This window comes from Brenneria uluponensis (genome assembly GCF_032395385.1).
Classification (GTDB): Bacteria; Pseudomonadota; Gammaproteobacteria; order Enterobacterales; family Enterobacteriaceae; genus Prodigiosinella; species Prodigiosinella aquatilis.
Genome location: NZ_CP135917.1, coordinates 1 through 57,671 on the forward strand (window position 1 = coordinate 1; position 57,671 = coordinate 57,671).

Here is a 57,671-nt window from a genome sequence, read left to right on the forward strand (position 1 = left end):
GTGTCACTTTCGCTTTGGCAGCAGTGTCTTGCCCGTTTGCAGGATGAGTTACCTGCCACAGAATTCAGCATGTGGATACGCCCATTGCAGGCGGAACTGAGTGACAACACTCTGGCGCTTTATGCACCCAACCGTTTCGTGCTGGATTGGGTACGTGATAAATATTTAAACAACATTAATGGGCTATTGACTGATTTCTGTGGCATTGATGCGCCGTTGCTGCGTTTTGAGGTGGGTAGCAAGTCTGTTATGCCGGTTTCTGTATCGGCAGGAAACCACATTGCCGCCGCTGCACCAGTAGCGCCAGTGCGAGTCACTTCTCCTGTGCGTCCGAGTTGGGACACGCCCCGCACACAGACAGAACATACTTACCGTTCCAATGTGAATCCCAAGCATACTTTCGATAATTTCGTTGAGGGTAAGTCCAACCAACTGGCACGTGCGGCTGCGCGGCAGGTGGCTGATAATCCGGGTGGCGCTTATAATCCGCTGTTTCTTTACGGTGGAACCGGACTGGGTAAAACCCATCTATTGCATGCGGTGGGTAACGGTATCGTCACCCGTAAACCCAATGCCAAAGTGGTTTACATGCATTCTGAACGCTTTGTGCAGGATATGGTAAAAGCGTTGCAGAACAATGCGATTGAAGAGTTTAAGCGCTATTACCGTTCTGTTGATGCGCTGCTTATTGATGATATTCAGTTTTTTGCCAATAAAGAACGTTCGCAAGAAGAGTTCTTTCATACTTTCAATGCCTTGCTGGAAGGCAACCAGCAGATTATTTTGACATCCGATCGTTACCCTAAAGAGATTAATGGGGTGGAAGATCGACTTAAGTCGCGATTTGGCTGGGGGTTGACGGTTGCTATCGAGCCACCAGAACTGGAAACCCGCGTGGCGATCCTGATGAAAAAAGCGGATGAAAATGATATCCGTCTGCCGGGTGAAGTCGCTTTCTTTATCGCCAAGCGGTTGCGTTCCAATGTTCGTGAGTTGGAAGGGGCGCTGAATCGTGTGATTGCCAACGCCAATTTTACCGGTCGTTCCATTACTATTGATTTTGTGCGGGAAGCACTGCGTGATTTGCTGGCGTTGCAGGAGAAACTGGTCACCATCGATAATATTCAGAAGACGGTGGCGGAATACTATAAGATTAAAGTCGCTGACTTATTGTCCAAGCGGCGCTCCCGATCAGTTGCTCGTCCGCGTCAAATGGCGATGGCACTGGCCAAGGAGCTGACCAACCACAGCCTGCCGGAAATCGGTGACGCATTTGGTGGTCGAGATCATACCACGGTGTTGCACGCCTGCCGTAAAATTGGGCAGTTACGTGAAGAAAGTCACGACATCAAAGAAGATTTTTCCAATTTAATCAGAACATTATCTTCATAACATCATGAAATTTATCGTTGAACGTGAGCATCTGTTAAAACCATTGCAACAGGTCAGCAGTCCCCTCGGGGGTCGGCCGACGTTGCCGATCCTGGGTAATCTGCTGTTGCAGGTGAGTGAAGGAATGCTGTCATTGACCGGCACTGATCTTGAAATGGAGATGGTGGCGCGTGTTGCGCTGGCCCAGCCGCATGAACCGGGCGCAACCACTGTGCCGGCGCGCAAGCTGTTTGATATCTGCCGGGGTCTGCCGGAAGGTGCCGAGATTGCCATCGCACTGGAAGGTGATCGGATGCTGGTGCGTTCTGGTCGTAGCCGTTTTTCATTATCTACTTTACCGGCGACGGATTTTCCCAATCTGGACGACTGGCAGAGTGATGTGGAATTTTCTCTGCCGCAGGCCACGCTCAAGCGGCTGATTGAGTCCACCCAGTTTTCAATGGCACATCAGGACGTGCGCTATTACCTCAACGGTATGTTGTTTGAAACCGAAGGCGAGGAATTGCGTACTGTCGCGACTGATGGACACCGTCTGGCGGTGTGTGCCATGCCTGTAGGGCAATCTTTGCCATCACATTCGGTGATCGTGCCGCGTAAAGGCGTGATGGAGTTAGTGCGTTTGCTGGATGGCGGGGACACGCCGTTACAGTTGCAGATTGGTACTAATAATATCCGTGCCCATGTGGGGGATTTTATTTTCACTTCCAAGCTGGTGGATGGCCGTTTCCCTGATTATCGGCGTGTATTGCCGAAGAACCCTGACAAAACGCTGGACGCCAGTTGCGATTTGCTCAAGCAGGCTTTCTCCCGAGCGGCTATTCTCTCTAATGAGAAGTTTCGCGGTGTGCGTCTGTACCTGAATCATAACCAGTTGAAAATCACGGCTAATAACCCTGAGCAGGAAGAAGCCGAAGAGATCCTGGACGTGCAGTATGACGGCACGGAAATGGAAATTGGCTTTAATGTCAGTTATGTACTGGATGTGCTTAACGCACTGAAATGCGAAGGGGTTCGTCTGTTGCTGACGGATTCTGTTTCCAGCGTGCAAATCGAAGATAGCGCCAGTCAGGCGGCGGCCTATGTGGTGATGCCGATGCGTCTGTAGTGGCATATGCTGGTCAATGGGGAAATTGTACCGCTGCTGTTTTAGCGTGCGCCGCACTGAATTATCAGGTGCGGCGTGTTGTTTCTGAAACGTGGGTGATCTGTGTTCGGCAAATCGGCTAAATGGTAGTGAAATGGCTTTGACCCGTCTTCTTATCCGCGACTTTCGCAATATTGAATCTGCCGATCTGGCGTTGGTTCCCGGTTTCAATTTTTTGGTCGGGGCCAATGGCAGTGGAAAAACCAGTGTGCTGGAAGCGATTTATACACTGGGTCATGGCCGGGCGTTTCGCAGTATTCAGGCCGCCCGGGTGATCCGTCATGATCAGCCGGAATTTGTACTGCATGGCCGTGTCGAGAGTGGGGCGTTTGAGCGCTCGGTTGGGTTGAGCAAGAACCGTCTGGGGGACAGTACCGTCCGCATTGATGGTAGTGACGGCCACAAGGTGGCAGAACTGGCGCAGTTGCTGCCTATTCAGTTGATTACGCCGGAAGGATTTACGCTGCTGAACGGCGGGCCTAAATTTCGCCGGGCCTTTCTGGACTGGGGTTGTTTTCATAATGAACCCGCTTTTCTCACGGTCTGGAGCAACGTGAAGCGGTTGTTACGTCAACGTAATGCTGCGTTACGTCAGGTGAGTCATTATGGACAATTAAAAGCGTGGGATCAGGAGCTTGTGCCGTTGACGGCACGTCTTAGCCAGTGGCGGGCCGAGTACAGCACGGCCATCGTAGAAGACATCACTGCCACTTGTGGCCAGTTTTTACCCGAATTTCCCCTCACCTTTTCGTTCCTGCGTGGCTGGGATAAAGAAAGCGATTATGCCGAGCTGCTGGAACGGCAGTTTGAGCGTGATCGGCAGTTGGGTTATACCGCGTTGGGGCCGCATAAAGCGGATTTCCGTATTCGCGCTGGTGGTGTTGCAGTAGAGGATATGCTGTCGCGTGGCCAGCTTAAATTGCTGATGTGTGCCTTAAGACTGGCGCAGGGTGAATTCCTCACCCGGCAGAACGGGCTGAAGTGCCTGTATCTGATTGATGATTTTGCTTCTGAATTGGATAGTACCCGCCGCCGTTTGTTGGCTGAACGGTTGAAAGCCACCCAGGCGCAGGTATTTGTCAGCGCGGTCAGTGCTGAGCAGATCGGCGACATGGTTGGTGAAAAGGGCAAGATGTTCCGCGTGGAACAGGGTAAAATAACTGTTCAATCACAGGACTAATATGAGCGAGAAACGTTGATGTCGAATTCTTATGACTCCTCAAGTATCAAGGTATTAAAAGGGCTGGATGCGGTACGTAAACGCCCGGGTATGTATATCGGTGATACAGATGATGGTACCGGTCTACATCACATGGTATTCGAGGTGGTGGACAACGCTATCGACGAAGCACTCGCTGGCTACTGTAAAGATATTGTTGTGACGATTCATACCGACAACTCGGTGTCGGTGCAGGATGATGGCCGCGGTATTCCTACCGGTATTCATGAAGAAGAAGGCGTGTCTGCTGTTGAAGTCATCATGACGGTGTTACATGCTGGCGGAAAATTTGATGATAACTCTTATAAAGTATCCGGCGGTCTGCACGGTGTGGGGGTTTCTGTCGTCAATGCTTTGTCGGAAAAGCTGGAACTGGTAATTTGCCGCGAAGGTAAAGTTCATGAACAAACGTATCGTCATGGCGTGGCGCAAGCGCCGCTAAAAGTGGTGGGCGATACGGAGAAAACCGGTACGACGCTGCGTTTCTGGCCAAGCTATGAAACGTTTACCAATCAGATTGAATTTCAGTTCGACATTCTTGCCAAGCGCCTGCGTGAGTTGTCATTCCTGAACTCCGGTGTTGCCATCCGTTTGTTTGATGAGCGTGAAGAAGGTAAGTCCGAGCATTTCCATTACGAAGGCGGTATCAAAGCGTTCGTGGATTACCTCAACCGTAACAAGACACCGATTCATCCAACTGTGTTCTACTTCTCTACGATGAAAGATGGAATCGGTGTTGAAGTGGCGTTGCAGTGGAACGATGGCTTCCAGGAAAATATTTACTGTTTTACCAATAATATTCCACAGCGTGACGGTGGTACGCATCTGGCCGGTTTCCGTGCCGCGATGACGCGTACCCTCAACACTTATATGGATAAAGAAGGCTATAGCAAAAAGGCCAAAATCAGCGCCACTGGCGATGATGCCCGCGAAGGTCTGATTGCTGTTGTCTCGGTCAAGGTACCCGATCCTAAATTCTCTTCCCAGACCAAAGACAAGCTGGTTTCATCAGAAGTCAAAACCGCTGTTGAATCGTTGGTGAATGAGAAACTGGTGGACTATCTGATGGAAAATCCGTCGGATGCCAAAATCGTGGTGGGCAAAATTATTGATGCCGCCCGTGCTCGTGAAGCCGCGCGTAAAGCGCGTGATATGACCCGCCGTAAAGGGGCGCTGGATTTGGCTGGTCTGCCGGGTAAGTTGGCAGACTGTCAGGAACGCGACCCGGCGTTGTCTGAACTTTACCTGGTGGAAGGGGACTCGGCGGGAGGCTCGGCCAAGCAGGGCCGTAACCGTAAGAATCAGGCCATTTTGCCACTGAAAGGAAAAATCCTGAACGTCGAGAAGGCCCGCTTTGACAAGATGCTGTCCTCGCAAGAAGTTGCAACGCTGATTACCGCACTGGGTTGTGGTATCGGCCGTGATGAGTACAACCCGGACAAACTGCGTTATCACAGCATCATCATCATGACCGATGCGGATGTGGATGGCTCTCACATTCGTACACTGCTGTTGACGTTCTTCTATCGTCAGATGCCGGAAATTGTTGAACGTGGGCATGTGTTTATCGCACAGCCGCCGTTGTATAAAGTAAAAAAAGGCAAGCAGGAACAATACATCAAAGATGATGAGGCGATGGACCAGTACCAGATCGCTTTGGCGCTGGATGGTGCCACCTTGCACGCTAACGCCCATGCGCCAGCGTTGGCGGGTGAGCCGCTGGAAAAACTGGTGACCGAACATTATAGCGTACAGAAACTGATTGGCCGCATGGAGCGTCGTTATCCACGGGCACTACTGAATGCTTTGATTTATCAGCCGCAACTGAAAGAAGAGATGCTGGATGATCGTGAACAGGTGCAGCAGTGGATGGCCGCGCTGGTTAGCCATCTGAATGAAAACGAGCAGCACGGCAGTGCGTACAGTGTGGTGATTCGTGATTCTCAGGAACGACATGAGCCGGTGCTGCGGGTGCGAACTCATGGCATGGATACTGATTATGCGCTGGATTTTGCGTTTATTCATGGTAATGAGTATCGTAAAATCAATCAGTTAGGTGAAAAATTACGCGGCCTGATTGAAGAAGATGCTTATATAGAACGCGGTGAACGCCGTCAGCCTGCCATCAGTTTTGAGCTGGCGCTGGAGTGGCTGGTGAAAGAGTCTCGCCGTGGTTTGGCTATTCAGCGTTATAAAGGGCTGGGCGAGATGAACCCGGATCAGTTGTGGGAAACCACCATGGACCCGACCAGTCGCCGCATGCTACGCGTTACGGTGAAAGACGCTATTGCGGCTGATGAACTGTTTACTACGCTGATGGGTGATGCTGTAGAACCGCGTCGGGCCTTTATCGAAGAGAATGCCCTGAAAGCGGCAAATATTGATATCTGATATCGCTTTCCATATTAATTCCCCCGTCAGCGGGAATTAATATGCATACCATTACCCTATTTTGCTCTGGACACCGGCTTACGCAGGTGTCCTTTATTTTTGTTCATAACGCGGTCAGCGACCGCTGTTTAACACTGTGCAGTTCCTGTATCAGCGTCATGATGGCGGTGATGATCATAAAAATTACAGCTGACCAGAAAATCGCATGCGGATGTCCCTGATCCAGCAACCAGCCAAAGACGACCGGGCCACCTGCTCCCCCGATGTTAAATCCCGTAGTAACAATCCCGAAGACTCTGCCTTCCGCGCCAGCCGGTGAAGCCGCACGTACCAGCATATCCCGCGAAGGGGCAATCATCCCGGACAAAAATCCGGCGACACCCAGTAGTGGAATCAATACGGTAGCCGGCAGCGAATAGGTTGCCACAATCGCCACCAGACAGGCGGTAATTGCCAGAGCGCCGGTTGCCACCAGACCGTGGTGTTGCGTTTTATCCGCCAGTGAGCCGCCGGCCAGTACGCCAAAAGCGCTGGCAAACAGGAACGCGGTCAATGCCATATTCGCCTTGGATAATGGCAGACCATAACCGGTGACAAGCGCCGTTACTGAGAAGTTCTGAATGGAGTTGGTGCTCAGATTAAGCAGCATGAACAGCAGCAGCAGTGTCATGATGGGTAAAGTAAACACCCTGATGCGGGATGACTTGGCTTCAGCCCGTTTAGCGACAGTACGCACCGGTGTCTCATGCTCGGTTAGCAACAAGGGAATAGTCGCCAGACTCAGTAAACCGGCGGTAATAAATGCACTTTCGATACCGGTGAATGATGCCATCGCCAGGAGTACGCCGGGCGCTACCGCTGTCCCTAAAAACCCAGAGAAGGTATGAATGGAAAATGCTCTTCCCATCCGGGTTTCATCAATGCCGCGGGACAATAAGGCATAGTCCGATGGGTGATAGACTGCATTGGCTACGCCAGCCAGCGCCATAGCTGCCAGCATCCAGGTATAACTGGTGAAAAAACCGAGAGATAAAAAACACAGGCTGCCCAGGGTCAATCCGGCAATCAACGTGCGGCGGGCACCGATACGGTCTACCACAAAGCCGGTGGGGGTTTGTACGCAAGCCGAAACCACATTGAACACACCCAATGCAAAACCAATTTCCACGAAGCTGATACCGCGTTGTGTCGAAATCAATGGCATCAATGCCGGGAGCACCATCATATGAAAATGACTAACCCAATGCGCAGATGATATCTGTGCCAGTAACGGTATTTTCGGTAATTTCATCGTATTTTATGTATCCGCTGATAATCGGGTGAACCGGTGAGAGACGGCCGCTATCCCAAGGTCGATGAGCGATATAGCCTAGCATATCGTTCGAATAATGAGATCCCTGTCTTTCGATGAAATGATGCTTATAGATAGGGTAGTTAGAGGATGCTCACGGTGATCCGAATCCCTCGCACCAGCAAGGGATTCAGAACGATCTGTCAGATTCAGGTGAGTTTGAATACCAGTACAGTTTGCGCCAGATGTTTGGCCTGATCCTCCAGCGAAGCTGCTGCTGCCGTCGCTTCCTGCACCAGAGCGGCGTTTTGCTGAGTGACACCATCCATTTCATGTACTGCCTGTGTGACCTGGCTGATACCGCGTGATTGTTCGTCGGAAGCGGAGACAATTTCTTCCATAATATCTTTTACCGACGTCACGGCGTGCAGCATTTCCTGCATGGTAGCGCCTGCGTTTTGAACCAGCGCGACGCCACTCTCTACGCGAGTGGCCGATTCAGCGATCAGCGCCGTGATATCTTTCACTGCATCACCACTCCGCTGGGCCAGACTGCGTACTTCGTTGGCCACAACCGCAAACCCTCTGCCTTGTTCACCCGCCCTGGCAGCTTCCACCGCAGCGTTCAGCGCCAGAATGTTGGTCTGAAAGGCAATTCCGCTGATAATGCTGGTAATTTCGGCTATTTTCTTAGAGCTGTTGTCAATTTCACCCATAATATTAATGACCTGGCCGACGATAGTGTCGCCTTTTTGCGCGATTTGCGTGGCGTTCTGAGTCAACTGTGTAGCGTTGTGTGCATTGTCGGCATTCTGTTTCACGGTCGCCGTGATTTGTTCCATGCTGGCGGCCGTTTCTTCCAACGCGGCGGCTTGCTGTTCGGTGCGAGAAGCCAGATCGGTATTGCCAGCGGTGATTTCTGATGCTCCATGACTGACCGATTCACTGGTGGACATCAGTTGTTCCACAACCGACTTCAATTGTTGCTGCATGACCGATAATGCGTAGAAAATGCTGCTCTCATCTTTGGGCTTTAGCGGAATGTGGCGGGTAAGGTCGCCTTGCGCCACAGCCAGTGCGATGTCAGCGGCTTCCATCGGCTCACCGCCCACTGGACGCAGAACTTTGCGGGTGAAAATAAAACCTACCACGGCGGAGACGATGACAATACTTATCAATGTCAGCAGGATGGCGATATTACGCTGTCGCTCCGATTTCGCCATTACGACATCAACCGGAACCGAGAGACCGAGCATCCATGGTGTGCCGGTATTACCGATAGTAATGGGAACATAAAAATTCATTACGTTGGTGTTCAGGAAGGGGCTGATTTTCTCCTCTTGATACTCTTTACCGCTCTGGATGCTGGCTAGTAAATTTGGGTCATCCTCTACTTTTTTCGTAATAAGTTTCTTATCTGGATGTGAGATATAAGCACCCGAAGAGGAAAGTAACTGAGCATAACCAGCCCCTTGGTAGGGTTTGATGCTGTTAGTCAGTTTCTGCAATGTGTCGAGAGAAAAATCGGCGGTGACAGAGCCGTAGAACTTATTGTTGACGATAATCGGGACTGCAATTGATGTCAGCAGTACATCAACACCGTTGTAAGGATAACTATAGGGTTCCAGAATGACTTCTTTTTGCAGCTTGCGCGGTAACAGATAGTAGTCGCCGCTCCCGGGGGTTTCGTAGTCAGTCAGGTTGTGCAGTGCGATATTGCCTGCGGTGTCACGGTCAACATAGCGGACAAAGCGACCTTTGGGATCCTGTTCAGGCTGCCCGGCATACTGACTATCTTTACCGTCGAAGGCATCCGGTTCCCAGGCCAGTGACATGGACAGGAAATCGGGGTGACTCTTTAGCGCGTTTTTCAGCAGGGTTTCTGCTGTTTTACGGTCTGGGTTCCCCGCTTCCTGCAAGCTAATCATGCTTTGTACCAAATCACGGGCAGCGAAGAGGGCGACATTTAATTTGTTCTGAATCAAATAGGTGTTGGCGTATGTTGTTTGTTCCAGATATTGCCGAGCGAGCTTCTTTTCCTGTTGACTGGATTGCCAGATCAGTAATCCGATGGTGATGATAAAACCTAGTGCAATGGTAGAGATAGCGGCGATGAGAACCAGTGCCCGAGTACTAAGCTTTTTGTTATGGGAAGGCGTCTGAGGTAAAGAACGAGATGATGCAGAATAGGAAACCAATTCATTGGACATTTGATAATTCCCCCTGATAGACAGGTATTAAATATTTAATAAAATCAGTAAATTGGGTTTTCCTTGTGGTTTTTGATTTTTCCGTAAAGTGATATAAATCACAATAAAAACATCGGCGTTACGTGATGTTTCTTTAATGTATTTCTCATTTTATCTGACGGTTATTTCTCTGGCCTCACCGTATAGAGGCGCGTTAGCATATCAATAGTTAACTTGGTATCGGGAAGGCTATGGCTATTAAACTGATTGCAATTGATATGGATGGAACATTACTGACGCCACAAAATCTGATATCGCCCGTGGTGAAAGACGCGATAACAGCGGCGAGAAATAAAGGCGTCTATGTTGTTCTGGCGACGGGCAGACCTTTTATCGGTGTGAAACGTTATCTGATGGAGCTGGATTTGCAGCAGGAGGATCATTATTGCGTGACCAATAACGGGGCGTTGGTACAGCGCACGCTTAATGGTGACTGTATCGCGCAAACGACGCTCAGTTTCGCCGATTATCTCTATTTTGAGTCGATGTCCCGCGAACTGAAGGTACATTTCCATGCGTTGGATTTTAACTACGTATATACCACCAATAAAGATATCAGCGCTTACACCGTTTATGAATCTCATCTTACCGGTATGCCGCTGAAGTACCGGGCGCTAGAGGAGATGGATCGCAGTCTGCGATTCCCGAAAGTGATGATGATCGATGAACCGACGCTACTGGACCGGGCAATCAAGCAAATTCCACCGCAAGCTCTGGAGCGTTACACCATCATGAAAAGTGCGGAATACTATCTGGAAATTCTGGATAAACGCGTCAATAAAGGTGAAGGGGTGAAAATGCTGGCTGAACACCTGAACCTGGACCGTGCGGAGGTGATGGCGTTGGGTGATCAGGAAAACGATCTGGCGATGATTGAATATGCCGGGCTGGGCGTGGCGATGGGGAATGCTATCGGCAAAGTGAAAGAGGTCAGCCAGTTTGTGACCAGAAGCAATGCGGAAGATGGCGTCGCTCACGCCATTGAGAAATTCGTACTGAATAGGTAACCCGCCAGTAGCGGTGGATTACCTTGGATAATCAGTCGTTGAAGAATATCTGTTTGATGGCGAGTTCGATGCCACGAACTTCCGCCAACCCTTTTAAACGCCCGATGGCGGAATAACCAGGATTCGTCTTTTTCTTCAGGTCATCCAGCATCTGGTGGCCGTGATCGGGACGAATCGGAATCGATCGGGTGTTGCCTGCCTGGCGGCGGCGGTGTTCTTCAGCGAGAATGGCTTTCACCACATTGACCATATCCACATCGCCGTTAAGGTGCGCGGCTTCGTGGAAACTTTTTGGGTTCTCTTCCCGGCAGGTGGATCGCAGATGGGTAAAATGGATGCGATCGGCAAAGGTTTCGATCATGGTGACCAGATCATTATCGGCACGGACGCCATAAGAACCGGTGCACATGGTAAAGCCATTGTTGATGCTGTCCACGGTCTTTTTCAACCACTGCATGTCTTCAAAAGTGGAAACGATACGCGGTAGACCGAGAATAGGACGCGGTGGATCGTCTGGGTGTACTGCCAGTACGACGCCAGCTTCTTCCGCTACCGGAACGATGGCCCGCAGGAATTCCGCCATGTGCTCACGCAATTTGATTTTATCGATGTGGTCATATCGTGCTAACTGAGCGCGGAACTGATCCAGGGTATAGCCCTCTTCGGCGCCGGGCAGACCTGCAATGATATTGCGGGTTAACTTATCAATGTCGGCCTGGGTCATGGCAGCGAAGTAATCCGCGGCCTGCTGTTGTTCCTGTTCGGTATAAGTCTGTTGCGCGCCGTGCCGCTTGAGGATATGTAACTCAAACGCGGCAAACGCGGTGTAATCAAAACGCAATGCCCTGGAGCCATCTGGCATCGGATATTCCAGATCGGTACGCGTCCAATCCAGCACGGGCATGAAGTTGTAGCATACGGTATCAATGCCACAGACACCGAGATTACGCAGTGACTGCTGGTAGTTGGCAATATACTGGCGGTAGTGACCGGTCTGGGTTTTGATATCTTCGTGAACCGGCACGCTTTCCACGACTGACCAGGTCAATCCTTTCTCTGCCAGAATCGCCTGACGTTTTTTTATCTCTTCCACGCTCCAGACTTCCCCGTTGGGAATATGGTGAAGTGCGGTTACGATACCTGTGGCTCCAGCCTGACGGGCATCATCCAGCGATACGGGATCGCTGGGGCCGTACCAGCGCCATGTATGTTCCATACTGTTACTCCTTACTGAATTGAGGGATGTCATCGCTGCGGTTACGTCCCTCAGATGCGCTTTAAACCGGCAATGACGGTCATCGCCATTCCGGTGATGATAAGAGGGGTGCAAGGTCTGGTGGTCAGGCCACCAGACCTAATAACTATTTCACGACAGTGGGGTTATTTTCTGTGATTCAGATCACGTTAATAAGGGGGTTACTCGCCGGGATCATCGATGTTGACAACAAAGGTAAGGTGGGCTGAGCGATAATGTGTTCTTAACAACATGATGATTTAATTTTCTTTCCGTTTTTCTGGCTGTGGTAAGCTGCGGGCATATTGATCACGATGGTTGACTGTAGAAGGAATGTCAGGAGGAGATATGGTGTTACCGTTACCAACACTGAAAGTTGAACGACTTTACCGGCAAATATCCAATCTCCTGATTACTTGCATCAAAAACGGGCAGTTTGGCGCGGGCGAATTGTTGCCGTCGGAGCGTGAGTTAGCGCGCCAACTCGGCGTGAGCCGTTCCTCCATCCGTGAAGCGCTAATTGCGCTGGAGATTACCGGCTGGGTGGAAATCCGCACTGGAAACGGAGTGTATGTCAGTGATCCGCTGCCAGCCATAGCCACTTCACCAGTGGATGACGAATTCAGCTTGAAGTCGTTTATTCATGCGCGGCAAATTTATGAAGCCATGATGGCCGAACTGGCCGCACACAATGCTACTGATGATCAACGTGCCGAATTGCTGGAGATCACTCATGACCTTACGCGCCTGCATGTGAACGATGAAAAATTCCTGCATGAAGATAAACGCTTCCATTTGCTAATCAGTGAAATGTCCGGCAACGAAGTGTTGCGCGATATGATGGAATACCTGTGGAATAAACGTAAGACTCTCCGTTTCGTGCGGTTGGAAAGCCATTACGCGGATACCAACTTTCCGTTGGCAATGAATCAGGACCATACGGATATCACCAATGCGATTGTCGCGCGTGATGCGCCGCATGCACGGGCGTGTATGGAGCGCCATTTGCAGCATGTTTATGACCATCTTTTCGGCAGTGAAGAACAATAAGTCAAGTTCAGATATTCCACTGAAACTACCTGGTTTCGGTTAATTGGTTCGCCGAACGTGGCGGTCGCCTCACGTATCCCGGTTTTCTGGCTGGCAAATATTATGTTACGCCGTCAGGCTTTTTCCCCTCAATTTGCACCGTCATTAGTCTATTTTTGATTTTTTGTGTGACTGATATGTCCTTTCCGTGACGCGTTTCACAATGTCTCCTGATACATTTTGCATTTCGTGAACCCATTATCACCTTTGATTTATTTCTATGGAAAACGGTTTCCGTATTGTTTCCAATCTGCACGTAAACCACGGTATCTCGAGGGATTCGGAATGAAAAAGATCATGCTTTGTTGCTCTGCCGGTATGTCGACCAGCCTTTTGGTCCGCAAGATGCTTGATGTTGCCAAAGAACGTCATGTGGAGGTGGAGATTGCCGCATATCCCACCAACGAGTTCGATGAGCAGGTCGGTGGTTACCAGGTGGTATTGTTGGGGCCACAGGTCAAATATATGTTGCCGGCGCTACAGAAAAAAGCGTCTGCGAAAGGTATTCCTATCGCGGCTATCGATATGATGGATTACGGCATGCAGCGTGGTGACAAGGTGCTGGATTTCGCATTTTCGCTGATCGAACAAGGACATGACGCATGAGTAGCCTCTATCAGTCGATGGTGGATATCATCGAACAGAAAATTACGCCACTGGCCGGTACGGTGGGGCAGCAACGGCATGTCATCGCTATTCGTGATGGATTTATCGCTGCCTTGCCTTTCATGATTATCGGTTCGTTTATGCTGGTGTTTATTTTCCCGCCATTCGCGCCAGAGACCACTATGGGATTTGCCCGCGGCTGGTTGAACTTTTCACTGGAATACCGCGAGCAGTTGATGTTGCCGTATTACCTTAGCATGGGGGTGATGACCTTCTTTATTTCCGTTGGGATTGGTGCGAGCCTCGGCAGACATTACAAGCTAGATCCGGTCATGACGGGCTTGCTATCGCTGATGGCGTTTCTGTTGGTTGCCGCGCCTTATCACGATAAGCAAATTTCTACACAATATTTCTCTGGTGAAGGGATTTTTACCGCGATTATCACTTCGATCTACGCCAGTGAAGTTTACGCCTGGCTTAAGCATCACAAGATAACCATCCGTTTGCCGAAAGAAGTGCCGACCGGCGTCGCGCGTTCTTTTGAGATCCTGATCCCGGTGCTGGTGATTGTGGCGACGCTGCATCCATTTAATTTGTTTATTCAGTCCGTTACTGGCATGAACATTCCTGCCGCCATCATGCATCTGCTGGCGCCATTGATTTCGGCATCCGACTCTCTGCCTGCTATTTTGATTTCCGTGTTTATCTGCCAGATTCTGTGGTTTGCCGGGATTCATGGCGCACTGATTGTGACTGGTATCATGAACCCGTTCTGGATGACAAATCTGGCGTTGAATCAGGCCGCGCTGTCTGCGGGTGAGCCGTTGCCGCATATCTATCTGCAAGGCTTCTGGGATCACTACCTGCTGATTGGTGGGGTGGGTTCAACATTACCACTGGCCTTTCTATTATTGCGCAGCCGCTCCGTCCATCTGCGAACCATTGGCCGGATGGGTGTGGTGCCGAGCTTTTTTAACATCAATGAGCCTATCTTGTTCGGTGCTCCAATCATCATGAATCCGTTGATGTTCCTGCCGTTTATTTTTGTTCCGATGGTGAATGCCATCTTTGCCTATATCGCCACCAAGCTTGGCTGGGTAGCGCAGGTGGTTTCACTGACGCCGTGGACAACTCCGGCGCCGATTGGTGCCTCGTGGGCGGCCAACTGGGCATTCAGCCCGGTGATTATGTGTCTGTTCTGTATGGTGACGTCGGCGATGATGTATTACCCGTTTCTGAAAGTCTATGAACACACCTTGTTGAAACAAGAGCAGGAAAGAGACCAACAGATGGCCGCCGAATCGACCGCTAACGTGTAGTTACCGGTTATTTATCGTGGCCAAATCGGTCATCGAAACAGTGAGAGAAACCATGATTTATCACTTTCCAACGGATTTTTGGTGGGGCAGTGCCAGTTCGGCGCCGCAGACTGAAGGCGATAGTCTCCATGGTGGGAAAAGCGCCACTATCTGGGATGAATGGTTTGCCCTTCAGCCCGGTCGCTTTCACCAGCAAGTCGGGCCTGCGGAGACGTCAACATTTTATCAGCACTGGCGTGAAGATATCGCGCTGCTGAAAACGTTGCATCACAATACCTTCCGAACGTCGATCTCGTGGGCGAGATTACTGCCTGATGGTGTAGGCGAGGTGAATCCACGGGCGGTGGCGTTTTACAACCAGGTAATAGATGAAATGCTGGCGCAGGGCATCACGCCGTTTATCAACCTGTTCCATTTTGATATGCCATTGGTGATGCAACGTCAGGGCGGCTGGGAAAACCGGGCGGTGGTGAAGGCTTATGGTGACTATGCCGCCACCTGTTTTCGCTTGTTTGGCGACCGGGTGAAGCACTGGTTTACGTTCAATGAACCGATCGTACCGGTGGAAGGCGGTTATCTGTATGATTTCCACTATCCGAATGTCGTGGATTTCAAGCGTGCGGCCAGCGTGGCCTACCACACTATGCTGGCACATGCGTTGGCGGTGAAGACTTATCGCGCTCAGGGTCAAGATGGTGAGATCGGTATTATTCTCAACCTGACACCGTCTTACCCACGCTCACAAAATCCAGCGGATGTTAACGCAGCGAACATCGCTGATTTGATGTTTAACCGTAGCTTTCTCGATCCCGCCTTGAAAGGGGTTTATCCGCAGGAACTGGTAGCGTTGCTGCAACAGTACGGGCAACTGCCCGCCTGCCAGCCAGAGGATAAGGCACTGCTGACGGAGGGTGTGGTTGATCTGCTGGGGATTAATTATTATCAGCCGCGCCGCATCCAATGCCGCGACAGCCTGGTGAATCCGGACAGCCCATTTATGCCCGAATGGTTCTTTGCCAGTTATGACATGCCGGGTCGCAAGATGAACCCGTATCGTGGCTGGGAAATCTATGAACCCGGTATCTACGACATTTTGACCAATCTGCGTCTTAACTATGGCAATCCTCGCTGCTTTATTTCTGAAAATGGTATGGGCGTCGAGAATGAGCAGCGTTTCAGTGAACATGGTCAGATTCAGGATGACTACCGGATAACGTTTATCCGCGAACACCTGAAATGGATACATAAAGGTATAACAGAAGGCGGCAACTGCCTCGGTTATCACATGTGGACATTCATTGATAACTGGTCGTGGTTGAACGCCTATAAAAATCGTTATGGCTTCGTACAACTGGATTTGACGACCCAAAAACGTACGCTGAAAAAGAGCGGTGAATGGTTCGCGGCGATGGCGGCGAGAAATGGTTTTGAAGCGGACTGAGGGGAAGATGCCATGAGAGATTTGGAAAGTACGGTTATGGAAATTATCGTCAATGCCGGACAAGCCCGCAGTTTGTGTTTTGAGGCATTACACGCTGCGCGAGAAGGTGATTTTGAACAAGCGCAGGCGTTGCTGAAGGAGTCTGACACCTTTTCCCGCATGGCACACCGGGTACAGACGGAATTGATTGAGGAAGATGCCGGGGAAGGTAAAATGCCCATGACGCTGATTATGGTTCATGCACAGGATCATCTGATGACGGCGATACTGGCTCGTGAATTGATTGAGGAAATGATCGCTCTCTATCAACGTCAGTCGTAAGAAAAGCGTTTGAGGAATGACTATAGATGAACGCCTTATCTTGTTGGCTTTCCTCCATTTTATTGTGTTTATGACGGCGGCCGGTAAAGATGTCCCTACTGTAAAGAGGTTCTTGTTATAAAAAATACAACAAGTATCAATGATGTAGCACGATTGGCTCAGGTGTCTAAGGCCACGGTATCTCGGGTGATAAGTGGTAGCCGGGGTGTGAAAGAAGAGAGTCGACAAGCGGTGCTGCGTGCGGTTGAAATTCTTAACTACCAGCCTAATTTTATTGGTCAGTCGCTGGCGAGTCAGTGCACGGGTTGTATTGGTGTGATTTGTGCCACCGAACATGTTCAGCAGGCGACCGGTTATTTGCAAGCGCTGGAAAAACAGCTCAGCCAGCATCAGAAGTATCTGCTGCTGCGTTTTGCCGATAATGCGCAGGCGGTTGATCAGGCAATCGCGGAGCTGAGTCGTGGGTTGTGTGATGCGGTGATGGTGGTGGGTGCGCGCTTTGATTTGCCGTCATTACCCGATGAGGTGGTGTTGATCGACTGTCTCGGCGCTGCATCAAAAAGCAAAATTGATTTTGATTATTTGTTTGCGACGGAAACCGCAGGTCACTATCTGATTAGCCATAACCGTAAAAAAATAGCGCTATTGAATTTTCACACCGGTGAGGCTGCCGAGCAGGTGATGCAAGGCTATCGTAACGCGTTGGAAAGCTACCCGTTGCCTTATAACCGTCAGTTGGTTATCGACTACGACGTATCAGTCAATATTGCTTTGCAGGGTTTGATCACCGCTAATGTGCAGTTTGATGCACTGCTGGTGACGGATTATTACATTGGGTTGGAAGCGGTAAAGATTCTGCGTCAATTTCAGCGTTCAGTTCCTGAACAGGTGATCGTCTTCAGTCTTGATGGCTGTGCAGTACAAATGTCTGGTGAACCTCATCTCCCGGCGATTAACTATCCGTTGGATGTGCTGGCGCAACGCGCTCTGCAAATGGTTAGCTTGCCATTTTCCGAGGATCTGCAATTCCCGCCATTGCGCGGTAGCCTCATCACCCCTTACTAAAGTGTATTCACGCAGCTTTTTTCGACCCTCCAGACAATAAAAAACCCCGGTTTGAAGTGGACACAGGCAAACCGGGGATGAGGGTAATAATAATGAATGAATTAACTATAAATTATCGCCGTACCGCGGAGCGTGTCATTACCGACAGCGGAGGTGATGTAATACGCTTTGGCGCCTTGCTGATCGGCTTTGGCCGCCAGTTTGGCTTGCAGTGAGCTCAGATCCCTGGCGCTGGCAGTGACTACACCGACTTTATGGAACTGCTGCGCCTGTTGGGCATTCACATATTCAGCAGCAAAAGAACCGAAAGAAACGGTGGACAGTACTGCAGCGATAGCGATGGTTTTCAGGTTTTTCATGATGCCTTTCCTTACTCTGTTAATGACAATGAAAGGTGTTTCCCTTTCGATGCAAGAAAGGTTACGCCTCTGCTTCTTGATTGGAAATCTAATGTTATTGAGCTTATTGTTCTATTTATTTGAAAGAAAAAACAGTCAAGTATTGTAAATAATTCAATGATTTTTAAGGTTTTTATATAATTTCGATTTTTTTATTATGATGTTCCAGTTTATTGCGATATATGTGGGCACATTCTATAGATAAAGAATATTAATTAACGTTTAGTGCTGTTTGTCAGCATATTGCCCACATTAATATCTTATCCAGAGATGAAAATTGGTTAGTTTACGATGTAATATCGTGTAAATCTTTGTTCACAGCTTTGACAGTTTAATGGGTGAATATTAATACCCGGAGAACAGCGGTTATTATCGTGCTGGACAGGGTGTGCATGTGGGGTGGCGACCGGTAGCTTGGTCCCGCCATTACGTTATGTTTTTATTCACGGTCCGGAAAATCCGGATGCAAACTGGCCCTATGATTTCCATCACCGTCACAGAGTGATGGTTCGAGATGACGCTCGTCATCAGGCAGTTACGTTGTGTGGTGGAAGTTCAGTTATCGCTTGCCGTTTTCTCCCTCCTGATGCCTTTTTTGAAAGGCAAAATCCCCGGCATCAATATGTTAAAAAATGGTTTCTTTTTGCCTGATAAAACCGTTTGACTTTCAGATGGTTATTTTTTGTTCACCGATCGACCTCACACTTCAAGTTAAAAAGCATTGTCTCTTTCTCTCTCTTTAAATACATTGCTAACTCGAGTTAGCAATGAGGAAGAGTCATGGAAAATGATTGCTTTATGGGCGTGGATGTCGGCTCTGCCAGTGTGAGAGCCGGCGTATTTGACAGCAGCGGTCGGCGACTGGCCTTTGCGGTACGGCCCATCCAGCAATTCCATCCCCGTGCCAATCTGGTGGAGCAATCATCAGCGAATATCTGGCAGGCGGTGTGCGACAGCATCCACGAGGCGCTGGCCGAGTCGCAAATTGAACCCGCGGGTATCCGCGCTATCGGTTTTGATGCCACCTGCTCGCTGGTGGCAGTCGGGATCGACGGTAAGCCGGTTTCCGTGGCGGAACAGGGTGAAGCTGACCACGATATCGTGATGTGGATGGATCACCGTGCTGTGGCAGAAACTGCGGCGATTAATGCTACCGGTGATGCCGCCCTGCATTACGTCGGTGGCGAAGTCAGCATTGAGATGGAGATTCCTAAAATTTTATGGCTGAAACACCATTTTCCTGAACGTTATCAACAGGTGTGGCGGTTTTTTGATTTAGCGGACTATCTGGTCTGGCGGGCAAGCGGTGCCGATGTTGCCAGCGTGTGTACTCTGACGTGTAAATGGAACTATCTGGCCCATGAAAACCGTTTCAGTGGCACCTTGCTTCAGGCAGTTGACCTGACGGATCTGCTGGAAAAGATACCGTCTCACATCCTTCAGCTTGGCGAAAAAGCGGGGGTGCTGAGTGCGGAAGCGGCACAACAGTGTGGGTTATTACCAGGCGTGGTGATCGCCAGCGGCATTATTGATGCACATGCCGGCGGGCTGGCGCTGGTTGGCAGCCAGCCGAAAGGCAGCCTGGCGATTATCAGCGGCACATCTAATTGTCATATGTTAGTGAACCCTGAGCCGGTCAGCGTACCCGGTGTCTGGGGGCCGTACTGGGGTGCAATGCTACCGCAGTGGTGGTTGAGTGAAGGGGGACAGAGTGCCGCTGGCGCACTGGTGGAGTGGACATTGCATCAGCATGCGGAGTGGACCGCGTTGCAGGCCCAAGCCAACCAGCGGCAATGCAGCGTTTACGAGATTTTGAACGAGTGGGTGGCATTGCTGGAACAGCGTGAGCCATTGCCGACTTGTCACTTGCATGTATTGGCCGATCATCACGGCAACCGCTCACCGCGCGCTAATCCTCATGCCAGAGGGACGGTAATGGGACTGACCCTGGAACAGGGACCGGATGCGCTGGCTCGGTTGTATCTGGCGACACTACAGGCCATTGCCTATGGCACCCGCCACATTATCGACAGCATGAATCAGGCCGGACATCAGATTACCCGGTTGGTGATGTGCGGCGGAGCAACCAAGAATCCATTGTGGCTGCGGGAATACGCCGCCATTACCGGCTGCGATATCCAACTGGTCAGCGAAGACGATGCCGTCACGCTGGGGGCCGCCTTACTGGGCGCTGTCGCCTGCGGTACTTATCCGTCATTGCCTCAGGCGGCAGCGGCGTTGGTTCACCCCGGCACATTGATCCGGGCAGACCGGCAACATCAGGCATTTCATGACGCCAAATACCGAATTTATTTGCAGATGTATCAGGATCAACAGACTGCCGAACAGCAAATGTGCCCGCTAGCGGGCACTGACGGCGCGCGGTAAGCCATCAGAATCATCCCGGCCAATGCCGGAACAGACATGCAGGAGCAAACGATGTTGAAACTCAATTTACCCGAATCCCCCGCCAGACTGAGTGCCGAGGCCGGAGAAGTGTTATTGGTCACCAATGCGGATTTGCGTGAACCCGCTAATGTGACGTGCTGGCCTACCCAACAGCAGTTTGAGAACACATTACAGATGGTTCTGGAGCAACTGGGCTATCGCATGAAGCGGGCTCATCCCGTGAATGCTGACCGTGGACACGGCTTTATCAGCAGTCAGCAGGAGGGTAGTGCGGTTTTTGCCGCTATCGATCCGGATGCACCGGTCATCGTGTTGCTGACCGCTTGGCAATATTCCCATCATCTGGCGCCATCGTTGGTGCATCATCGCGGCCCGGTGCTATTGCTGGCCAATTTTGATGGCACCTGGCCGGGGCTGGTAGGCATGTTGTGTATGGCAGGCTGTCTTACCAGTCTGGGACGAGCCTATTCTCGGATGTGGTCTGAAACCTTTGAAGATGATGATTTCCGCCAGGATCTATCCACCTGGCTGCGGGATGGCGCGGTTAGCCATAAAACCGGCTATCTCCACCCGGTTGCGCCTTCACACCCGGTATTGGCTACCGACGCAGGCCAGATCGGGCGTCAGGTCGGGGAGTATATTTTGCGCCACAAGGCGATTATCGGTCTGTTCGATACCTTCTGCATGGGCATGATTAACGGCATGTTCCCACAACAGGCGATGGTGAACACCGGTATGCCGATTGAATCTCTATCGCAGTCCGCCTTGCTGGTGGAAATGGATAAAGTGCCGACGTCGCTGCGTGAGAGCTGCCTGCAATGGTATGAACAACAGGGTATGCAGTTTGAATTTGGCACCGACGGTAGTCGGCAGTTGACGCGTGAGCAGGTACTGGAACAGTGCGCGATGATGATTGCCATGGCGCGTTTTGTGAAGCGTTTTGGGTTGACAGCAGTGGGTGTGCAGTATCAGCAGGGTCTGAAAGACAGTTGCGCTGCCTCTGACTTTGCCGAAGGCGCGATTGGTAACGCGGAGCGTTTCCCGTTGCCGGATGAGCAAGGCGAGATTATCCGTCCGGATATGGCGATACCCTGCATCAACGAAGTGGATATGGGCAGTGCGATTCCACAGGTAATGCTATGGCGACTGTTGCATGGTCTGGGCTTGCCGGCGGAAACCACGCTGCACGATATTCGCTGGGGTAGCGATTATCAGGACACATTCTATTGGGATCTGGAAATCTCCGGTGCGGTGCCGTTTGCCCATCTGAAAGGGGGCATCGCCGGAGCGACCGGTTATCGTCAGCCGCCGATGTTCTTCCCATATGGCGGTTCCACCATTACCGGTCAGAGCAAGGCCGGGCGCTTTATCTGGGCGCGCGCTCACTATGAAGGAACGCAGGTCATCATGCATATCGGTACTGGTACCGCAGTGGAATTGCCGCCTGCCGAGTTCGAACGCCGTCGCCGTGCCACCAACTATGAATGGCCACTGTTGAATGCGGTGTTGGATGGTGTCAACCGGGACGATCTGATGGCGGGGCACCAGAGTAACCATCTAACGGTGGCGTACGTCGACGAGGCACAACTGGGCGATGTCCTGAAAGCATTTGTGGCGCAGGCGCTGACACAGAATATCCGGGTCTTTATGGCGGGCGATGCCCATACGCTTTTGGCGGAGTGAATTATGCAGTACGACAGCGATCAACAACATAACGAGCAAAAATACACCGGCGTGTGGCCGGTAATGCTGACGCCATTCGATGAACGTGGCGAGATTGACTATGACTCGTTGGGTCGTTTGGTGACGTGGTATCTGGCGGCCGGGGTACATGGGTTGTTTGCTGCCTGCCAGTCGAGCGAAATGTTCTTCCTGAGCGATAAGGAAACCCGAGAGCTGGTGCGTTTTATCGTTGAGCTGGTGGATGGACGTGTACCGGTGGTGGCGTCCGGCCATACCGCCTGTGGCATCAGCCAACAGGTTGAGCAGCTTAATGGTATGGCGGAAACCGGCATAGATGGCCTGATCCTGATCAGTAACCGGTTGGCATTGTCGGGCGAGTCTGATCAGGTCGCGCTCGATCAGTTGCAGTTATTGACAGCACAGTTGCCTACCTACGTGGATCTGGGGATTTACGAATGTCCTTATCCTTACAAACGCCTGCTGTCTGATGACACGGTGGCGTGGTGCGCGCGTAGCGGGCGTTACACCTTTATCAAGGATACGTGTTGCGACCTGCCGACCATCAAACGGCGCTTACAACTGGCGCAAGGCACCCGGTTGCATTTGGCCAATGCCAACAGTCAGACGCTGCTGCCATCGTTGCAAGCCGGATGTCAGGCTTACAGCGGTGTGATGGCCAATTTCCATCCACAGTTGTACGTCTGGCTTTATGAGCACTGGCGTGAACAGCCGTTGCTGGCGCAACAACTGTCGGACTATCTTTCCACTGCTGCACTGGTGGAATTTCTCGATTATCCGGCCTGTGCCAAGCACTACCAGCAGCAATGTGGTAACTTCTCGACCCACATTTGCCGGGTGCGTAGCAGCGCGGCGTATGGCGAGAGCTTTTTTCCGGACGCCATCAGCAGCATGCTGCGACTGGGCCAGCCGTTTACAACGCAACTCAATCCTTAATCAGGCGTGACATAAAGAACAACTAATAACCAAAGGGGCCGCCATGACACTGACGCAGGTAAAACAACAATTACTGTTGCCCGCTGAACACCACTATTTTGGCAGTTGCCATGCCTCGACGGTGGTTTCCCTGCCGGGCAACCGTCTGCGAGTGGCGTATTTTGCCGGAGAGAAGGAAGGCAGCGGCGATACCGCTATCTGGTTGTCATGTGGTGAGCAGGGAAACTGGCAGCAACCGCTGTCGATCGCAGCAGAACCGGGATTGGCGCACTGGAACCCGGTATTGCACCATCAGGATGGTCGGTTATGGCTGTTTTATAAAGTCGGTGCGGATGTCCACCACTGGCAGACACGGATGACGGTATCGGATGATGATGGCGTCAGTTGGTCATCTCCCCGGCCATTGGTGGCAGGGGACTGCACACCACGCGGTCCGGTCAAGAATAAAGTGCTGGTGATGTCCAACGGTGAGTGGCTGGCCCCCGGCTCGGTGGAGGACGATCGCTACTGGGACGCGTTTGTCGATATCAGCGGTGATGGTGGACAACAGTGGCAATCCGTCGCAATACCGCTGACACATCAAACCCCGGCGGAGAACCATCAGGATGCGCTCTGGCAGGGGCTGAAACAGGATGCCTTGTGGGAAAACGATCTGACGCGGGTATTCCAGTGGGACGGGGTGATTCAGCCCTCAGCCTGGGAATCCGCTCCGGGACGAATCCATGTTCTGATGCGTAGTACCCGTGGTCGTCTGTATCGCAGTGATTCCGCTGATTATGGGCGTAACTGGTGCGACGCTTATGCTACCGCGCTGCCCAATAACAACAGCGGTATTGATATGGTCTCGCTCGGCCATAATCAGCTGGTGCTGGTGTATAACCCCGTCACTGGTAACTGGAGCCGGCGTTATCCGCTTACGGTCGCTTATTCCGCCGATAATGGCGACACCTGGGAGAACCTGATCGACCTGGAACAGGAACCTGGCGAGTTTTCCTACCCGGCTATCATCGCCGATGGTGACTCGCTACATGTGACCTATACCTGGAATCGGAAAAATATCGTTTATCAGCAGATCGTGTTCGGTCTGTGAATCTGTACCCTGAACCGCCCTACACAATAAAGTCATAAAAGGAGAAAACGATGAAAAAATATTGGTGTGTGCTTCTGGCCGCAGCGATGCCACTGCTGGCCACACAGGCTGTTGCCAAGCAAATGTTAACCTATCCGACGAGAAACATTGAAGTCATTATCCCCAAAAATCCTGGTGGCGGTACTGATACCTCCGCCCGGACGCTGCTTGAGTATGCTAAAGATCGGCTGCCGAAAGGCATTATTTTTGTCCCGGTCAACAAGCCAGCCGGCAATGGAGTTACTGGGCTGATTGAAGTCGCGAAAGCCAAACCGGATGGTTACAAACTGGTCATGACCACAGTTGAGCTGGCGATGTTCCCTTATCAACACAAATCCCCCGTCACCTATAAAGATTTTACGCCATTGGTGACCACTATCGCCGACCCGGTGGCTATCGTGGTGAAAGCGGATTCCAGTTACAAAACAATGGAAGATTTTATCCAGGCGGCAAAACAGCATCCAGGAAAACTCATGGTGGGTAACTCGGGTATGGGGGCGATTTATGATCTGGCCACTGTGAATATTGAGAATAATACGCACACCAAATTCAACCATATTCCTTATAACGAAGGTACCGGCCCATCTATTGCCGCATTGGTCGGTGGTCATCTTGACGCGGTGCTGACCACGCCGGGGGCGGTTAAATCACAAGTTGATGCCGGTATTTTGCGCGTGCTGGCGGTAATGGACGACAAACGTTTCGCGTTGTTCCCCGATGTTCCCACCATCAAGGAGGCGCTGAATCTGAACTTTAACGTGAAGATGCGTGCCTGGGCAGTGTTGGCCACCACGGCGAAACTGCCGCCGAAAATCGAAAGCCAACTGGTGAAAACCTTTACCGAAGTGGTTAATGAACCGGCTTATAAGGAAGCGTTGAGAAAACAAGGAATTATGCCGGTGACCATCGTGGGTCAGGATGCAGCCGACATGATGAAAGAGGATGATGCCATGTATAAGCAACTGATCGCTGAAACAATGAAAAAATAATAAGTGACAACTACCGCCGGAAGCCCGGCGGTAGGGAGAATCATGATGCGTAAGTGGAACCTGTTAATTGGCTTGTGTTCGATAGGATTGGGCGGACTGATGCTGTTCTTGTCGCGCAACATGGCCATGTTTGATGCATCCGGTGTGCCGGGGGAACGGTTTTGGCCTTATGGTCTGGCGTGGTTGTTTATTGTGCTTGGCCTATTCCAGTGGATTGCGGTGATTAAGGATCGGCATCAGGTGGATATTGCCGTTGATCTGTCGTCGGTTTATGTGCGGCGTCCCTTGATTTTGGGGGCGATGGCAGTGGTGTTTGGTGTGTTATTAAATTACGCGGGATTCCTGGTTTCGGCGTTGCTGTTTATTCCCGGTGTCATGTTGTTTATGAATGAGCGTCGTCCCTGGTTTATCGTGCTGTCGACACTGTGCATTGTGGTGGTGATCTATTGCGCCTTTACCTACCTGTTTAACTCCCCACTGCCGACCTCGGTTTTCAGTGAGTCCTGACATTATGGAGTGATGATGAACGAGCTTCTTTCAGCGTTTGCCACGGTATTGAGTTTTAACACCCTGATCATCATTTTCCTTGGCACATTGGCCGGTATTGTGATCGGTATTATTCCTGGTCTCACCGTGAATATGGGGATTGCCCTGTTATTGCCGCTCACCTACTCTTTTCAGGGTGTCAACGGGATATTGCTGCTATTGGGTGTGTATTGCGGCGCGGTATATGGTGGGTCGATCACCGCTATTTTAATCAGTACCCCCGGCACACCGGCATCGGCCGCCACGGTATTGGATGGTTATCCAATGGCGCGACGTGGCGAAGCGGGCAGAGCATTGGGGTTGTCGACCATGGGGTCGCTGTTTGGCGGGGTGTTCAGCACTATTGCCCTGATCCTGATTGCGCCGATGCTAGCGACGGTCGCCACTGGATTTTCAGCCCCCGAGTATTTCGCGTTGTCAGTGTTCGGAATCAGTATTATTACCAGTGTGTCCTCTCAGTCGATTGTTAAAGGGTTAATGGGTGGCGGGTTAGGGTTGGCTATTGCCACCATTGGTCTTGACCCGATGACCAGCGGCATGCGCTTTACCTTTGATTCGGTTTACCTGATGGGGGGTATCTCGTTTATCCCGGTATTAGTGGGATTGTTTGCCTTCTCGCAGGGATTACTGGGTTTCGAAGAGGAACTGCGTTCCCGCCATGCAAACAATGCTCAAAAAGCAGTAGCGAAGATCACGCGTATTTTGCCGAGTTGGGTGGATTTCAAACGCTGTCTGCCAACCTGGATACGTTCATCCATTATTGGCACTGGTATCGGCACTATTCCCGGTGTTGGGGGCGATATTGCTTCCTGGATCTCATACAACGAGGCCAAGCGGTGGTCAAAAACGCCGGAAGAATTTGGTCATGGTTCACCGGAAGGCGTCTCTGCGCCGGAAGCCGGTGCCAACTCGGTGGCGGGTGGCAGTATGGTTCCGCTAATGACGCTGGGTATTCCCGGTGATGGCGCGACTGCTATCATTATGGGGGCTTTTCTGGTTCAGGGATTGGCGCTGGGACCACAGCTTTTTACTGATCATCCGATAGTAGTGGATACCATTTTTATCGGGCTGATGGTGGCGAACCTTTGCATGGGGCTATTGGGTTTCCTCGGCATGAGGCTATTCGTGAAGGTAATGGACATTCCCCGTACCTGTATGGTGCCCTCGATTCTGCTGCTCTGTACCGTTGGTGCTTATACCGTCAATCACAGCATGGTGGATGTGTTTTTGATGATGGGTGCCGGGTTGGTAGCCTACGTCCTGATAAAACTCAATTTTTCGATGTCACCAATAGTGATAGGTATGATCCTGGGACCGTTGGCGGAAACTAACCTGCGCCGTTCTTTAATGATGTCTCAGGGCAACCCGATGGTTTTCCTGACCCGTCCAGTGTGTGCGGTGTTTATCATCATCGCACTGTTAACCCTACTGTTGCCGATTATTTCACCGATGATTAAGCGTTATCGCAGCAAAAAAAAACTGGGTTGTGAAAACGCAGGATAACGGAATCGCATCTCTTCGTCGGTTTGTATGTTGTCGCGTAAGCCTGATATCAGGGGGATCGCGGAGATGAGGTTTTCTCAGAAACACCTCTTTCTCCGTGCGTCCCGAATATCTTGCTCTTTTGGTTAAACCGTTCATCGGGCTTTCATCGTCAGTCTGTGGCTTATGGAAAGCTGCGTCGAGTTAGTTAATGCGCTACACTAAAATCTTTCATTTCCCTTATGGATAAGGTGTTCCATGGCAAAAACGGTTGAGCAGATTGCCAACGCGTTAAGCTTGTCAATTACCACGGTGCGTCTGGTATTGAACGGTAAAGCTGAGCAGTACCGTATCAGTGAAAAAACCCGACAGCGTATTACCGATTATGTGACTGAACACGGTTATACCGTGAATCATGTCGCCCGCAGCCTGAAGCTGAATAAGACCGATACGCTTGGGCTGATAGTTCCTCGCCTGTCTAACCTCTTCTTCTCGACATTGGCAGAAAAGCTGGAAATGCGCTGTCATGAAGTAGGTTATCAACTGATGATCAGCTGTTCTTACAGTGACCCTGACCATGAAAATGTGCTGGTGGATTCACTGTTGCAGCGTAATGTGGACGGGTTGTTTGTTGTCCCTTCGTCAGTGCAAGCGATGCAACATCATGTCCGGACGGTCAAACGGCCACTGGTGTTGCTGGATCGTGATTTTGGCGCAGAAAATATTCCGTTGGTGATCAGTGATAACTTGCAGGGCGGCATTGTCCTTACACAAGCCATGCTGGCGGATGACGCCTCCACACCACTGTTTTTTATGGCGGGTGATATTCATCAGCCAGCGATCCACGACCGTCTGCGAGGTTACCAGCAGTCGATACATGATTACGGCCTGACGCCGTGTGTGATAGAAGCCGGCCATAACCGCCGGGAAGACGGTATCCTGATGATGCAGCGATTTTTCCAGCAGCATGACGTCCCACCCCAGGCATTCATCGCCTCTTCGCTGCCAGTACTGGAAGGGATCCTCAGTGTTATCCGCGAACGCTATGGCTATATTCCGGCTGGGATTAATATTGGCACTTTCGATGAACATGCCATGCTGGGATTTTTATCCAATAAGATTTGGTCTATGCGCCAGAATGAGGATGCCTGGGTGGAACATGCCTTCAAAGCTATGCAACAGGCATTGAATCGGGAACCACAACCGGTCAGGGCGGTGATCCCCATGACGTTGATTCATCGTCAGCAGGCGGAACATCAGTGACGAGCCGCTGCCGCCGCTGGTGTTGTTGAACTGACGATCGTTGAACTGGCCAACTGATTCTGCTGTTCGTGATCGGCGATCCGCTGGCGTAGTGATGATTTGGATTCATCGCCAACGCGATAATAGTCATATGGTAACAGTAATGTATCCAATGCTGCCGAGAAGGGGAGATCGATGGCGGCAAGTGGTTTCATCACCCAGTTGGTTTTCTTATCTTCCAGCATTGCCACACTGGCTTTGGTTCCGGAATAGTAACCTTGCTCCCCGCCAGTATGTGTCATCACACTGGAACAACCGCTGGAAACAATTAACGCGCTTCCCGACAACGTGAATGAAAATAAGGCACTTTTCAATATGGTCATAACGTTACCCAGAGAAGGAAATCTCCTCAATTTATCGCTTGTACCCGCATAGTCAGATTAACCGAAAGTTACTTCTGCTCACGCAAATTTGTCATATTGTGCTTTTCTCTCAGTGTATGTGATAACTGCCGATTTCAGAGGAAATTTTGCATGAAAAACCGCGAATTTTTCTAATCCATTATTGAAAATTGACGCTGGGTCACCATATTTGTGATATGTCCACACAGAGGAATATGCCGATTGGATATTCTTCCTGGGCTAATGACCTGTCCTGATGGAAGGTTTTTATCACTCCCCTCGCTGAAGCTTAGGAGGCTGTAATGCGTAACCCTGATTTTTCTCCGCTGTATCGTTCCGCCATTGGTTTTGATCGCCTGTTCAATCTGCTGGAAGCCGGCCAGAGCCAGAGTAATGGTGGTTACCCTCCGTATAATGTCGAATTGGTTGATGAGAACCAATATCGCATCGCCATTGCGGTTGCCGGTTTTGCCGAGCATGAGCTGGAGATCACTGCCCACGACAACATGCTGATTGTCAAAGGGGCACACAGTGGTGAACCCACACCCCGTAACTACCTGTATCAAGGGATTGCCGAACGAAATTTTGAACGTAAATTCCAGTTGGCTGAACATATTCAGATCACCGCTGCCAATCTGGAAAATGGGCTGCTGTATATCGATCTGCAACGCGTTGTGCCGGAAGCCTTGAAACCACGCCGCATCGAAATTAAATAACCGACGGCCTGTGGTATGAGACGTCGTCGTACTAACCGAATATCGTCCGCCAAATGTGGGGACGTCTCCGCAACGCCAGACGTTGTCGGGGCAGATTATCTCGCTTCATAGAAGGAGTAACGACCATGCGTAGTTATGATTTATCGCCACTGCTGCGTCAGTTGATTGGTTTTGATCAGTTGGCCAGTTCAATGGGGGATGCCGTAGAGTTCCCGCCTTATAACATTGAAAAATACAATGACAACCACTATCGAATCACGTTGGCATTAGCCGGTTTCCAGCAACAAGAGCTGGATATCGAAGTGGAAGGGCAACATCTGATTATCAAAGGTACACCGACACCGCCAGAGAAAAAAGTGGAGTATCTGCATCAAGGGCTGGTATTTAAGCCTTTTTCTCTGAGTTTTACGCTGGCGGAACATTTACATGTGTCCGAAGCCCAGTTTACTAACGGGTTGCTGCATATCGACCTGGTTCGAAACGTGCCGGATGCGTTGCAACCGCAGCGGATTGCCATCGGCAGGTCGCACCCTGCGCTAACCGAGACGGTGACGAACACCGAAGAATAATGACCCGGTTTATGGCACCGAACCATCCCCATGCCAGAGCTGATCCGTTTTTAGGCGCATTATTGGCATCAGGATCGTGCCGGGATGAGGCCATGGTGTCTGCTTTCGAATAGGTTACGTGATCTTCCGCCCGTTAACTTTACCGGTAACGGGCGTTTTTGTGTTGTATTCCACGGTTCCCCTCATAATCTTCTGCCACAATTATTTGAAACCTAAGGGCTTGTTTTCATCACCTATAATGAGAGAGACAAATTCCGTGATGTAACAGAACGGATCGCATTTACATTTCTGCTCAAGGATATCTGCTATGAGTGATATTGCGCTTACCGTGAGTATGCTGGCGTTGGTGGCTGTGCTGGGGTTATGGATTGGCAACTGGCGAATCTATGGAGTAGGTCTGGGGATCGGTGGTGTCTTGTTTGGCGGTATTATTGTCGGGCACTTTGCTCAAAGTTATCACTTCAGCCTGAATGGGGACATGCTGCATGTTATTCAGGAATTTGGTCTCATCCTGTTTGTGTATACCATCGGCATTCAGGTAGGGCCGGGATTTTTCTCTTCGCTGCGGGTATCGGGCCTGCGTTTGAATGGTTTTGCCATCCTGACCGTGTTACTGGGGGGTATGGTGGCTATTGCCATTTACAAGTTATTTGGTGTGCCGCTGCCGATCATTCTGGGGATTTTTTCTGGAGCAGTAACGAATACCCCCTCACTGGGTGCTGGGCAGCAGATCTTGACTGATCTGGGTTCCAGCAATGTGCTCATCAATCAGATGGGTATGGGATACGCCATGGCTTATCCGCTTGGCATCTGTGGGATTCTGCTAGTGATGTGGTTGCTGCGCTTGCTGTTTCGTGTCGTTGTGGATAGAGAAGCAAAGCAGTTTGAAAGCCACAGTGGGCAGAGCCATGAGCAATTGCACACCATGAACATCGAGGTGATGAACCCCAATCTGCAAGGATTGGCGATTCAGGATGTCCCGATTCTGAACAGCAATGCGATTGTCTGTTCGCGTCTGAAACGGGAGAACGCATTGATGGTGCCTGCCCCTTCCTCCATCCTGCAATTGGGGGATTATTTGCATTTGGTGGGCGCGCAAGTCGATCTGGATCAAGCCCGTTTAGTGATTGGCCACGAAGTGGATACCTCTTTATCAACCCGTGGTACGGATTTGAGTGTTGAACGGGTTGCTGTCACCAACGAGCGGGTTCTGGGGCAGAAAATCCGTGACCTGAATTTGAAAAAAAATTACGACGTAGTGATTTCCCGTTTGAATCGTGCCGGGGTGGAATTGGTGGCCGCCAACAACTCATCGTTGCATTTCGGCGATATTTTGACGTTGGTGGGGCGGAAAACGGCCATTGATGCGGTAGCGGATATTGTCGGCAATGCACAGCAAAAATTACAACAGGTGCAGATGTTGCCGGTATTTATCGGTATTGGCCTTGGCGTGTTGTTGGGGTCGGTGCCGCTGTTTATTCCCGGTTTCCCGGTTGCGTTACGGCTGGGGCTGGCGGGAGGACCGCTGGTGGTGGCGTTGATTCTGGGGCGAATTGGCAGTATCGGCAAGTTGTATTGGTTCATGCCGCCAAGCGCCAATCTGGCACTGCGGGAATTGGGTATTGTACTGTTTCTTTCCGTGGTGGGACTGAAGGCAGGATCGAATTTTTTTGCAACGCTGGTGTATGGCGATGGATTACGGTGGGTTGCTTATGGCGCCGTGATTACCGTTATCCCGTTGTTAGTCGTTGGTATTCTGGCTCGTTTGTTGACGAAAATGAATTACCTGACGCTGTGTGGCATGTTGGCAGGGTCGATGACCGATCCACCCGCACTGGCGTTTGCCAATGGGTTACATGAAACCAGTGGCGCACCGGCGCTAGCCTATGCCACCGTTTATCCGATCGCCATGTTTTTACGTATCATGTCACCGCAAATATTAGCGGTATTGTTTTGGTCGATGTAATAGCTGATACATCAGCCGATGGTTGAATAATCAGTGATACTAATAACAGGCAGTTTGTTAATTTAACTGCCTGTTATTTTTTGACAGATTAAGTATTTATTTAATTATGATGAATAATCATTTAATAAAACATTGCCTGATATTTTTCATCAAAATGATGATTAATTTATTATCTATATAAAATAACGCCATTGTGTTAATGATGTGTTTTTGATTTGTTATATAATTTTTATTTATAGTCATTGATTTATTGTCTATCTTAATGATTTTATTATATAATAAAATTATTAAACTTGTTTAGTAGTTAAAATAACATGCCTTGTTTTTTTATTTTATAATATTATTGTACTTAACTATGACTATGTATTTTTATTCAGTGGGGTGATAAAAACCTGACACTTTATTTTTCTCATTTTTTATAACACTACTGCTGTTGTTGTACCCGTTGTATTTACAATAGAGTGATAAGAAATAATACTTCCCCCGCCCTTCTGCACGGTTACCTCCGGTGAGAACAATATATTTCGTTTTAATACCGAGTGGAAAGAACACCTGGCATATGACACGGTATGTTATCCGGATACGCGAAACAGTTAGAAACAGGTTAAGATGGCGGGGTGAAGATACTTATTCCGGAGTGCGACATGAGTAAGAAAAAGACACCGCTGAAGCTGGGAACATCCGTGATTCTCATGGTGTCGGCCGTCATTGGTTCTGTGCTGTTGGTGGTGTATGCCTTGTTGTTCTTCCGGATCAGCGAGTTAACGGAGACTCACCTGAAAGACAAAGCGTTCTCCATTGCTCGCACAGTCGCGAATTCGCCGGTGGTGATTAATGATTTGAAAGGTATCGGCGATCTTTATGCCGTCCAGCGTTTTTCTGAAAATGTTAAGCGTCGTAACCATTTACTGTTCGTTATCGTGACGGATATGCGCGGGATTCGTCATTCGCACCCCGAACCAGACCTGATTGGTCGCCATTTTATCGGTGACGATCTCTATCCTGCTTTGTTGGGGCTGGAAAATACGGCAGTGAACCGAGGGGTGCTTGATCCGGCGTTGCGGGTATTCACCCCGGTATTTGATGAAAACGGTAAGCAGATCGGTGTGGTGGTGGTGGGTATCTCACTGACCAGCGTGCAGTCGGTGATTAACGAAAATCGCTGGATTATCCCCTGGACCATCTTGTTTGGCGCGTTGGTAGGATTGTTGGGTACCTATTTTTTGGTAAAAGCCCTGAAACGCATCATGCTTGGTTTTGAACCGTTTGAAATTTCCAATCTGTTTGAGCAACGCAATGCCATGCTCAAACAGATTAAAGAGGGCGTTATTGCGGTGGATACCGATTTGCGTATCACCATCATCAATGATGAGGCCAAGCGCTTGTTCAGTCAGCATGGTTCATCAGAGAGTCTGTCTATCGGCAGTACCATCAGCCAATGGCCCGCGCTGATGAATCTGGAAACTGTGGTGGAGACAGGTTCGCCCCACCAGGATGAAGAGATCAACTTTAATGGCAACCTGTTGCTGACCAACACGGTGCCGGTGGTGGTGAAAGACGATATCATCGGAGCCATTGCCACTTTCCGTGATAAAACCGAGATCAGCCAGTTATTACAGCGTCTGACCGGTATGTCTTATTACGCGGATGCCTTGCGGGCGCAATCTCATGAATTCATGAATAAGCTGCATGTTATTCTGGGCATGCTGCATTTGAAATACTACTCTCAGCTGGAAGATTATATTTTAAAAACAGCGAATAATTATCAGGCGGAAATCGGATCGATTATCCGTAAGGTGAAATCACCGGTGATTGCCGGGTTCCTGTTGGGTAAGATCAATCGGGCGCGCGACCTGGAGATTACACTGTCGATTAGCGAAGACAGCCTGTTACCGGAAACTGATGACACTGAAGCTACTAATGAGTTGATTACGGTGCTGGGTAATCTTATCGAGAATGCTATGGATGCCATATCCGGGCTGGAAAACAGGGAAATCAGTATCACATTTCATCATCAGTCCGGGTTTCTGCATTGTATTGTGGGTGATGATGGCCCAGGGATTCCGCTGGAGGTGCAAACCCGGATTTATCAGGAAGGGTTCTCTACCAAAGGCTGCGGACGCGGCATTGGCCTGTATCTGACTAAACAGAGTCTGGAGAAAATTGGCGGTACGATCGATTTTGAGTCGGAACCCGATGTGTATACCCAGTTTTTCGTCAATATTCCTTATCAAGCAAGGCAGTTTGACCATGATTAATGTACTGATTGTCGACGACGATGCCATGGTGGCGGAGTTGAATAAGTGTTATCTGAATCAGGTTTCCGGGTTTAGCTGTTATGCGACAGTCCCTACGCTACAGCAGGCCAGAAACTTGTTGATGCAGCCGGATTGTGAAATTGATCTGGTGCTGCTGGATATATACATGCAACAGGATAGCGGGCTGGATCTGTTGCCGACTATCCGGGAATTCAGCGAGCATACCGACGTTATCATCATTTCTTCCGCCAGCGATGTCTATACCATCAAGAAAGCGTTGCATTATGGTGTAGTGGATTACCTGATCAAACCGTTCCAGTTTGCTCGCTTTGAGCAGGCATTGGTGGCATATCGTGAAGAATCCAGTTTGCTCAAACACCGGGATTTTGTCGCGCAGTCGGATATCGACAATCTGATCCGTCGTACCAGTGGCAGCCCGGTTGTAGATCGAAAGAAACTGCCAAAGGGGTTGACCAGCCTGACATTGCGCACTGTCTGTGAATGGATTGAAGGGAATCAGGGGGCGGAGTTTTCCACAGAAATGCTAGCCAACGCGATAGGTATTTCTCGCGTGTCATGCCGCAAATATCTGATATACCTTGCGGATACCGGAATTCTTGATACCAATATTCAGTACGGTTCTACCGGTCGGCCGGTTTATCTTTATCGCCTGCTGCCTGAGAAACAGGACACTCTGCACCAGTATTGTGAATAGTGTTCGGTGTTTATCACTGGACGATGTCTGACAGACAGATACCGGTTGGGATATTTTATCCGCCAGTGTGTTGTCAGAGTGTCATGGTGCCAAAGGCGGAGTGCCAGTCCTGATTAAATTTTTCTATTGCTGCCTGCACGGCGGGTGTCGTGATGAACTGCTCAGCGACGTCGACGGGCAGGGTGATGGCCTGACAGCCTGCCAGCATGCAATTCAACGCTTGTCGGGGGGTTTTGAAACTGGCTGCCAGCACTATGGACTGCGGGGCATGCAGCGTCAGCAGTTGTTGTAATTCCTGCACCATTTGAATCCCATCTCCTCCCTGTGCATCTAGCCGATTAACGTAAGGCGCCACAAATTGCGCGCCAGCCAGCGCAGAAAGTAGTCCTTGTCCCGCACCATAAACTGCGGTTCCCAACGTGGGAATGCCTTCACTGTGTAGTCGTTTGATGGCCGCTAATCCTTCCACCGTAACGGGAACCTTGATAACCAGATCGCTGATGCATTGCCGAAGTAGGCGGGCCTCTTTGACCATATCTTCCGCGGTACTGGCTATGACCTGAGCAAACAGTTGTCCTTTATTATCCAAGGCGTCATGCAACGCGGGCAGCAGCGTGCGAATAGGCTTGCCAGCGGCTGCAACAATACTGGGATTGGTGGTGACCCCCGCCAGCGGGAGCACGCGGGCCAGCCGGACGATGGCGGGGATGTCGGCGGTATCAAGATAAATTTTCATTTCAATTATCCTCAACATGTTGTTATCAATATAAATCTATCATTTTTATTTTATTTTGAAATAAATAACTTTCAAAATGTGATCAATTTAAAATAAAAGAAAAGATTTTATCTATATCTTTATAATCACTTTAAAAAATAAGTTGCTTTATTTAGCTGCTTTTTTAAACACCAGTGGAAACAGGAGAACATAATGATAGAAATTATCACCCATGGGGCTGAGTGGTTCATCGGCCTGTTTCAGAAAGGTGGTGACGTCTTTGTCGGTATGGTTACTGGCATATTGCCTTTACTGATCAGTCTGTTAGTCATCATGAACGCCCTTATTACTTTCGTCGGTCAGTCGCGAATTGAGCGATTGGCTCAGCGTTGTGCCGGGAACCCGATTTCCCGCTACCTGCTGCTGCCGGTTATCGGCACATTTGTATTTTGTAATCCGATGACGTTGAGCCTGGGCCGTTTCATGCCAGAGAAATACAAGCCCAGTTACTATGCGGCGGCCTCTTACAGCTGTCACTCGATGAATGGTTTGTTTCCCCATATCAACCCCGGTGAACTGTTCGTCTATCTGGGTATAGCCAACGGTCTGACCACCCTGGGGCTGCCATTAGGCCCGCTGGCGGTGAGTTATCTGCTGGTCGGGATGTTCACCAACTTTTTCCGTGGATGGGTCACTGACCTGACCACCTCTGTTTTCGAACGCAAAATGCACATCCAGCTTGACCGTCAGGTTCAGCTCTAAGCGGAGGAACTTTCAATGAGCAGCATTATCCGGATTGAAAAAGGCGAAAGTGGCTGGGGCGGACCTTTACTGATTGAAGCCGTACCGGGGAAGAAAATTGTCTATATCACGGCAGGAACGCGTCCGGCCATCGTCAATCGCCTGAGCGAGTTAACCGGATGGCCGGCGGTGGACGGTTTTAAAGACGGTGAACCGCCCGCCGAAGAGATAGGCGTCGCGGTCATTGACTGTGGTGGCACGCTGCGCTGCGGTATTTACCCCAAACGTCGTATTCCGACCGTGAATATTCATTCTACCGGTCAGTCCGGTCCACTGGCGAAATTTATACTGGAAGACATTTATGTCTCGGGTGTGCGTGAAAAAAATATCCAGTTAGTGGAAGCGGAAACAGAAAAGACCGCCAGCGCTACTGTGACTATGCCCGCGGAGAACGATGCCGTGAACAGCGGTCGCGATTATGACAGTAGCAAGAAGATCACTGAACAAAGCGATGGGCTGTTGGCGAAAATCGGTATGGGAATGGGGTCGGTCGTGGCGGTGTTCTTTCAGGCGGGCCGCGACACCATTGATACGGTACTGAAAACCATTCTGCCTTTCATGGCATTTGTTTCCGCGCTGATTGGCATCATCATCGCCTCTGGGCTGGGGGACCTTATTGCACATGGGCTGACGCCGTTGGCGAACAGCCCGATTGGGCTGGTGACGCTGGCTCTGATCTGCTCGTTTCCACTGCTCTCGCCTTTTCTTGGCCCCGGCGCGGTTATCGCGCAGGTTATCGGCGTACTGGTCGGGGTGCAGATTGGTCTGGGGAATATTCCACCTCACCTGGCGCTGCCAGCACTGTTTGCCATCAATTCCCAGGCGGCCTGCGACTTTATCCCGGTGGGGTTGTCGCTGGCTGAAGCCAAGCAGGACACGGTTCGTGTTGGTGTTCCATCCGTGCTGGTCGGCCGTTTTCTTACCGGTGCGCCGACAGTGCTGCTGGCCTGGGCAGTTTCCAGTTTGATTTACCAGTGATTTCATTCGGTTAAGAGGTACGTATGAATACTATTTACCAAACGATATTTACACGCGTGGGTGACAACGCCCGGGAATCGCTGGTTGAAAACATGATGATTACCTTTCGCGAAGGGGCTCCGGAAGATATCGAGGCATTCTGTTTTTTGCATCGGCATGGTGACACGCGGGGGGAGTTGCACGCTGGCGGCCAGCTTGTGCTGGCTGACACCGTGTATCCCATTACGGCGGTGGGTGATGTCGCGGCACAAAATCTCCGTGAGCTGGGCCATATCACGATCCGTTTTGATGGCGCTACGCAGGCGGAATTTCCCGGCTCTATACACGTTGCCGGCACGACACCAACGGATATCACGGTTGGTAGTAATTTAATAATTTTGGGCTGAATTTTAGATAAGGGAGAAGCATATGAAACAGGTTGCGGTGGTCATCGGTGGTGGGCAAACTCTCGGTGCGTTCCTGTGTGAAGGTCTGGCTGAAGCCGGTTATCGCGTGGCGGTTGCCGATTTGGATACGCAGCATGCCGAGCAGATTGCACAAGGGATTAATGCCCGTTATGGCGAAGGGAACGCCTATGGTTTTGGTACCGATGCAACAGAGGAAGCACAAGTTGAAAAACTGGCGCAAGAGGTTGATACCCGGTTTGGCCAGGTCAATCTGCTGGTGTACAGTGCCGGGATAGCCAAAGCCGCCCCTATCACGCAGTTCCAGCTTGATGATTTTGATTTGTCTTTGCAGGTCAATCTGGTGGGGTATTTCCTGTGTGCTCGTGAGTTTTCCAAACTGATGATTCGTGATGGTATTGCCGGGCGTATTATTCAGATTAACTCTAAATCCGGTAAGGTGGGCAGCAAGCATAATTCCGGTTACAGTGCGGCCAAATTCGGTGGCGTCGGATTGACGCAATCACTGGCACTGGATCTGGCCGAGTTTGGTATTACCGTGCATTCGCTGATGCTGGGAAACCTGTTGAAATCACCCATGTTTCAGTCACTATTGCCGCAATACGCCAAAAAGCTGGGCATTCGGCCGGATGAGGTCGAAAAGTATTATACCGACAAGGTTCCACTGAAACGTGGCTGTGATTACCAGGATGTTCTTAACACTTTGCTTTATTATGCCAGTGACAAAGCCTCTTACTGCACCGGGCAGTCGATTAATATCACTGGAGGACAGGTGATGTTCTGATGTGTGTTTCCCCCCCTCGGCCTGGTGCCGAGGGTTATGCCCCGGGAGGGTTCTATGAGTTCGGCATCTTTATTGATTATGTGCGCCATCTGTGCCTGGCTTTTGCAGATTATTCTGGGCTGGTGGCAACTACGCCGTTTCAATCAGGCGTTTGAAACCCTGTGCCGTCAGTGTGTTACGGTCGGTGTCGGGCGTTCAGACGGACGCTTTAAAGCCAGAGTGGTCATGGCGCTGGCGTTTGATGAACATGACCGGGTCTGTGATGGTTTTATCATGCGTGGATTGACAGTGTTTGCTCGTCCGCGCCACATGACGGCATTAATTGGCCTACCAAGAAATCAATTGGTGCCAAATGTGATCTTTCCAGAGGAACCAGCATGTCAGACTGCGCTTTCATTAGCGATTAAACCGAAAACATGATATTTTCATTTTAAAAGAAACTTTCTTTCATTTGGTGACGTTTTACTTGTCTTATCTTGTAAAGGAAGTGATGGAAATAGCATGTTGGGATAAAATCGTTATGAAACCTAAGCAGCGTCAGGCAGAGATCCTGGAATATCTGCAAGCAAACGGTAAAGCCTCGGTGGAAGACTTATCCAGTCAGTTTGCCACGACCGGTACGACTATCCGAAAGGATTTGACTATTCTGGAAGACGAGGGCGCCGTAATCCGCACTTATGGCGGTGTGGTACTCAGCCGTGAAGAAGGCGATCAGCCGATTGATCGTAAAACCCACATCAATACCGCCAAGAAAAAACAGATTGCTTATGCCGCCGTGCAACTGATTAATGACGGCGACTCGCTGATTTTTGATGCGGGCAGTACAGTGCTGCAAATGGTGCCCTGGCTGACACAATTCAATAATATCACCGTGATGACTAACAGCCTGAGCATCGTGAATGAATTGGTTGAGCTGGATAATGATCAAACCATTCTGATGCCGGGAGGAACGTACCGTAAAACGTCCGCGTCTTTTCACGGCAGTCTGGCGGAAGCCGCTTTTTCCCATTTCAACTTTGACAAACTGTTTATCGGTGCGGATGGCGTCGATATCAATGCCGGTGTAACGACATTCAATGAGCTTCATGCGGTCAGTCAGGCGATGTGCCGCGCCGCCCAGCAACGGATTCTTCTGGTGGACTCGTCCAAATTCGGCCGTAAAAGTCCGAATGTCGTCTGTGAGCTGAGTGCAGTGGATATCTTGATTACCGACAGCGGCATTAGCCCGGAATACCTCGACACATTGAGGGCGAAGGGAATCAATGTGATTCTGGTGGGAGAGTGATGATGAGTGACCGTTTACTGGCGTTTGCCCGGGAAACGCTGGAAATAGAAATTGCTGAAGCTCAGCGTATGTTGGCGCGATTGGATGAGCGCACGATCCATGCCTGTAACCTGTTGCTGGAATGTCAGGGAAAGGTAGTGGTATCGGGGATGGGTAAATCGGGACATGTCGGTAAAAAGATTGCAGCATCTCTGGCCAGTACCGGCACTCCGGCGTTCTTCGTTCACCCGGCTGAAGCATTGCATGGTGATCTGGGCATGATTGGCCCGCAGGATGTGGTGATTTTTATCTCTTATTCCGGCCGGGCGCAGGAACTGAATATCCTGCTTCCCCTGCTGGCGGAGAGTCAGATCCCGGTCATCGCGCTGACCGGTAACGCAGAGTCACCATTAGGGTTGGCAGCGGCCTGTGTGCTTGATGTCAGCGTCGCTCGCGAAGCCTGCCCGATGGGATTGGCACCGACATCCAGTGCGGTAAACACGCTGATGATGGGCGATGCACTGGCTATGGCTTTGATGCGTTATCGTGGCTTCAGTGCGGAACAGTTTGCTCGTTCACATCCGGGGGGAAGTCTGGGTGCTCGGTTATTGAACCGGGTACATCACGTGATGAGATGTGGTGACCGGTTGCCCAGAATTGAATTACAGGGCTCGGTGATGGATGCCATGCTGGAACTCAGCCGTACCGGACTGGGATTGATTGCAGTTTGCAATGCGGAAAACCGTGTAGCCGGCGTGTTCACCGACGGTGATTTACGTCGCTGGCTGATAAAAGGTAAAACACTCGATGCCTCTATCCTGCAGGCGATGACCCGACCCGGTTACCAACTCCCCGAGGAGTGGCGGGCGAGTGCCGCGCTGGATGCGCTGCATCATGAACATATTTCCGCCGCGCCGGTAGTCGATAGCGAAGGTCGGCTGGTGGGGGCAATTAATCTGCATGATTTGCATCAGGCTGGTATTAGCTGAGCGGTTATTCACTCTAATGATAATAACGGCCCTGGTATGACATGATGCCCGGTCTGTTGATAACCCCATATATGGCATCAGAACGGCGGTAACGGAAGAGAGGAGCAAAGCATCCGCGCCAGGATGGCGCGGCTTAAGCTTACAGGGATGTATTTACAGCGTCTTTACGATCTCCCTGTTATCGCCGCTATGCGCACGTTGTTATCAACCTTGGCATGACACGATGCGGCCTTTTAGTTAACTGCGATAGAGACGCAATGGTTTATATTATTGCGCCTAACAGCAGCGTTGCGCCAATCACCGTGGAAGCACCACCGATTCGGGTGGCAATCTGGGCGAACGGCATCAGTGACATACGGTTGGACGCCGACAGAATGGCCACGTCGCCCGTGCCACCCAGACCGCTGTGGCAACTGGTGACGATCGCGGCATCCACCGGATACATATTCAGGTAAGGCGCGATGAAGAAACTGACCAGCGCCATGGAAATCACCACTGAACCACACACGATGACGTAACCCACCGAGAAGACAGCCACGACGCTTTCCAGTGGCACATAGAGCATGCCCAGACCGATCATCAACGGCCATACCAGTGAGCTGGAAACGAATTTGTAAAAACTGTTGGCCCCGGTTTCCATGCTGTCAGGGATAAGGTGGGCGTATTTACACAATACGGCAATCAGAATCATCAACACCGGGCCGGGGATATGGAAGACTTTTTCAAACAGTCCACCGAGGATAAAGAAGGTGCAAATCAACAGTAATCCACCCCCCATCAGATGAAAGTCAACGGGTTTTGTGGCTTCGCTGACTGCAAAAATCGCGTTATCCTCATTATTTCGAACCAGTTTCCCTTCACCACTCAATGTTTTACGTTTGGTGCCGAGACGAGATAACACACCAGCACAAACAATCGCAAAAATGTTGCCCACCACTGCGGCGGGTGCCAACTGCGCCACATACACGTCTGGTGCATGTCCCAGAATGGCTGAGTACGCCAGTGACAGCGGTAGGATGCCTTCGCCAATACCGCCGCCGATAATAGGGACGATAATGAAAAAGAAGGTGTGGTAAAAGCTGTAGCCGAACAGTTTCCCTACCAACAAACCGGTGGCGACGGCGGTGACAGTGCCGATAACCAGCGGTACAAACATACGGATCATTCCTTGGATCAGAATGACCCGGTTCATGCCCAAAATACTGCCGACCACCAGACTGGCGATGACAAAATAAAGGAAGTTGGCCTCTTTCATCAGTAATTTGACGGTATCTAATGTATTAGGTTTAAAAATATGAAAATAAACCAATATGGAAGGCACCATCAGGCAGAGAATGGCTGGACCGCCAATATCTTTCAATATTGGAATAAGGCGCCCGATATGAGCCAGTAAAAACCCCAACGTCATGATAACGGCGAAACCGCCAATCATGTTTTTGGGTAAATAACTGGCATACGCGGCAATAAAAACAATTGCCGAAATAGCCAGAAAAAGAATGACGGGAACGGAACCAATTTGCGTTTTATTTAAATTTCCCATAAAGCTTATTGGCGATAGTGGAGTAAAAACATCCTCACTCATGACATCAGTTTCTGTTTTTTTCATTATATTCACCATGTTATAGCGGTATGGCACAGAGCGTTTCTATTAATTTTTCAAAACGCGTAGGAGAAGTTACTTAGTTTTTACACATAATAATGGGATAAATAACGGCGTATATTTTTTAGCACTATTATTCTATTGCAGGTAATTTAGCATGGTTAAATGTTAAAAATAATATGTATTAAAGATTCACGTGAAGGAATTGTGAAGTTGATGGCAGAATGTTTTTAAATAACTTAAATCTTGATTTTGTAATTAAACTTATTTAACGGAAAAATGATGATATAAATAACTAATGTTAGCGACTGTCATTAATAGAAAACTAACAATGCTGTCTAATAATAATAAGTAAATATTAAACTTTAATAATTAATATAAATAATATTCTCTGAGCATATGCCCGATAAGGCTCATGATACAGGAAGGCGGTAGGTGAGTGAATTTCCAGGCGCTTATACAAATCAAGGATTGGGGTGACAAATCTGCCGAAAGCAGATTTGAACGTCGCTTGCAGCGGCCCCAACGAGGCGAGCCTCAGGGATGAGCCGGACGCCAACGTTACCGGCAATTTGAAAGATGACAGCGGCAATTGATTCGATTTTTTTTGACTATACTTACTTATCTGTATGGCATGACGGATGGTTGGCATGAGCGTCTGCTGCCCGTTTTGTTTCCCGCCTCAATGTGACGCTGTCCATGAACGTTCATGCCGAACGAGGGCCAGTTTGATTCACCCACATAATGTCAGCCATAAAGTTTTTTTATGTCGCGTAGATAGTTTTTGATCGTGTCTCTGGATGATAGGAAAGTATCACCCCTTTGTGCGTTTTGTTATTATTTTAACTTCATTTTAACCTTTTTAACAAAAATAAATGCTCAGTTATTCAGCGTTTGAAAGGAATATCTTATGTTTTTTTAATGGCGATAATTATTGCTTTTAACGCGATAAGCAGTGTTTATGGTTATTTTTTTTATTTTTTATAGATTTTATGACTAATTATTGCGCTTGATATGCTCATTTATTGCTGATGACTTATATAAGTATTTTTTGTAAATCATTACAGGTTATATTGACGTTATTATGATCTATTGACAAATTGGTGACGTTACAAGGAGGAAGAGCAGCGGATTGCCTGAATGAATGACGGTTGTTCAGTTGGGTTAGCGGAGTTTTTCCTGCTTATTCTGCACATTATTCCCCCGGTTATTGAACCATGCCTACGGGCAACAAAGTACAGACTATCGAGATAAAGAAAAATAGGTCTGACTGCTAACACACAACATCCACAATGGAGCACAAGTAATGTCTAAATCCCTTTTTAAATCAAGGGTACTGAAATTCGGCCTTGGTTTATTGGCGCTGTCCGTAGCGGCTGGCGTACAAGCAAAAACACTGGTGTATTGCTCAGAAGGTTCTCCGGAAGGTTTTAATCCACAGTTGTTTACTTCCGGCACGACATTTGACGCCAGTTCCGTTCCAATCTACAACCGTCTGATTGCATTCAAGCCGGGTACTACCGAGATTGAACCAGGCCTGGCGGAAAAATGGGACATCAGTGCTGATGGCAAAGTCTATACTTTCCACCTGCGTAAAGGCGTGAAGTGGCAAAGCAGCAAAATTTTCAAGCCTACCCGTACATTCGATGCTGACGATGTATTGTTCTCTTTCGAACGTCAGTTGGACGTCAACAACCCTTACCACAAAGTATCTGGCGGTAACTACGAATACTTTGACGGCATGGGGATGCCACAACTGATCAAGAAAATAGTGAAAGTGGATGATTACACCGTCCGTTTTGAGCTGGCCCATGCCGAAGCGCCGTTCCTGGCGGATTTGGCGATGGACTTCGCGTCTATTATGTCTGCCGAATATGCCAATAATATGATGAAAGCCGGTACGCCGGAAAAAATTGACCTGGATCCCATCGGTACTGGTCCGTTCCAGTTAGTGCAGTATCAGAAAGACTCTCGCATTTTGTATAAAAAGTTTGCCGGTTTCTGGGGTACCAAACCGGGTATTGACCGCCTGGTCTTCTCCATCACGCCGGATGCGTCTGTGCGTTACGCCAAGTTGCAGAAAGATGAATGCCAGATCATGCCGTATCCGAATCCGGCCGACCTGGCCAGTATGAGGAAGGACAAAGACATCACGTTGCTGGAAAAACCGGGCCTGAATGTGGGTTACCTGGCTTTCAACGTAGAGAAAAAGCCGTTGGATAACGTGAAGGTCCGCCAGGCGTTGACTTATGCGGTGAATAAGAAGGCTATCATTGAAGCGGTTTATCAAGGTGCGGGCCAGGCGGCCAAAAACCTGATTCCACCGACCATGTGGGGCTATAACGATGCGGTGAAAGATTATTCTTACGATCCGGCAAAAGCGAAAGAGCTGTTGAAAGAAGCTGGTCTGCCAAATGGTTTCTCTATCGATCTGTGGGCGATGCCGGTACAGCGCCCCTATAACCCGAATGCTCGTCGTATGGCGGAAATGATCCAGGCTGACTGGGCGAAAATCGGTGTGAAAGCCAAGATCGTAACCTATGAATGGGGTGAGTATCTAAAACGCGCCAAAGACGGTGAGCACCAGACTGTACTGATGGGCTGGACCGGCGATAATGGGGATCCGGATAACTTCTTCGCCACGCTGTTCAGCTGTGATGCGGCGAAAAAGGGCTCTAACTATTCCAGATGGTGTTACAAGCCGTTTGAAGACCTGATCCAGCCAGCGCGTACCACGTCTGATCAGGCCAAACGTATTGAGTTGTACAAGCAAGCTCAGGTTGTGATGCACGATCAGGCTCCGGCACTGATTGTGGCCCACTCCACCGTGTATGAACCGATCCGTAAAAACGTGAAAGGTTATGTTATTGAGCCGCGTGGCATACATAGCTTCAATCACGTTTCATTAGATTAATCATTCAATAAGTCAATCCATTATGGGCGATGGCAACGCTGTCGCCCCTGTCATTTCTGCAGAGAAATGGCAGGGGGCAGGTTTCAACGTCCAATAAGTCTGTGTCTCGCCATAATGCGTGGACGCTGTTGGCGGTGCGCAGTCTGCACAGTGTGAGCAATGCTAAGCCTGATGGTATCAGGAAAGCTATATATAGAGAGTTCGGGATATGTTGCAGTTCATACTCCGGCGTTTGGGGCTGGTTATCCCAACGTTTATTGGTATTACCCTACTGACTTTCGCTTTCGTGCATATGATCCCCGGTGACCCGGTGATGATCATGGCAGGAGAGCACGGTATTTCCCCCGCGCGTCATGCACAGCTAATGGCTGAAATGGGACTGAATAAGCCGTTATGGCAGCAGTACCTTCACTATGTCAATGGCGTGTTGCATGGTGATTTGGGTGTGTCGCTCAAGAGTCGCATTCCGGTGTGGACCGAGTTTGTGCCGCGCTTTAAAGCCACGTTGGAACTGGGTGTCTGCGCGATGATTTTCGCGGTGATTGTTGGTATCCCGGTGGGCGTGCTGGCGGCGGTGAAACGCGGCTCTATTTTCGATCATACTGCCGTGAGTATTGCCCTGGCCGGTTACTCTATGCCGATTTTCTGGTGGGGTATTATGCTGATCATGCTGGTCTCGGTGCATTTTAATCTGACGCCGGTGGCCGGGCGTGTCGGGGATACGCTGTTTTTGGACAACTCTCATCCGCTGACCGGTTTCATGTTGATCGATACCTTTATCTGGGGCGATCCGGGTGATTTTAAAGACGCAGTAATGCATATGATTCTGCCGGCGGTTGTGCTCGGCACCATTCCTCTGGCGGTGATTGTGCGTATGACGCGTTCGTCGATGCTGGAAGTGTTGGGAGAAGATTATATCCGTACCGCCCGCGCCAAAGGGTTAAGTCGTCTACGGGTGATTGTGGTGCATGCGCTGCGTAACGCTATGCTGCCAGTCGTGACGGTGATCGGGCTTCAGGTCGGTACGCTGTTGGCCGGCGCGATTCTGACGGAAACCATTTTCTCCTGGCCGGGGTTGGGGCGTTGGTTGATCGATGCGCTGCAACGTCGTGACTATCCGGTGGTACAAGGCGGAGTGCTGATGGTCGCGACCATGATTATTCTGGTCAACCTGCTGGTGGACTTGCTATATGGCGTGGTTAATCCGCGTATCCGGCATAAGAAATAAGGGAAGGCTGAGATGACACAAGTCACTGAATCTGTAGTTAATAGTGCACCAAAGCCGATGACCCCGTTGCAAGAATTCTGGCACTATTTCAAACGTAATAAAGGGGCCGTTGTGGGCCTGGTTTATATCCTGGTGATGTTCACCATCGCCTTGGGCGCTAACGTATTGGCTCCTCATTTGCCAGCGGAACAGTTCCGTAATTCGTTGCTCAATCCACCCGCCTGGCAGGAGGGTGGTAGCTGGCATTTTATTCTGGGTACTGACGATGTGGGCCGCGATATTCTCTCTCGTCTGATGTATGGCGCCAGGCTGTCATTGCTGGTGGGCTGTATGGTGGTGGTGATGTCGTTGGTTCTTGGCATCATCTTTGGCTTGATGGCTGGCTACTTTGGCGGCGTGGTGGATTCTATCATCATGCGTGTAGTCGACATCATGCTGGCGCTGCCAAGTCTGTTGTTGGCGCTGGTACTGGTGGCGATCTTCGGCCCTTCTATCGTTAATGCCTCGATAGCGCTGACGTTTGTGGCGCTGCCGCATTACGTGCGTCTGACGCGTGCTGCGGCATTGGTGGAAGTGAACCGCGACTACGTCACCGCTTCACGCGTGGCGGGTGCCGGACACCTGCGCCAGATGTTCATCAATATTTTCCCTAACTGTCTGGCACCGCTGATTGTGCAGGCATCAATGGGTTTTTCCAACGCCATTCTCGATATGGCTGCGTTGGGTTTCCTCGGTATGGGGGCACAGCCACCTACGCCAGAGTGGGGTACCATGCTGTCAGATGTGTTGCAGTTTGCGCAGAGCGCCTGGTGGGTGGTGACATTCCCCGGTATGGCAATTTTGCTGACGGTATTGGCATTTAACCTGATGGGGGACGGCTTGCGTGATGCTCTCGACCCCAAACTCAAGCAGTAACAGAGGTAGAGAGATGGCATTACTCAATGTAGATAAACTGTCCGTACACTTTGGTGATGAAGGGCTGCCGTTTCGTGCGGTAGACCGTATCAGCTATCAGGTGGAACAGGGACAGGTGATGGGCATCGTCGGGGAATCCGGCTCCGGTAAATCGGTCAGTTCATTGGCGATCATGGGGCTGATTGACTATCCCGGCAAAGTGATGGCCGACAAGCTGGAGTTCAACCAGCGCGATTTAACGCGGATTTCAGAAAAAGAACGGCGTCAGTTGGTGGGATCGGAAGTGGCGATGATTTTCCAGGATCCGATGACCAGCCTTAACCCGTGTTACACCGTAGGCTTTCAGATCATGGAAGCTATCAAGGTGCATCAGGGTGGCAATCGCAGGACCCGTCGTCAGCGGGCCATTGACCTGCTCATACAGGTGGGGATTCCCGATCCGGCGTCGCGGTTGGATGTGTACCCGCACCAGCTGTCGGGCGGAATGAGCCAGCGTGTGATGATCGCCATGGCAATAGCCTGTCGTCCTAAACTGTTGATCGCTGATGAGCCAACCACGGCGCTGGACGTCACTATTCAGGCGCAGATTATCGAACTGCTGCTGGAACTGCAGCAGGAAGAAAATATGGCGCTGATCTTGATTACTCACGATCTGGCGCTGGTATCGGAAGCGGCACACCACATTATTGTGATGTACGCCGGTCAGGTAGTGGAATCCGGTAAGGCGGAAGATCTTTTCCGTGCGCCGCGTCATCCCTATACCCAGGCGTTGTTACGTGCGTTGCCGGAGTTCTCGACGGATAAATCCCGGCTGGCGTCGCTGCCGGGTGTGGTGCCAGGGAAATATGACCGTCCGCAAGGCTGTTTGCTGAATCCACGCTGCCCTTACGCCACCGATCTTTGTCGCCGGGAAGAGCCTGAACTGCGGGATATCCCGGGACGTCAGGTGAAATGTCACACACCGTTGGATGATGCGGGGAGGCCGACTGTATGAGCCTGACCATGAATGAAACCGGACAGCCATGGCTGTTGCAGGCGATTGATTTGAAAAAACATTACCCGGTAAAAAGCGGCCTGTTCGCACCGGAGCGTCTGGTGAAAGCGCTGGATGGTGTCTCGTTTACATTGGAACGAGGTAAAACGCTGGCGGTGGTGGGTGAGTCTGGTTGTGGCAAGTCTACGCTGGGGCGTCTGCTGACCATGATCGAAATTCCTTCCCAGGGTGAATTGTATTACCAGGGACAGGATCTGCTGAAGCCGGATCAAACGGCGCAGCAACTGCGGAGACAGAAGATCCAGATCGTGTTCCAGAATCCTTATGGATCACTCAATCCGCGTAAAAAAGTCGGTCAGATCCTGGAAGAGCCACTGGTTATCAATACCGATATGAGTAAGGCCGAACGTCGTGAAAAAGCGTTGGCCATGATGGCGAAAGTCGGGCTGAAAACCGAACATTACGACCGTTATCCACATATGTTCTCTGGTGGTCAGCGCCAGCGTATCGCTATCGCCCGTGGTTTAATGCTGGACCCGGACGTGGTGATTGCCGATGAACCGGTTTCTGCGCTGGATGTCTCGGTGCGTGCGCAAGTACTGAATCTGATGATGGACTTGCAGCAGGATATGGGACTGTCTTATGTGTTTATTTCCCATGACCTGTCGGTAGTGGAGCATATCGCTGATGAAGTGATGGTGATGTACCTGGGACGCTGTGTAGAGAAAGGCAGCAAAGACGCCATCTTCAGTAATCCACGTCATCCTTACACGCAGGCGCTATTGTCTGCGACGCCGCGTCTAAACCCGGACATGCGTCGTGAGCGCATCAAACTGATTGGTGAACTCCCCAGCCCGTTGAATCCACCACCGGGTTGTGCGTTTAACGCGCGTTGCCAGCGCTGTTTCAGCACCTGTACTCAGTTGCAGCCGCACCTGAAAAACTATGATGGACAGCTGGTAGCCTGTTTCGCTGTTGATCAGGAAGAAGGTCAAGGAGCATAACCACTGATAGTAAAGGACTGGTGGCTAACAGCCAGTCTGACATCAGCCCGGCTTAACTAAATCGCGTTGAATATCCGAACCATGCCATTCCTTGTACACGTGCGGGGGATGGCATTGTCGTTATATACCCGTCATACTTCAAGTTGCAGGTGTGTTGGCTGCGTTCGTTCACCCGAATCACTTACCTGAGTAAGCTCCTCGGGATTCACTCTCTTACCGCCTTCCTGCAACTCGAATTATTTGGAGTATAAAACATTATAAATATTGTTATAAACACACATGTTGTCTGCTTTGAATCATACCGTTCTGTATATGTTTATCAGCCGCATTTGAGTGTAATTTTATTGGACGCTAGTGCATCCTGGTGGGTGGGTGTGCTCAGGTAAAGTGCCGGCCTGATTCATAGAAAGGAACCTTTGATGTCGATAAAAGATATGCTGTTAGCGCTTTGTGTCGTGGTGATATGGGGTCTCAATTTTGTAGTGATAAAAATTGGTCTGCACGATATACCTCCGTTTTTACTGGCTGGGCTGCGTTTTTTATTGGTGGCGCTGCCAGCCATTTTTTTTGTACCGGTTCCCCGTTTGCCTTTTCGCTGGTTGGCAGCCTACGGCATAACGATTAGTTTTGGTCAGTTCGCTTTTTTATTCTGCGCCATCAAGCTGGGAATGCCGGCGGGTATCGCGTCGCTGGTGTTACAGGCTCAGGCGTTTTTCACGCTGCTGATTGGTGCATTACTGTTGGGAGAACGGCTGAAGTGGAATCAGGTAGCCGGTATTCTGGTCGCGGCAGCGGGTATTGTTCTGCTGGCCGAAAGTGGAACGGCTAGCTCTGCCACTGTAGGTGTGAGAGTACCCTGCTGCTTTCGCTGGGAGCGGCGCTGTGTTGGGCGTGCGGTAATATCTGTAATAAATTGATCATGAGCCGGTACCGTATTCAGATTATGTCTCTGGTGGTGTGGGGGGCGTTGATTTCAGTTGGGCCGTTCTTGCTTTGCTCGTGGCTGTTTGAAGGTCGGGAAGTGATCGTTTCCAGCCTGGTAAATATCCAACTGTCGACTGTACTGGCCCTAATATATCTGGCGTTTATTGCCACCATTATTGGTTATAGCATTTGGGGGAATCTGCTGGCGCGTTATGAAACCTGGCGAGTGGCACCATTGTCGCTTCTGGTCCCCGTCGTCGGGTTGCTGAGTGCGGGGGTGCTGCTCGGCGAGACATTATCTTTGTTACAGATAATGGGAACATTACTGATTATGCTGGGATTGTTGGTGAATGTATTCGGCGCCCGTTTGCTATCATTAACGTTGGCTCGGTAGGTCTTGGTATCATCAGCCGGGGAGGCGCATCCCCGGCAAAGCATTCTGGAATAACCTATTTGCTACTGACGAATACCGGTGTGTTATTTTAATAGATTAAATTTATTCATTAGCTAGATTAAACTAAACTCTATATCTCAATACTCCAATATACTGTTAGGTTTCCGAAAATTTATGATAGGTATTTCATAATATTTCTGGCCTTCGGCCTTTATTTATTAGATTGTCTAAATATTATTTTTATTGTCATATTGTAATTTTTACGTCTGATATTTCTCTTTATTTGTCTCTTTTTTTACACTAAGAAATACTCTGTTACCAACAGGGCATGAAATTATTTTAGTCAAGGAATTTACCTTTATCATAAATGTCGGTATAAGAATGTTCTTAGACAGCTATTTTGCTTTGTAACGTGCTAATCAATCAATTACCCTCCCAGGGAAATATAGATCAGATGAAAAGCTATGATGATATGCAGCGCTTTAAGGACAAAGCCCAGATAAAAGATATTAACTTCAAGGAAATTACCGGGCCATTATTTCAGTCTGAAACTCCAGGTTGGCCTATTATTAAACACCTATCAGGCAATCAGGAAAATGAGCATGCGCCATTACCCGATCAGCTGATAAATATCACTCAACTCACGCTTACCGGGGAGGGTGTACTTCCCGGATTGATGAATGCTTCCAGTCCAGACAAAGGCGCAAAACCATCGGTATCCGATAAGTCTAGTACCCTTGCCCACTCCATTGAAACAATGTTACCGCAGGTCAATCCATCACCGCTGGTACAATCGGCTGTCGACGTAGTAAACACGACTGTTGTGAAAACTGCCCTTGCCAGTGCGGCTATGAAAGCTGCGCCTGCCAGTACGGCTGTGAAAACCGCATCTGACAGTGTGGATGTTCCTGTTGTGGCTCCCGTTCCGGCAACGCCTGACGCTAATCGCTTCCGGCACTTGTTCACTGTTCGTGCCCAGAATGACCATCAATCTGACGCTTCTCCAAAGGCTGTGTTGCTTAAATCCTTGCTGGATAGGATTGCATCATGCCGTTAGTTTGTGTTTGTTCACCCAAGGGGGGTGTGGGTAAAACGACTATAGCCGCCAATCTGGCATACTCGCTGGCTCGAGGTGGAAGTAAAGTTCTGGCGATTGATTTTGACGTACAGAATGCATTACGTCTGCACTTTGGTGTGCCTGTTTCTGATGAGCGCGGTTATGTGGCGAAGTCTGGTGAAGTAGCCGACTGGGGACAGTCGATACTGAACACCAAGGATAATATCTTTGTGCTGCCATACGGTAGTGTCACAGAAGCGCAACGTCAGGTCTTTGAGCATAATCTGGAGGCGGACCCTCAATTTTTACGGCGCGGTCTGAGCACATTATTGAATTATCCAGGCATGGTTATTATTGCTGATTTTCCGTCCGGTCCCAGTGCTGCATTGAAGGCTATGACCGACTTGGCAGACCTGCATTTGGTCGTGATGATGGCGGATACCGCATCGCTTTCGCTGATGCCACATATTGACGATAATAGAATGATTGGCCAGGCCTTGAATCAAAAGAAAGGTCATTATCTGTTGCTCAATCAGGTGGACAATCGCCGTACAATCAGTAATCAGGTGAGCGCTGTTGTGGAACAGCGTATGGCTGATAAATTGCTTGGTAGCGTACATCGTGATGAAAATGTGGTTGAAGCGAATGCATCCCAGCGTTCTATTTTTGATGTCAGCTCTGTTTCAGCCGCGGCTTTTGATATTGAATTAATTGAAAAACGTGTGGCTGGCCTGCTGAATATAAGAATTGGTAATGGCGAAGTCCATACCAATATACAAATACGTTAATCAAATAAGAAATTAATATTACTCCTGTCACTTATAGTAAGGACGGGTTTTTATGAACTTTTTTCATCACACAGCATCAGGATAATCAATGAAAAAGCTCCTGCTTTATCTGTTGCTACTGATTTTTATACCAGTTGCGGTGGTAATTATTATTACCCCGATGGACAGCCAAAAACAATATATATTTGGCTTGATAAGCATCGCAATGATGTTTTTGCTGGGGTGTAATAAACAACGTCATATTACGGTCATATTAGTTATTTTGTCGGTGTTAATGTCAACTCGGTACATATATTGGCGCGCCACGGAAACACTGCATTTTAATTCTGATATTGAAGCCATTCTGGGTATAGGATTATTTGCTTCGGAACTCTATGTCCTGGCTGTTTTGTTGCTGGGTTTTTTGCAGACCCTATGGCCGTTGGAGCGCACCATTGAGCCATTGCCTGATGATATGTGTCTGTGGCCTACGGTGGATATTTATATTCCTACCTATAACGAAAGTCTGGATGTAGTGCGGGATACGGTGTTGGCGGCACAGTGTATTGATTATCCGCACGATAAAATGAATATTTATCTGCTGGATGATGGCAAACGCAGTGAGTTTGCCGTATTTGCGGCACATGCGGGTGTCGGCTATATCACCCGTGACAACAATATTCATGCCAAGGCCGGGAACCTTAACAATGCGATGACGCTTACCCAAGGGGAGCTGATCTGCGTGTTTGACTGTGATCATGTTGCCAAGCGTATTTTTTTACAGGCAACCGTTGGGCCGTTCCTGTCCGATCCAAAATTGGCGTTGCTGCAAACGCCGCACTACTTTTATTCACCGGATCCATTTGAACGCAACCTGAAGGCGGCTCAGCGGATACCGAGTGAAGGTGAGTTGTTCTATGGTCCGGTACAGCAAGGGAATGACACATGGAATGCGACTTTTTTCTGCGGTTCCTGTGCAGTCATGCGCCGCTCGGCGCTAGAGGAAGTCGGTGGGTTTGCGGTGGAAACCGTGACGGAAGACGCGCATACCGCCATGAAATTGCAGCGTCGCGGATGGAAGTCTGCTTATCTGAACATTCCACTGGCAGCCGGGCTGGCTACTGAGCGGCTGGTGTTACATGTGATTCAGCGTACTCGCTGGGCACGTGGCATGACACAGATTTTTCGCCTTGATAACCCGTTGTTGGGACGTGGACTGACTTGGCAGCAACGATTGTGCTATCTCAATGCCATGTTGCATTTCCAGTTTGGCCTGCCACGGGTAGTGTTTCTGACCGCACCACTGGCTTATTTATTGTTTAATCTCAATATTATTCACTCTTCGGCGTCGATGATCTTCGCCTATGTTTTGCCGCATCTGGTGATGTCCCTGTATATGAATTCACGGATGAATGGGCGTTTCCGCTATAGCTTCTGGGGCGAAATCTATGAAACGGTGATGGCATTTCATTTGGTGATCCCTACGATTGTCACCCTGTTCGCACCAAAGCGCGGCAAATTTCATGTTACGGACAAGGGTGGACTGTTGGATGAAGGCTTTTTTGATTTTCGCATCGTACGTCCACATATTGTTGCCACGATCTTGCTGGCTATCGGCGTGAGCATAAATCTGGTGCGTATGTTTGCTCATAATTACTTCAATGTCGACCCCTATGTAACGCTGTTTAATGTCGTGTGGGGGATGTTCAGCCTGTTGACATTGCTGGCCGCTATTGCTGTGGCTCGTGAAACAAGGCAGGTACGTAAAACCATCCGTATCGATGTCGATATGCCGGTTATGATTTACTACGCCAGCGGTTCGGTTTCTCGTAGTAGCACCATCAACCTCTCAATGGGGGGCGCCCAGATCAAGGTACCGGATCAGCGCCATGAACATGACGAAATAGAAGCCATTGGACTGTTGTCGCAATCTAATGAGATCTGTCTGGCCGTGCAAGTTATCACGGTTGACGATGACACCATTCGTCTGTGTTTTAATGATATCCCACTGGCCCAGCGCCGAGCGCTGGTGCGAGTGGTACTGACACGAGCTGATGCGTGGATTGATCCACCCTGGCCGCAAGACCGGCCACTGCATTCCCTGTGGATGGTAGTGAGCACCGTATTTAGTTTTTTCTGGCTGACCCTAAAAAGCCCGGGTCGCAAAACTGCCCGATCAGGCTCATCACCGAATAAATCGCTGGGCAAAGGGGAGGACATGTCGGTATGACATCACGTTTCCTTAGCGTTATTCTCCTGATTTGCATGGGCAGCACTCTGGCACTGGCGGGTAATGTCGCGTTGGCGGCCGGGGACACCCGGGATGATACTGTACCGGCGACACTCAGCCCCGGAGGTGACAGTTCGCATTCAGGCGTGTCGAGCACATCGTCTGCCAAGTCCGCTATATCTGCTGCGCCTATCGTCGTGCCAGAGCAACTGTTATCACAACAGTCAACGTCTGGCACATCGTCAGAACGTTCATCCAAGGTGGCGGTACCTTGGTTGCCTTCCGCCGCTAATGCAGTAAGTCGTGCGACTGATGTGGTCAGTCCAGGTTATCTGCCGTTGTCTAGCAGTATCTCTATGGCGCAAATGGGACAACCCCAGGGAATTACCCTGGCGGGCGGTCAGGCACAGACCGGGATTATCTTCACATTGCCGGAAGATCTCGTCGTGACCAACGCACATCTCGATCTCGCCCTGCGAGTGTCGCCAGAGTTGGCTGAGCTGAATACGTCCTTACAATTGATGCTTAATGGTCAGCCATTAGGATCTGTACCACTGAATGCTGCCGCGGGTGAAACGGCCAACTATCAACTGGATATTCCACCAGCGATGATAGTCTCCAACAATAACCTCAGTTTTCGAATTGACAGTGCAGATCGCCTGCAATGTGAACGTGACAGCGCGACACATTACAACCTGACTATTCTACCGTCGACCCGGTTACAGCTGGAAGGCCAGCAACTGGATCTTGGTACGCGTATATCACATTTCCCACGACCTTTTATTGATCCGTTACGAATGACACCAGCTGCTGTATCGATGGTATTTCCGGCAGCAGTGACGCCAGCACAGGTGAGTGCGGCGGCATTGGTGGCATCCTGGCTGGGTATGAAGATGGATGGTCGTGGTGTGACATTTCCGGTGCTGCTGGACTCACTGCCACAAAAAAACGGTATTGTCTTTGGTCTGCCAGGTGAACGCATAGGGACGTTGACCCTGCCGCAGGTCACCAGCCCGACACTACAGTTGGTCAATAACCCGATTAACCCGGTTTACAAGTTAATGCTGGTGATCGGTAATGACGAAGGCCAACTGCGGCAAGCGGCTTATCGTCTGGTAAGTCAACCGCTGACCGGTGACGGATCATCGTTGACGGTGACGCCACAAATGATCCCGTTACGCAAAGCGTATGACGCGCCACGTTGGATCACTACCGATCACCCAGTGCGATTGAGTGATCTGTTGCGTAAAGATCAGAGTATGACTGTCAGCGGTATATGGCATGACGCGCTGCACATTAATTTCCGCGCGGCACCCGATCTGTTCTTGTGGGACGGTCAAACTATCCCGGTGCAACTGGATTACCGTTTTCCTGCGGAAAGCTGGATTGATGAAGATCATTCGTTCCTGAATGTGATGCTCAATGGCACGTTCCTCCACAATCTGACGGTGGATAAAGCCGGTATATTGCAGCATCTTTGGCGGAAACTCGGTGGGGATATCCGTCAGGAGAGTTATACGCTGAAGGTCGATCCTTACTTGATTTACGGTTACAACCAGTTTCAGCTTTATTTCAATATTCATGCCAAGGCAGATGCACCCTGTAATGCGTTGTTGAGCAACAATATCAAAAGTCAGATTCTGGGCAGTTCTTTCATCGATCTGACCAAGACTCGTCATTTCACGATGTTGCCGAATCTGTCTTATTTCATCGGTGCCGCTTATCCGTTCTCCCGCCTGGCCGACTACGCCCAGACGGTGATGATGTTACCGAAAACGCCTTCCAATGTGGAAATTAGCTTGTTGCTGGATCTGGCTGGCCGTGCTGGTGATACCACCGGTGTCAGCCTTAACCATAACCATGTGATGTTTGGTATGCCATCTTCTGCGGCTGAACGCCAAAAGCTCGACAACAGCGATGTGTTGGCTGTGAGTTCACTTCAGCAGACCGGGTTTAATCAGCAGATGCTGGCCTACTCCCCCTACAACGTCAACAACCATATGCTTGGCGTCAGTACGCCGAATGTCTGGGAACATCTGCGTAACTTGTTGAGCGGTGATTGGGGACGTTCATCAATGGAAGCGGATCGCTATTTTTCGTCTAACGGCGACTGGCGTGGTTTTATCAGTTATCGCTCACCGTGGAGCCCTCAACGTGTGGTGGTGATGGCTACCGGCAGCAGTGACGAACAATTGCTGAAGCTCTATAGCGATCTGAATTCTCCCCATATTAATGCGGCGGTTCGCGGTGATACCACCATCATCACGGATGAAAATGGTGCGCGCAGTTTCCGGGTCGGTCCACAGTTTCCTCGTGGTGAGATGCCTTGGTATCTGATGCTTGTCTGGTACGCCAGCCAGCATTCTGCCTTGTTAGCCGTGCTGGGGCTGTTACTGGCCACAATACTGGGAATAGGATTGACCGGTGTATTGAAGCGACAGGCGGAAAAAAGGTTGTTCTCCCGACGTGATTCGGGCACAAAAC

General features: G+C 50.0%; 48 protein-coding genes and 1 pseudogene (1 of these 49 running past the window's edge). 42 read left to right on the forward strand and 7 right to left on the reverse strand.

What is annotated here, in order from left to right:
- The 4 genes from dnaA (at window position 1) to gyrB (ending at window position 6,146) form a co-directional block, all read left to right on the forward strand.
- Window positions 1-1,392: a chromosomal replication initiator protein DnaA gene (dnaA, locus tag RS889_RS00005; protein WP_021013688.1), complete on the forward strand. Its 1,392-nt coding sequence runs from the start codon at window positions 1-3 to the stop codon at window positions 1,390-1,392.
- 4 nt (window positions 1,393-1,396) lie between these two features.
- A complete protein-coding gene (gene dnaN / locus RS889_RS00010) occupies window positions 1,397-2,497 on the forward strand; it encodes a DNA polymerase III subunit beta (RefSeq protein WP_021013687.1) in 1,101 nt (366 codons plus the stop codon).
- 133 nt (window positions 2,498-2,630) lie between these two features.
- A complete protein-coding gene (gene recF, locus RS889_RS00015; protein ID WP_021013686.1) occupies window positions 2,631-3,716 on the forward strand; it encodes a DNA replication/repair protein RecF in 1,086 nt (361 codons plus the stop codon).
- Between the two features lie 18 nt (window positions 3,717-3,734).
- Window positions 3,735-6,146, forward strand: a complete 2,412-nt coding sequence (gene gyrB / locus RS889_RS00020) for a DNA topoisomerase (ATP-hydrolyzing) subunit B (RefSeq protein WP_315708902.1) — start codon at window positions 3,735-3,737, stop codon at window positions 6,144-6,146.
- A gap of 103 nt (window positions 6,147-6,249) precedes the next feature.
- Here the strand turns inward: gyrB and RS889_RS00025 are convergent, their stop codons facing one another.
- Both RS889_RS00025 and RS889_RS00030 read right to left on the reverse strand, forming a co-directional pair.
- On the reverse strand, window positions 6,250-7,437 hold the full coding sequence (locus RS889_RS00025) for an MFS transporter (protein ID WP_315708903.1): 1,188 nt from the start codon (window positions 7,435-7,437) through the stop codon (window positions 6,250-6,252).
- Between the two features lie 209 nt (window positions 7,438-7,646).
- Window positions 7,647-9,647, reverse strand: a complete 2,001-nt coding sequence (locus RS889_RS00030; protein ID WP_315708904.1) for a methyl-accepting chemotaxis protein — start codon at window positions 9,645-9,647, stop codon at window positions 7,647-7,649.
- 230 nt (window positions 9,648-9,877) lie between these two features.
- On the opposite strand from RS889_RS00030, the gene yidA reads away from it, so the two are divergent.
- Window positions 9,878-10,693, forward strand: a complete 816-nt coding sequence (gene yidA, locus RS889_RS00035; RefSeq protein ID WP_021013682.1) for a sugar-phosphatase — start codon at window positions 9,878-9,880, stop codon at window positions 10,691-10,693.
- A gap of 31 nt (window positions 10,694-10,724) precedes the next feature.
- Here the strand turns inward: yidA and uxuA are convergent, their stop codons facing one another.
- Window positions 10,725-11,909: a mannonate dehydratase gene (uxuA, locus tag RS889_RS00040; RefSeq protein ID WP_021013681.1), complete on the reverse strand. Its 1,185-nt coding sequence runs from the start codon at window positions 11,907-11,909 to the stop codon at window positions 10,725-10,727.
- A 366-nt stretch (window positions 11,910-12,275) separates the two neighbouring features.
- Here uxuA and RS889_RS00045 point away from each other — a divergent pair, with 366 nt between their 5' ends.
- From RS889_RS00045 to RS889_RS00070, 6 genes are all read left to right on the forward strand, one after another.
- Window positions 12,276-12,977: a FadR/GntR family transcriptional regulator gene (locus RS889_RS00045; protein ID WP_315708905.1), complete on the forward strand. Its 702-nt coding sequence runs from the start codon at window positions 12,276-12,278 to the stop codon at window positions 12,975-12,977.
- Between the two features lie 324 nt (window positions 12,978-13,301).
- Window positions 13,302-13,622 (forward strand): PTS sugar transporter subunit IIB, encoded by a 321-nt coding sequence (locus RS889_RS00050; RefSeq protein ID WP_315708906.1) that lies wholly within the window; start codon window positions 13,302-13,304, stop codon window positions 13,620-13,622.
- Entirely contained in the window at window positions 13,619-14,941 is a 1,323-nt protein-coding gene (locus tag RS889_RS00055) for a PTS sugar transporter subunit IIC (protein WP_315708907.1), read from the forward strand. The genes RS889_RS00050 and RS889_RS00055 overlap by 4 nt, the downstream gene beginning before the upstream one ends.
- A gap of 52 nt (window positions 14,942-14,993) precedes the next feature.
- Window positions 14,994-16,382, forward strand: a complete 1,389-nt coding sequence (locus RS889_RS00060) for a glycoside hydrolase family 1 protein (protein WP_315711182.1) — start codon at window positions 14,994-14,996, stop codon at window positions 16,380-16,382.
- A 12-nt stretch (window positions 16,383-16,394) separates the two neighbouring features.
- Window positions 16,395-16,703 (forward strand): PTS lactose/cellobiose transporter subunit IIA, encoded by a 309-nt coding sequence (locus RS889_RS00065; RefSeq protein ID WP_290181016.1) that lies wholly within the window; start codon window positions 16,395-16,397, stop codon window positions 16,701-16,703.
- A 162-nt stretch (window positions 16,704-16,865) separates the two neighbouring features.
- Entirely contained in the window at window positions 16,866-17,768 is a 903-nt protein-coding gene (locus RS889_RS00070) for a LacI family DNA-binding transcriptional regulator (RefSeq protein ID WP_315708908.1), read from the forward strand.
- A 101-nt stretch (window positions 17,769-17,869) separates the two neighbouring features.
- Here RS889_RS00070 and bhsA read toward each other — a convergent pair whose 3' ends face one another.
- A complete protein-coding gene (gene bhsA / locus RS889_RS00075) occupies window positions 17,870-18,127 on the reverse strand; it encodes a multiple stress resistance protein BhsA (RefSeq protein WP_290181015.1) in 258 nt (85 codons plus the stop codon).
- Between the two features lie 438 nt (window positions 18,128-18,565).
- On the opposite strand from bhsA, the gene RS889_RS00080 reads away from it, so the two are divergent.
- The 9 genes from RS889_RS00080 (at window position 18,566) to RS889_RS00120 (ending at window position 28,621) form a co-directional block, all read left to right on the forward strand.
- Window positions 18,566-18,817 carry a DUF3748 domain-containing protein gene (locus RS889_RS00080; RefSeq protein ID WP_315708909.1) on the forward strand — a complete coding sequence of 84 codons (252 nt, stop codon included), beginning with the start codon at window positions 18,566-18,568 and terminating at the stop codon, window positions 18,815-18,817.
- A 129-nt stretch (window positions 18,818-18,946) separates the two neighbouring features.
- On the forward strand, window positions 18,947-20,554 hold the full coding sequence (locus RS889_RS00085) for an FGGY-family carbohydrate kinase (protein WP_315708910.1): 1,608 nt from the start codon (window positions 18,947-18,949) through the stop codon (window positions 20,552-20,554).
- A gap of 51 nt (window positions 20,555-20,605) precedes the next feature.
- On the forward strand, window positions 20,606-22,258 hold the full coding sequence (locus RS889_RS00090; RefSeq protein ID WP_315708911.1) for a signal transduction protein: 1,653 nt from the start codon (window positions 20,606-20,608) through the stop codon (window positions 22,256-22,258).
- A 3-nt stretch (window positions 22,259-22,261) separates the two neighbouring features.
- Window positions 22,262-23,212, forward strand: coding sequence for a dihydrodipicolinate synthase family protein (locus RS889_RS00095; RefSeq protein ID WP_315708912.1), 951 nt, complete (start codon window positions 22,262-22,264; stop codon window positions 23,210-23,212).
- A gap of 43 nt (window positions 23,213-23,255) precedes the next feature.
- On the forward strand, window positions 23,256-24,302 hold the full coding sequence (locus RS889_RS00100) for a sialidase family protein (protein WP_315708913.1): 1,047 nt from the start codon (window positions 23,256-23,258) through the stop codon (window positions 24,300-24,302).
- 50 nt (window positions 24,303-24,352) lie between these two features.
- Window positions 24,353-25,330 (forward strand): tripartite tricarboxylate transporter substrate binding protein, encoded by a 978-nt coding sequence (locus RS889_RS00105; RefSeq protein ID WP_315708914.1) that lies wholly within the window; start codon window positions 24,353-24,355, stop codon window positions 25,328-25,330.
- Window positions 25,331-25,372: 42 nt separating this feature from the next.
- Complete coding sequence (locus RS889_RS00110) at window positions 25,373-25,837, forward strand: tripartite tricarboxylate transporter TctB family protein (protein WP_237160203.1); 465 nt, start codon at window positions 25,373-25,375, stop codon at window positions 25,835-25,837.
- 15 nt (window positions 25,838-25,852) lie between these two features.
- On the forward strand, window positions 25,853-27,379 hold the full coding sequence (locus RS889_RS00115; protein ID WP_021013667.1) for a tripartite tricarboxylate transporter permease: 1,527 nt from the start codon (window positions 25,853-25,855) through the stop codon (window positions 27,377-27,379).
- 237 nt (window positions 27,380-27,616) lie between these two features.
- Window positions 27,617-28,621, forward strand: a complete 1,005-nt coding sequence (locus tag RS889_RS00120; protein WP_315708915.1) for a LacI family DNA-binding transcriptional regulator — start codon at window positions 27,617-27,619, stop codon at window positions 28,619-28,621.
- Here the strand turns inward: RS889_RS00120 and RS889_RS00125 are convergent.
- Window positions 28,615-28,983, reverse strand: a complete 369-nt coding sequence (locus RS889_RS00125; RefSeq protein WP_315708916.1) for a YceK/YidQ family lipoprotein — start codon at window positions 28,981-28,983, stop codon at window positions 28,615-28,617. The genes RS889_RS00120 and RS889_RS00125 overlap by 7 nt on opposite strands.
- 320 nt (window positions 28,984-29,303) lie before the next feature.
- Here RS889_RS00125 and ibpA point away from each other — a divergent pair, with 320 nt between their 5' ends.
- The 5 genes from ibpA (at window position 29,304) to dcuR (ending at window position 35,225) form a co-directional block, all read left to right on the forward strand.
- On the forward strand, window positions 29,304-29,717 hold the full coding sequence (ibpA, locus tag RS889_RS00130) for a small heat shock chaperone IbpA (RefSeq protein ID WP_021013664.1): 414 nt from the start codon (window positions 29,304-29,306) through the stop codon (window positions 29,715-29,717).
- 125 nt (window positions 29,718-29,842) lie between these two features.
- Window positions 29,843-30,286: a small heat shock chaperone IbpB gene (gene ibpB / locus RS889_RS00135; protein ID WP_315708917.1), complete on the forward strand. Its 444-nt coding sequence runs from the start codon at window positions 29,843-29,845 to the stop codon at window positions 30,284-30,286.
- 307 nt (window positions 30,287-30,593) lie between these two features.
- Window positions 30,594-32,252, forward strand: coding sequence for a putative transporter (locus tag RS889_RS00140; protein WP_021013662.1), 1,659 nt, complete (start codon window positions 30,594-30,596; stop codon window positions 32,250-32,252).
- Between the two features lie 644 nt (window positions 32,253-32,896).
- Window positions 32,897-34,510: a sensor histidine kinase gene (locus RS889_RS00145; RefSeq protein WP_315708918.1), complete on the forward strand. Its 1,614-nt coding sequence runs from the start codon at window positions 32,897-32,899 to the stop codon at window positions 34,508-34,510.
- On the forward strand, window positions 34,503-35,225 hold the full coding sequence (gene dcuR, locus RS889_RS00150) for a two-component system response regulator DcuR (protein ID WP_315708919.1): 723 nt from the start codon (window positions 34,503-34,505) through the stop codon (window positions 35,223-35,225). Before RS889_RS00145 ends, dcuR begins: the two co-directional genes overlap by 8 nt.
- Before the next feature lie 73 nt (window positions 35,226-35,298).
- Here dcuR and fsa read toward each other — a convergent pair whose 3' ends face one another.
- The gene (fsa, locus tag RS889_RS00155) at window positions 35,299-35,961 is read right to left on the reverse strand and encodes a fructose-6-phosphate aldolase (protein ID WP_315708920.1); all 663 of its coding nucleotides are present in this window, start codon (window positions 35,959-35,961) and stop codon (window positions 35,299-35,301) included.
- A 192-nt stretch (window positions 35,962-36,153) separates the two neighbouring features.
- On the opposite strand from fsa, the gene srlA reads away from it, so the two are divergent.
- The 7 genes from srlA (at window position 36,154) to gutQ (ending at window position 41,160) form a co-directional block, all read left to right on the forward strand.
- Complete coding sequence (srlA, locus tag RS889_RS00160; RefSeq protein WP_021013658.1) at window positions 36,154-36,702, forward strand: PTS glucitol/sorbitol transporter subunit IIC; 549 nt, start codon at window positions 36,154-36,156, stop codon at window positions 36,700-36,702.
- A gap of 15 nt (window positions 36,703-36,717) precedes the next feature.
- Window positions 36,718-37,719, forward strand: coding sequence for a PTS glucitol/sorbitol transporter subunit IIB (gene srlE, locus RS889_RS00165; protein ID WP_021013657.1), 1,002 nt, complete (start codon window positions 36,718-36,720; stop codon window positions 37,717-37,719).
- A gap of 23 nt (window positions 37,720-37,742) precedes the next feature.
- The gene (gene srlB, locus RS889_RS00170; protein ID WP_315708921.1) at window positions 37,743-38,105 is read left to right on the forward strand and encodes a PTS glucitol/sorbitol transporter subunit IIA; all 363 of its coding nucleotides are present in this window, start codon (window positions 37,743-37,745) and stop codon (window positions 38,103-38,105) included.
- Between the two features lie 22 nt (window positions 38,106-38,127).
- A complete protein-coding gene (gene srlD / locus RS889_RS00175) occupies window positions 38,128-38,907 on the forward strand; it encodes a sorbitol-6-phosphate dehydrogenase (protein WP_315708922.1) in 780 nt (259 codons plus the stop codon).
- A gap of 54 nt (window positions 38,908-38,961) precedes the next feature.
- Window positions 38,962-39,327, forward strand: coding sequence for a transcriptional regulator GutM (gene gutM / locus RS889_RS00180; protein ID WP_315708923.1), 366 nt, complete (start codon window positions 38,962-38,964; stop codon window positions 39,325-39,327).
- A gap of 100 nt (window positions 39,328-39,427) precedes the next feature.
- Window positions 39,428-40,192: a glucitol operon DNA-binding transcriptional repressor SrlR gene (srlR, locus tag RS889_RS00185; protein ID WP_037380966.1), complete on the forward strand. Its 765-nt coding sequence runs from the start codon at window positions 39,428-39,430 to the stop codon at window positions 40,190-40,192.
- A 2-nt stretch (window positions 40,193-40,194) separates the two neighbouring features.
- A complete protein-coding gene (gene gutQ / locus RS889_RS00190) occupies window positions 40,195-41,160 on the forward strand; it encodes an arabinose-5-phosphate isomerase GutQ (RefSeq protein ID WP_315711184.1) in 966 nt (321 codons plus the stop codon).
- Between the two features lie 262 nt (window positions 41,161-41,422).
- Here gutQ and RS889_RS00195 read toward each other — a convergent pair whose 3' ends face one another.
- Window positions 41,423-42,766 carry a 2-hydroxycarboxylate transporter family protein gene (locus RS889_RS00195; protein ID WP_315708924.1) on the reverse strand — a complete coding sequence of 448 codons (1,344 nt, stop codon included), beginning with the start codon at window positions 42,764-42,766 and terminating at the stop codon, window positions 41,423-41,425.
- A gap of 1,300 nt (window positions 42,767-44,066) precedes the next feature.
- Here RS889_RS00195 and dppA point away from each other — a divergent pair.
- The 10 genes and pseudogenes from dppA to bcsB all read left to right on the forward strand — a co-directional run.
- Window positions 44,067-45,674, forward strand: coding sequence for a dipeptide ABC transporter periplasmic-binding protein DppA (gene dppA / locus RS889_RS00200; RefSeq protein ID WP_315708925.1), 1,608 nt, complete (start codon window positions 44,067-44,069; stop codon window positions 45,672-45,674).
- A 208-nt stretch (window positions 45,675-45,882) separates the two neighbouring features.
- A complete protein-coding gene (gene dppB / locus RS889_RS00205; RefSeq protein ID WP_315708926.1) occupies window positions 45,883-46,902 on the forward strand; it encodes a dipeptide ABC transporter permease DppB in 1,020 nt (339 codons plus the stop codon).
- A gap of 12 nt (window positions 46,903-46,914) precedes the next feature.
- Window positions 46,915-47,817 (forward strand): dipeptide ABC transporter permease DppC, encoded by a 903-nt coding sequence (dppC, locus tag RS889_RS00210; RefSeq protein WP_290180994.1) that lies wholly within the window; start codon window positions 46,915-46,917, stop codon window positions 47,815-47,817.
- 13 nt (window positions 47,818-47,830) lie between these two features.
- On the forward strand, window positions 47,831-48,811 hold the full coding sequence (gene dppD / locus RS889_RS00215; protein ID WP_315708927.1) for a dipeptide ABC transporter ATP-binding protein: 981 nt from the start codon (window positions 47,831-47,833) through the stop codon (window positions 48,809-48,811).
- Window positions 48,808-49,815, forward strand: a complete 1,008-nt coding sequence (dppF, locus tag RS889_RS00220) for a dipeptide ABC transporter ATP-binding subunit DppF (RefSeq protein WP_021013646.1) — start codon at window positions 48,808-48,810, stop codon at window positions 49,813-49,815. Before dppD ends, dppF begins: the two co-directional genes overlap by 4 nt.
- A gap of 419 nt (window positions 49,816-50,234) precedes the next feature.
- Window positions 50,235-51,133: pseudogene (locus RS889_RS00225) on the forward strand (EamA family transporter).
- Between the two features lie 454 nt (window positions 51,134-51,587).
- Complete coding sequence (gene bcsO, locus RS889_RS00230; protein ID WP_315708928.1) at window positions 51,588-52,190, forward strand: cellulose biosynthesis protein BcsO; 603 nt, start codon at window positions 51,588-51,590, stop codon at window positions 52,188-52,190.
- On the forward strand, window positions 52,181-52,978 hold the full coding sequence (gene bcsQ / locus RS889_RS00235; RefSeq protein WP_315708929.1) for a cellulose biosynthesis protein BcsQ: 798 nt from the start codon (window positions 52,181-52,183) through the stop codon (window positions 52,976-52,978). The genes bcsO and bcsQ overlap by 10 nt, the downstream gene beginning before the upstream one ends.
- A gap of 88 nt (window positions 52,979-53,066) precedes the next feature.
- On the forward strand, window positions 53,067-55,187 hold the full coding sequence (bcsA, locus tag RS889_RS00240; protein WP_315708930.1) for a UDP-forming cellulose synthase catalytic subunit: 2,121 nt from the start codon (window positions 53,067-53,069) through the stop codon (window positions 55,185-55,187).
- On the forward strand, window positions 55,184-57,671 hold the 5' portion of the coding sequence (gene bcsB / locus RS889_RS00245; RefSeq protein ID WP_315708931.1) for a cellulose biosynthesis cyclic di-GMP-binding regulatory protein BcsB. Its footprint extends 8 nt past the window's final position; only the first 2,488 of its 2,496 coding nucleotides appear in the window; the start codon lies at window positions 55,184-55,186; the stop codon falls past the right edge of the window. Before bcsA ends, bcsB begins: the two co-directional genes overlap by 4 nt.

Bases quoted from the DNA above. Each gene is read 5' to 3' on its own strand.
- recF (WP_021013686.1), top strand. From the start codon at position 2,631: ATGGCTTTGACCCGTCTTCTTATCCGCGACTTTCGCAATATTGAATCT.
- RS889_RS00120 (WP_315708915.1), top strand. From the start codon at position 27,617: ATGGCAAAAACGGTTGAGCAGATTGCCAACGCGTTAAGCTTGTCAATT.
- dppC (WP_290180994.1), top strand. From the start codon at position 46,915: ATGACACAAGTCACTGAATCTGTAGTTAATAGTGCACCAAAGCCGATG.
- gutQ (WP_315711184.1), top strand. From the start codon at position 40,195: ATGAGTGACCGTTTACTGGCGTTTGCCCGGGAAACGCTGGAAATAGAA.
- RS889_RS00110 (WP_237160203.1), top strand. From the start codon at position 25,373: ATGATGCGTAAGTGGAACCTGTTAATTGGCTTGTGTTCGATAGGATTG.
- yidA (WP_021013682.1), top strand. From the start codon at position 9,878: ATGGCTATTAAACTGATTGCAATTGATATGGATGGAACATTACTGACG.
- RS889_RS00045 (WP_315708905.1), top strand. From the start codon at position 12,276: ATGGTGTTACCGTTACCAACACTGAAAGTTGAACGACTTTACCGGCAA.
- RS889_RS00095 (WP_315708912.1), top strand. From the start codon at position 22,262: ATGCAGTACGACAGCGATCAACAACATAACGAGCAAAAATACACCGGC.
- srlB (WP_315708921.1), top strand. From the start codon at position 37,743: ATGAATACTATTTACCAAACGATATTTACACGCGTGGGTGACAACGCC.
- bcsQ (WP_315708929.1), top strand. From the start codon at position 52,181: ATGCCGTTAGTTTGTGTTTGTTCACCCAAGGGGGGTGTGGGTAAAACG.
- RS889_RS00105 (WP_315708914.1), top strand. From the start codon at position 24,353: ATGAAAAAATATTGGTGTGTGCTTCTGGCCGCAGCGATGCCACTGCTG.
- RS889_RS00085 (WP_315708910.1), top strand. From the start codon at position 18,947: ATGGAAAATGATTGCTTTATGGGCGTGGATGTCGGCTCTGCCAGTGTG.
- bhsA (WP_290181015.1), bottom strand. From the start codon at position 18,127: ATGAAAAACCTGAAAACCATCGCTATCGCTGCAGTACTGTCCACCGTT.
- RS889_RS00145 (WP_315708918.1), top strand. From the start codon at position 32,897: ATGAGTAAGAAAAAGACACCGCTGAAGCTGGGAACATCCGTGATTCTC.
- dppF (WP_021013646.1), top strand. From the start codon at position 48,808: ATGAGCCTGACCATGAATGAAACCGGACAGCCATGGCTGTTGCAGGCG.
- RS889_RS00030 (WP_315708904.1), bottom strand. From the start codon at position 9,647: ATGTCCAATGAATTGGTTTCCTATTCTGCATCATCTCGTTCTTTACCT.
- RS889_RS00115 (WP_021013667.1), top strand. From the start codon at position 25,853: ATGAACGAGCTTCTTTCAGCGTTTGCCACGGTATTGAGTTTTAACACC.
- uxuA (WP_021013681.1), bottom strand. From the start codon at position 11,909: ATGGAACATACATGGCGCTGGTACGGCCCCAGCGATCCCGTATCGCTG.
- gutM (WP_315708923.1), top strand. From the start codon at position 38,962: ATGAGTTCGGCATCTTTATTGATTATGTGCGCCATCTGTGCCTGGCTT.
- srlR (WP_037380966.1), top strand. From the start codon at position 39,428: ATGAAACCTAAGCAGCGTCAGGCAGAGATCCTGGAATATCTGCAAGCA.
- dcuR (WP_315708919.1), top strand. From the start codon at position 34,503: ATGATTAATGTACTGATTGTCGACGACGATGCCATGGTGGCGGAGTTG.
- RS889_RS00140 (WP_021013662.1), top strand. From the start codon at position 30,594: ATGAGTGATATTGCGCTTACCGTGAGTATGCTGGCGTTGGTGGCTGTG.
- RS889_RS00195 (WP_315708924.1), bottom strand. From the start codon at position 42,766: ATGAAAAAAACAGAAACTGATGTCATGAGTGAGGATGTTTTTACTCCA.
- RS889_RS00050 (WP_315708906.1), top strand. From the start codon at position 13,302: ATGAAAAAGATCATGCTTTGTTGCTCTGCCGGTATGTCGACCAGCCTT.
- RS889_RS00125 (WP_315708916.1), bottom strand. From the start codon at position 28,983: ATGACCATATTGAAAAGTGCCTTATTTTCATTCACGTTGTCGGGAAGC.
- bcsO (WP_315708928.1), top strand. From the start codon at position 51,588: ATGAAAAGCTATGATGATATGCAGCGCTTTAAGGACAAAGCCCAGATA.
- dppB (WP_315708926.1), top strand. From the start codon at position 45,883: ATGTTGCAGTTCATACTCCGGCGTTTGGGGCTGGTTATCCCAACGTTT.
- fsa (WP_315708920.1), bottom strand. From the start codon at position 35,961: ATGAAAATTTATCTTGATACCGCCGACATCCCCGCCATCGTCCGGCTG.
- dppA (WP_315708925.1), top strand. From the start codon at position 44,067: ATGTCTAAATCCCTTTTTAAATCAAGGGTACTGAAATTCGGCCTTGGT.
- RS889_RS00065 (WP_290181016.1), top strand. From the start codon at position 16,395: ATGAGAGATTTGGAAAGTACGGTTATGGAAATTATCGTCAATGCCGGA.
- RS889_RS00100 (WP_315708913.1), top strand. From the start codon at position 23,256: ATGACACTGACGCAGGTAAAACAACAATTACTGTTGCCCGCTGAACAC.
- RS889_RS00090 (WP_315708911.1), top strand. From the start codon at position 20,606: ATGTTGAAACTCAATTTACCCGAATCCCCCGCCAGACTGAGTGCCGAG.
- RS889_RS00055 (WP_315708907.1), top strand. From the start codon at position 13,619: ATGAGTAGCCTCTATCAGTCGATGGTGGATATCATCGAACAGAAAATT.
- dnaN (WP_021013687.1), top strand. From the start codon at position 1,397: ATGAAATTTATCGTTGAACGTGAGCATCTGTTAAAACCATTGCAACAG.
- dppD (WP_315708927.1), top strand. From the start codon at position 47,831: ATGGCATTACTCAATGTAGATAAACTGTCCGTACACTTTGGTGATGAA.
- srlD (WP_315708922.1), top strand. From the start codon at position 38,128: ATGAAACAGGTTGCGGTGGTCATCGGTGGTGGGCAAACTCTCGGTGCG.
- srlE (WP_021013657.1), top strand. From the start codon at position 36,718: ATGAGCAGCATTATCCGGATTGAAAAAGGCGAAAGTGGCTGGGGCGGA.
- RS889_RS00060 (WP_315711182.1), top strand. From the start codon at position 14,994: ATGATTTATCACTTTCCAACGGATTTTTGGTGGGGCAGTGCCAGTTCG.
- RS889_RS00025 (WP_315708903.1), bottom strand. From the start codon at position 7,437: ATGAAATTACCGAAAATACCGTTACTGGCACAGATATCATCTGCGCAT.
- srlA (WP_021013658.1), top strand. From the start codon at position 36,154: ATGATAGAAATTATCACCCATGGGGCTGAGTGGTTCATCGGCCTGTTT.
- ibpB (WP_315708917.1), top strand. From the start codon at position 29,843: ATGCGTAGTTATGATTTATCGCCACTGCTGCGTCAGTTGATTGGTTTT.
- bcsA (WP_315708930.1), top strand. From the start codon at position 53,067: ATGAAAAAGCTCCTGCTTTATCTGTTGCTACTGATTTTTATACCAGTT.
- ibpA (WP_021013664.1), top strand. From the start codon at position 29,304: ATGCGTAACCCTGATTTTTCTCCGCTGTATCGTTCCGCCATTGGTTTT.
- gyrB (WP_315708902.1), top strand. From the start codon at position 3,735: ATGTCGAATTCTTATGACTCCTCAAGTATCAAGGTATTAAAAGGGCTG.